Below are 57,671 nucleotides of genomic sequence, written 5' to 3'. Positions count from 1 at the left end.
TGTCCATCCACGCCAGGTCGGAAATCTTCAGCACGGCATTTTTACCCACCAATACTTCGGCAGCGAGGTTTTTCAGGTTCTGGTAGGAAAGCCCCGCAGTACCGTTGGCAGCGCCACCGCCCGCGCCATGAATGGAAGAGGTAAAGCCATTGAAGTAAGGATTCTGAATCTGGTAAGCGCTGTTGAAGGCGTCAATATCAATATCCAACGCCGAGAAGCTGACATTCTCGCCCAGATCCACCCTGGCATTGGTATCCACCTCGACCAGAGAAGTTGCACCCGAACCACCAACGACAGAAACCGTAGTCGCATCGGTTCCGGTAAAGAATTCAGTCTCACTACTGGCAGAAATATAAACACCACCGGCATCCACAGGAACCATCCGATAGTTGCCAGACCAGTCATCAATCTTAACCGCAGCGGACTCATTGCCGCTGCTGTGATCGCCGGCATCCATCACTGACTCTGCAGCGCTGCCAGAGTAATAGCCCCCGCCGCCCGCGGTGGTAAAGCTCTGGTTCTGGTTGTAACTGGTGGCGTCCAGAGTCAGGTCACCCGGACGTTCCAGGGCCGCTATCGGATCCTTGCCAAACTCAACCCGGCTTGAGCTGAAAGATTGAGCAACACCTGTCTGATAGCCTCCGGCCACCCAACCGACAAAGTAGCCATCGGCATCGGCAATCTGTACCCCGGTATGACGGGCATTGACGGTGAAGTCGGCATACGGCAGATAGACACCATCGCCCACTCTGGCGATGGACTGAGACTTATTAGTGGCCCTGGCTTCACTGCCGGCAATACCAAGGAGTAAACCACCGGAAGCGGCAAAGGCGGCAGCATAGGCGCTTTGATAACCGTCAGCGCCGCTGCCGGTCTCTGAGCGGACAATCACCTCACCACTGCCGTTAAATACCGTTCCGTCAGCCACTTCGGCTTCCGCTTTGGTATCGGCAATGGCATAAGCAAAGGAGCCACCCATGGAGCCACCAGCGGCAACAGTGACACCGTAAGCACTGGCATAAAGTTCCGATGCAGATTGGGCATTGATATTAACGGCGCTGGCATCTGAGCCAGTATCGATGGTGCCGTAAACCGTCGCCTTGACATCGGAATCGTCGTGGGCGTCAGTAACAACACCCTGAACGCCTGCCAGCAAACCTCCTGCCAGCGCGAAACCTGTGCTTTTCACCATGCCCTGGTTGAGGGCGGAAACAGTGATGTTGTTATAGCCGTCGATCAGCTTGCCTGTTTCACCCACCCAGGCATCAATATCACTGTCTTTCTCTGCATAGCCAACGCTGACGCCAAGGGCCCCGGCACCAATATTGATGTTCAGGGAACCATCGGTAACCGATGAGGGCTTGCCGCTGCTGACATCCCCCAGACGTATATCGGTGGAATCGGTAGCGGTAACTTCAAGATCGCCCGTGTCGTTACCCTCTGCTGAATTGATTCCGGCCACCACCCGATTTTCACTACGCGCATCGGTGTAGTTAATGACCACGCTGGTACCGCCCAGACCGACAATAAAGCTCTTCATTGCCAGCGCGCCATCGTCGCTGCTGGCATTTTCAAGGCTTGCGCCAATCACCACATTGTCTGCTTTGATGTTGCTGTCTACGGTGGCGATGTTCATTTCATAGGAGCGACTGATACCCACCACACCAGCAATGCCTACAGAACTGGCCTGGGCTGCGCCGAGCCCCTGATAGCTGTGCTGAAGTGTACGACTATTGACGTTAAGCGTATCGACATCAATCTTGCCGCCACTGATCCGGGCAGCGGTAACACTTTCACCACTGAGCTTGAGCGACTTACCTGATTCTGTCGTCGTTGAAGTTGAAGGTGCCTGACTGCGGGTTATGGTGACATTGTTATCGGCTGCCAGCGTAGCGATCTCTTCATCAGACAAATGTCTGTTATAGCTGGCAGTATCCGTAGCCAGAACCGTATTGGCTTCGTTTCGGCTTGGATCAAACTCATCTTCAGCGTTGGTGCCATCTTCCGCTGTCGTATCACCCTGACCGTACAGAGCAAGACCGATACTCAGCGCCGCTGCTGCGTTAGTGGATGCAGCGCCAGCAACACTGATCAGATCGGACTGGCGCTGGGCATTGGCGTCAATATCCAGTGTGCCCGCTTCAATATCTGAGCCAACCACCTCGCTGTAAACCTGGGAGCGACCGAGCAGCACATTGGCCACGGCACCCACACCTAAACTGGCGCCAGCACCGATACCCGCAGCCCACTGATCGGCATCCTGAAGTTCCTGAGCATTAACGTTAACACGAGTGGCGGCAGAGCTGCCGTCACTACCACGAATGTCGGTGGTGAGGTTGCTATTCTTGAGATAGCCATGAATCGCGGCCCGGGTTTCGCCACGGAATTCCGTGGTATTGATCATAGCTGCGACACCATAGCCGCCACCCAGCCCAGCACCAAAAACGTAACTTTTTGCGCTGGAAACCCGGTCAGCATCCACTGTGACGGTATCTGAGTTCACGGTGGTGGTCAGGGTATCGCCGTTATCATCCAGATCATTGCCAATAATGGCTTTCGAATCCCCCCCCACAATATTGACCGCCAGTCCAACACCAACGCCTACTGTCGTACCGATGCCTGCTGCACCGGCAGCGACATTAGCTTCCTGACGTCTGTCGGAAACAACCACTACTTCTCTGGCGTTGGTTGTGCCTCCTCGCAACCAGGCACGAGTGTTGCCCGCCTGTTCAGTGATCACCACTGAAGCAGCGCCACCAAGCCCACCGGTGGTGCCTAACCCGGCCGCTACGCCTGCCGAAACAGCCTGAGCCAGTTTCGAGGTATTGGCGTCAATGGTCACTTTATCTGCATTGACTGTACTGTTTTCAAGGGTGGCTTCACTGGAGCGTTTCTGGGCATTGGTGGCAAAACCACCAACCCCCGCACCAGCCGCTTCACCGCCACCGGCAACGGCTACACCGGCAGAAACCGCCAGTCCCGCTTCATGGGCATTGGCGCGAACGTAAACATCAGCACCGTCTTCACCGGAAACGCCGGAGTTGATGGTGGAATCCTTGATATAAGCCTTAGTGGCGTTATAAGTACCGTTGGTAGCGACGTTGGCATTGATAGCCACCGTCTTGCCGCCAGCACCGCCGACCGTAATCGCACGCTGCTTGGTTCTGGAAGTCGCGTTAACAACAAGACCATTGACGGATTCTTTGGTGCGCTCCACAGACAGGGTGTTGAAGCCGGAAGTCAGGTCGCCCATGGAGACCGCATCCGGGTTGGAACTGTCACCGGCAGTAGCAAGATCCGGCAGATCGCCATAACCTTTGAGGTCACCGGTATCCACCTGCATAGTGCTGCCCTTGCCTTTGGCAATCACCACTGCGTCGTCAATGTAAGCTTCTGTCTTGCCGTATTCCATTGCCGTAGCGATGGCAACAGCACCAGCGCCGGCATCGACACCAATCCCCACAGCACCACTGCCCACCAGATTGACGCTCAGTGCATCAGCATTAACCAGAACATTGTTCCAGGCGTCTACTCGGGCATCGTCGGCGATTCTTGCTGTCACATTGCCGTCTATAACACCGGTTCCCACAGAGCCCGCCAGGGATACCTGTTTGGAGGCGGCAACACCGGCGTCGATGGTCAACAGCCAGTTACGGCGGAAAGCGTCAACCGTCACGTTTTGCGCTTTGAGCGTTGTACTGCCAGGGTTGCCTTTGTTGCCCAGCACTTCTGCCGTAACATCGGAATCCACCCGGTTGGTGGCAATGGCGACACCACCGGCGGAACCATTGCCAGAGCCAGCCCCCATCCAGGCCGTGGCTACGCTATCGCTGTAATCCTGACCCTGGACAACAACATCACCGCCACTGGTTGAAGATGCGGCGCTGCTACGATTGGTGTTGGTGTCTTTAATGCCCGCTTCGATGGTTTGATCGACATTATTGGTGGAAATGGCGCCAGCAAAACCAATACCACTCTGTCCAAGATTGGCACCTATAGCGATGGCATTACCCACCAGCAGATTATGATTATTGGCGGTTCCGCTCAGTGCCCTGACGGTAAGATCCTCATCCACCTTAAGGCTGGTGTTGCTGATTCTGGCTTTTGTCGAGTGTTCGTCAGTGCCGACAAGATTGAGGGCTACTGCCAGCCCCCCGGCAGTCGCACCACCCTGACCACTGGCCACCGCTACCGAACCAGCGACGTTAATCAGATCCATATCATTCTGGGCAACCACCGACAAATCACTGGCATTAATGGTGCCCTTATCGGAACCGTTCCAGTCGCCAATTTCAGCCAGCACCTGATTGTTCAGACGGTTAACCGCCACCGAGCCGACACCGGAGAAACCGCCGGTGCCCACACCCACGCCGATGGCAACACTGTAGAGCAGGGAGTTATCGCGGGCATTAACGTTAACCTCTGCCCCGGTGCCTGACTTGTTGATATTGACGTCTTTCATGCGGGCTTTGGTTTCACTTTTTACATCCGCATGGGCGTAGGAGATACCCAGATTCTTTTTACCCATCTGGACAGCACCCGCCACAGCGATGATCCGTTTGCCTTCCGATGAATAGTTGTAAGTCGAGCCGCTGCCGTCGTCGCTGGTGTGGACATTAGTATTGTCCATGGCTTCGGCGCCGCTGAAGTCGTAATCTTTGTTGGTATTGCTGGAACCGAGGTCACTGAGAATCTTGTCCAGGTCGCCGTCTTTCTCACCACTGGCGTTAAGATTAACGACACCTGCCCCACTGATGTTGGTGCCTTTTATCAGCGCCTTGGTATCTGCACCGATGGAACCTATGGCAAAACTGCCCTGGAAGCCCAGGGAATCTTCCTGATTATTGTTATAGCCGATACCGGCGGCACCAATACCAATCCGGTTCAGGCTGCGGGCGCTGATATCGACCCGGTCAAAGTTATTGAGATAAGAGCGGTTGGAACCACTGAAATCGACAATAGCTTCTGTTGCTGCACCGTTATAAACATCCTCATCATAGGCAGTGCTGAGAACATTATTGCCATCCGGGTTGGCGTCTCCGGGAATGGCGGAAGGATCATTTATCTCGGCAAAGGTAATCGCCAGACCGCCCCCCTGCTTGCCACCGCCATAGAGGGTACCGCCGCCAACGCCCACATAGCTGTTGTTGTAGGCGGAAACTTCGAGATCGTTATTCGCACCCTGATTGGAGCTGATGGACGAGCCTTCAATCCGTGCTGATGTGCCGTCGTATATCTGGGCGCCCGAGATGGACAGCGCACCATTACGTGTCTGACCGGAAGAAGAGTCTGGTCTGGTGACAGATAGTGCCAGGGCAACGGAAGTCAGTTCACCGCCGTGCAACGCCTGAACATTCACGTCATCGGCATAGGTAATCACAGAGTCTTTAATCCAGGCCAGGGCATCGTTGAAACTGATCTGATAGGAAATAGCCCCGGCAATGGTGTCCTGATTGGTCGGTGAATTGGCCCCCAGCATGGACAGCGCGGCTGAACCTGTGGCGGAAGCCGAGATCACTTTTTCAAGAGCCTGAACGTCGACATCCACATCGTTGTAGCTGCTACCGTTCTGGTGACCGCTGATGGCAGCGCCATCAATAATGGCCTTGGCATCCATATTGTTGACGGAGACAGTAAAGCTGCCCGCGCCTGTCAGACCCAGCTGATCCTTGGACACTTCCGCCGAGCTTTTGCCAGAACCTGAACCACTGTCGTCGTTCTTGCCGCTTTCTGAAGATTTGCCTATGGATGAATCACTACTGCTTCCGCTGGCGCCAGTGTAATTGGCAGCCAGTTTGGAAGACAGGCCGTTGTACCAGTTCTCAAATTTGGCACCAATGCCAGGCTCATCGCTGGGCTCGGTGGTTAATGCCCCGGCAACCGCCAGCGAGCCGTTGGTACCTGTTGCACGGGCACGGACGCTTACCGAGTTAACGACGATGCCTTTGGTTGGATCAGGTGCAGTGGGCGAACTTGGGGCAGGTTTATCGGTCTCGTTATTGTTCTTATCCTGGAACTTGACCTTCTTGTATTCTTTTGAGTTATCGCCAATGAACGCCTTAGTGTCACCCTGGGAAACGTTTGCCGCGATAGCGATACCAACCGCTGACTGGTCTGACCAGCTGAATGCGCCAGCCGCTGCCCAGTTACCAAATTCATGGTCGGCAATAATAACCAGATTATCTGCACTGAGCTGTGCCTGATTGTGCAGGGAGGCATGAGTCAAGACTTCCGAATTGAGAAAACCAAGCACTCCGCTGAAGCCAATACCGCTGGCCTGTCCGGAAGAAGGTGTGACCAGGAAGTGACGTTCATCCGTTTCTGCGTAAACGCCAATATTGCCAGTGGCGTTGACCGTAGCCTTGCCAATACCCGCCACGGCTGAACCAGACTGCTGGATATAGGAAATGGAACCGCCAACCGACTTACCTTTTTCATTGGTGCCGGTGGCATTGGGTATCAGACCCAGGGTACCGAGGTTACCAGCGATCGTGGCGGTCTCCATCAGGTTATAAGCCCTGACCGCTACCGAGTCATTAAAAGAGAAGGTATAGGTGACGTCTTTAAAGACCTTGCTGCTACCGAGAATTCCGGGAACTTCACTGTTGGCCTTCAGTGCTCTGCTGGCACTCCAGTTGCCTGTGCCGGTTGTCGTGATTTTCGCCTTGTCCCCTATCCAGGCCTTGGTGTCCATATCGTTCCAGAGGACATTGAAGCTGCCGCCGTAGGCTTTCTTATCAGCGGCAGCACCCGCATTGGCGAAGCCGGTCAGAAGATTGTTCTGTAACCCGCCGACACCGTTAAATTTGCCAACGACATCAGAGAAGGTGTCCCACTTGTCGTAAGTGGAAACGATAGGCATGTGCTGTGCCGCGATCACACCAAGATTTGCCGCACTGATCTGCACCGACTGGCCAACCTCTGCTACCGCGTCACTGTCGTTAATGGCAAGGTTGAGGGCCAGCGCCAGACTTTTATCCGATGCCGGAGTCTGGTTGCTGCCACTGGAACCCTGTTTGGGAGCCGATACCGCCGTTTCTGCCGAGGTTCGATAACCGCCCTGATCGCCACCCAGTGCGCCATTATTACTACCACCTGCAACCGCCTGATTATCACTACCCAAATCGGTCTGGCTGGCCACCAGAATATTGCCCGTTGCAAGGATCCGTGGCGCATCCGTCTGCCCGGACACATTAGTGCCCAGAAAACTGTAGGCGTCGTGATCGGAAAGGTTGAGAGAAAATGCCAGACCACCTTTGAAGCTGACTTTGCCCGTCTCATCGGTGGGCGCTGAGTGCCCTGTGGGCAGGTATTTGTTGGTGAAGTTGTGGACACCATTCTGTAACGCAGAGATGCCACTGATGGCTTTGGAGCCGATCGTGCGCATAAAAATGTTGCTGCCCACGGTCACACCGGAATGAACTCTTTGGTTCAGAGTCCGATCCAGAGCGGTGATGGTGACATTACCTGTTTTATCCAGATCCGTTCCCAGACTGCTGCCCAGCTCGGCGGTAGCACGGGTATCAAAATCCCCCACGGCCACCGCCAGACCATAGCGGGTCGCCTTCAGGCCATAGGCAGAAGCCGAGATGTGGTAATAATTCTGGTTCTCTGCGGCCACCACCAGGTTGTTGGCATCCAGAGTCACACCGCTGTCAATCCTGGCAGTGGCGTCAACATCAGACTCCCCCACCGCGGCAGCAATCACCACCTTGTTGGCGTCTTCGGCAATAAGGTTAAATGCGGTGGCGGCGACATAGGATTCGTTGTGGGCAGAAACATCCAGGTTGCCTCCCGCCTGAATCGTAGCTCCTGACTTTACGTGGGTGGTACTGGTGGCGTCACTGGTGGCATACACTGCCGCCAGTGCTCCGGGCAGCGCATTGCCCAAAGTAATGGCAGAAGCGTCGGAAACAGCATGGGATTCTGAAGCCAGGGAAACATTACCACTGGCGTTTATATTGGCGCCGCTGTTGACGTTCACCGTTGCATCAGCATCGGCGTCCATCAGATAGAAGGAGGCACCGGCAAGCGCTCCGCCGACTACCGAGCCAATGGCCACACCCGGCTCCTCTTTAATGCTGCTGGCAGCTTTTGATGTGGCGCTGGCGGTCAGACTTCCGGCGTAGACCTGACCGCTAAAATCAATGTTGGTGGTGGCACTGGCGGAAGCCAGACTGACATCCTGACTGGCTGAGGCCGTCAGTGTGACATCGCCACGGGCAGTGTCGCCGGTATTCCGGGTATCCAAAACACTGCCGCTGTTGAGGTCAATATCTTTGGAGTCAATACGGATGCCCGATTCCGCGGCCAGAGTGCCACTGATGCTGGCCGCAGCGGCGGCGGTAATGGTTGCACTGCCTTCAGTATCCAGAACAGAGCCTGAGTTAATGGCGATGTTGTCAGCCGTAATGGTAAACCCACCGTCGGCGTAGAGATCACCGGAAAGGTTAATGGCGTCATCGGCACTGCTGGATGCCTTGAGAACCAGGGTGCCGCCATCGACTTTTAATTCGTTGGGAGTAGTCAGGTCATCGACGTTAACTGCCGTGTAATCGTTATTCTGCCCATAATTACTGACACCGGTGGCAGCCGCTGTATTGCCGGCAATGATGATGGCTTTTTCGTCCACATGGATGGTGTTGGCATAGATATCCACGCCCGACGCGGTGTTGACTTTGCCCTGAATTCTTACTAGACCCGAAGAAGAGACGCTGAAACTGTTATTAAGGAGATCAGTGATTTCACTGTCCACCGGCTCGCCATTGGACAGTAGCGCAGTGATGTCACTGCTGTCGGGTGTTTTTATAGAAAGCTTGCCGACATTGACGATACCCGTCTCACCCACGATGAAACCCGCTGAGCTGGCAAAAACCACATTGCCACCCAGGGAGCCGTTCTTGTAGCTGTTCAGAATACCGTGTACTGCCGGTGCATCAGACCCCCTGACAATATTAACCAGGTTACTGGCGTCATTGGGTACTATGAGATTGGCGGTGTGAGAAGTGCTGACTACAAACTTATCAAAGACATTGATAGCGGAAGCATTGGAACGCTTGTTGGAGGTAATGGTATGGACATTACCGGCACTGGACACCGAGGTGATTCCGCTCACGGCACGAATGTCGTTATCCACTGCCACTACCGGCCCGGAAAACAGGGCACCGGTCACTACCGGCCAGGAAACCCTACTGCGTTTCACCCTGTTAGCCAGATCAATAGAGGTCGACAAAAACGTGCGATTAAAGCAGGTCATAGAATCCCTTCCTTTTTTATTCCTGACGCTTATCCTTAAGCGCACCAAACGCAGAGGTGAGCGCAAGCCCCCCTCTGTTTTAACTGTTGATTACTGTCGTTTATTGCTGCTTTTTCAGCAACCGCCGGAGCGCCCCGAGAGAATGCAGGTGGGCATAACTCCAGGCCAGCCAGCCAGCCTTGAACCAGTCGTTTATTCTTTCTTCCTGCAATCCGGCCAGCTTGTTCTCGTCGATGGCATACAGGCCTTCCAGCCTCAGTGGATTATCCTTATCGGCCATGACCTGAAGATTAAAAGGTGAGAACAGCTCCAGCTCACTGCATTCATCACAATAGGCTCGAGTATTTTTGTACTGCTGGTCATAGTTGTTCAAAAACTGGATGATATTTTTCAGGGTTTCGGAGTTTTCGCCTTCATCATTAAAGAGCGCCTCACCTTCTTCACCGCTAATTTGTGCGGATTCCCTGTCAAAACACACGGTTCCCTCATCGGTGAGAGCAAAAGGGTAGCGCCTGACAAAAGCTGGAACATAACTGTCCTCCCAGCGCCCGTCAGTATCCAGCTGTTTATGGCCGGCCTCCATCAGTGACAGCAGTGCCAGGGGGAAAAAACGTCCTTCTTCATCCTTGCTGAACAGCACCGGCATATCACGACTGGCTTCAAAAAACTCAATGCCGGTCAGTGGCACAGAATTGACGCTATCGGTAAAGGAATAATCTCCGGAAGATTGATATTTGAGTTCCTTATGAAGATCACGGTTGAGTGCGGTGGGGGCTTTGTAGAAAAGTAAGGCTGCCATGCTTGAAATCCATTTTTGTATAATTCTTTTTTACATCCATGACATTGTTGCACGATTTCTTTGCTGCACTCAAACCGATTTAGAATCGAACAACTGTTTTTCCATAGCCCGAAGATTCTTTGCCACCGGTGTTAGAAATTATTCCGCCATTCTTCTGTACGATTTGGCATGATATAAAAGAACGCTAAACTCATTTGTACGGAAAACTTCCGTATAAATCAATAGTGGAGAACCTGATTATGGCGACTACCAGGCTGGATATAAGGCTTAATGAGGAGATCAAAGCTAAAGCTGAAAAAGCTACTGCACTTTTAGGGCTTAAGAGTCTTACTGAGTATGTGGTTAACCTTATGGATGAAGACGCAAGTCAGGTTATTGCAGAGCATGAAAGCGTCGTGCTGAAAAACGATATGTTTGATCGCTTTATGAATGCCTGCAACAAAGCCAAAAAGCCTAATAAAAAGCTGACAGATGCACTGCAACTCACCAGAAATCAGGGAATGTGATGATCTGGACCAATACATTTCTTGAGTTGGATAAATCGGTTCATGACAGGGAGTCTTTTTCCTGTGGAGAGTCAGAGCTCGATGAGTTCATAAAAAAGCAGGCTCTTCGACATATGCAGGCAGTTAAATAAAATTGCAACAATCGCAAAATCAATTACGCTAGACACAAGATAAATCGTCAAAAGGTGAATTTATCTTGTGGGTTTCAACTACAAAGCTAGCCAAGATTGAAGGCGTAACCAGCCAAACTATAAGGCGCAAGATCGAAAGTGGTCACTACGAAAAGTGAAGCAAACCAGTGGTGGTCACTTTCGCATATTCATTAACCAGCAAAGGAAGATATGCTATGCAAGAGTCAGTTCTGGAAAGCAAAAATCCAGCATTGACATGCAAAAGCGTATCTTACTCAAAGAGCACCCTGATGCAGAATTTATCAGCGGCATTGCCAGTGCTTTCAACTTTAAGAGAAAAGGACTGCAAACCATTCTGGAATCAGCGGTGTACAGAAATCCAACCCATATTGTGGTTGCCACAAAAGATTGCCTTGCCCGATCAGGGTTTGAATTTATCAAGTGGCTCGTTGAATTATCGGGAGGACACATCGAAGTTTTGGAGCGTGTGACTTCTAATCAATGTGTCAAAATTTGCAGGTAGCGACTACCTTTATCAGAGTCTGTATTTTTAGAAGTCCGTAGTCATGTCTGCCAGCACTCTCTCATCAAACACTCAAGAAACCCAGATTGTCATCACCATCCAACACGGTAAGTCGATGCTGGAGTTCGAAGAACACCTGCAATCCAGCCTGAATGAGGCAGGTTCACTTGCTTCAGCACACCAGCTGGAATACATGGATACCGACGGCTCGCCTATCAAGGTAGGTGGCGTCAAGATGACCACCAAACGCAAAAAAGAACCCAAGGTCTACGAGACACCCTGGGGGGCAGTTAAAGTTGCTCGCCATGTCTACCAGAGCAGCTGTGGCGGTGAGGTCTTCTGCCCCCTTGATCAAAATGCCCGGATCGTCGTTAATTCTACACCCGCTTTTGCTCGTATGGTGAGCTGGAAGTATGCTCAGATGGCAGCACCGCAGGTTCATGAAGACTTACGGCAAAACCATGGCCGTGCCAGCAGTCGCTCCACCTTGAGAGACCTGTCGGATGTGGTAGCCAGCATCGCGCAAGCCAAAGAAGAAAGATGGACATACGACATCCCACAACTGCCTGCACCGGTAAAAACGATAGCTATTGGGCTGGATGGGGCAAATCTCCTGTACTACGAGGGTTACCGGATCGCCATGTGCGGCACTATTACCTTGTACGACAACGAGGGTGAACGACTCTATACCCTTTATTGCGCAGCAGCACCGGAGTACGGCAAGCAAACATTTATTAAGCGTTTTTCATCGGAAATTCAGAAGATAAAAACGCGCTACCCTGATGCGACCTATGTGGGTGTTGCAGACGGAGCGGCAGACAACTGGACATTTCTGGAGCCACTGACATCGGTGCAGGTATTAGACTTCTACCATGTATCTGAATACGTTGCTGATGCAGCCGAAGCACTTTATCCGGGCAAGCAGGCGACAGGTGACCGGCAAGCTTGGCTGAAGCAAAAGCTTCATGACCTGAAGCATGAAGAGGGAGCAGCAAAAGCTTTATCACGTGAGCTGGAACAGGCCTCACCTGGTAATAATCGGATGGCTTCCTTAGAAAAACTCGTCAGTGCCAGAACCTACTTCAAGAATCACTGGCATCAGATGATTTATCCAGACGCAAGGGAAAGAAACCTCCCTATAGGCTCAGGTGTTACTGAAGCCGCCTGCAAAACACTGGTTAAGCAACGGATGTGTCGATCTGGAATGCGGTGGAAAGATCAGGGTGCATCTATGTTATTGACCCTGAGAGCCTTGGTCTGTTCAACAGGACATTGGGACGAGTTCTGGTCAAAAGTAGACAGGTATGGATTCCCCATAGTCCATAATCTACCTGCTGTACATTGATTAGGCAGCACACCCGTTTTGGATGACCCGGATAACGCCAGTGAGTCAATCGACACCCATGAGCTTATCGGTTTCATTACCTCATTCTGCAATAGCCACGGATAGCGACATGCTAAAAGACGCAAAGATAATAGCGTCAAAAAAGATCAGGTTTTACCCAGAGAATGAGCAAGCCTATCACGATGCCCTGATGCTCTATCGCAGGTCGTACAACCTTGCTGTTGAGCGTTTCCGTAACGATGACTATAAAGATGCCAGCGGAAAATCCATCAACATGCGACCTGCCATTAAAGCTCAAGTGAAGCAAGAGCACGAAGAAAGTGGCAGGGCTTATAACTCGATTGTTTCTGATAATGGAACACTGGAGGCAGCGACCAAATTCAAAGCGGTCTGCGAGCACAACAAGAAGCTCAAGGGAGCTAAAGAGGGCTTTGCAGAAATCCATTTCAAAAGCCGCAAAGGTAGCAGGCACTCATTCTCTATTGACCGTTTCCCAAAGGGATTAAATCCCTGCATAGACGCTCTTGGCAAGATTCACCTGACAGAAGATGTGCCAGCAGAAGCGATTGGCAAGTCTTGTGTCATAACCTACGACAAAGGTCGCTGGTTCGTTCAGGTTCAACAACATATTGAGCTAAATCCCGAAATCCAAGGGAAGGTTAGATGTGTTGGAGTTGACCCCGCCCTATGTCAGGATAGTTGTCGCACCTTTGCCACTTGCTACAGCGAAAAAGAGGCGTTGATAGCGGGTGATAACGTTGCAAAAACAAAGCTGTTTCCACTAATGAAGCAAGTGGACAGCTTGGTCAGTCAAAAGCAAAAAATCCTGAACACGCAGAAGGGCGTTGTGTTCTTATCTAGTGCCTGCCCGAAAACCCACAAATAATCCGATGCAGCAGGCAGCAGCCAAAATTTTTTGATTAAAATTTAGCCTACTCATTTGAGGGTGCTACTTTTTGGTTAATTTCTGTTCATTTTATGAACAACTTCCCGATTTTTGGGCACAGGGCATCCTCACCCAAAGGTGAACCTGGTTGCCAACAAGCCCGTTTCTCTTTTCAGGCGGCTTTTTTACTTGTCTGGACTGCCTGCTTTTGCAGCAAGGTACCCAATCGATGCAGATTGGTTCCCAGAACTGCCAGCGACACATAACGACGGAAGCCATCAATGCCAGTATCCGGGCATCGGTCCAGCCCATGCTGTTCGAGGGCATTAATGTCAGATTCTACAGCGGAGTGCTTCCTTTTTGCCCTGATAAACTCCGGGTGTCGCTCACGAAGTCTATCCTGTTCTGACCACCTGCCTTTTTTCGGCAACACGGCCCGGTCGAGAAATTTTTCCAGTTTTTCAAGGTTTTCTTTTGACCAGAAACCTCGGTCATAACTGACTTGTGATACCTGGGGAAATCGCTGTTTGGCACCTTCCGCAATAGATACAGTCACTTGGTCGTCCGTCTGTTTTTCCAGCTGGCACTGGTAGTCTGAATCTTTTATCCAACGTTCCAGTTCTTTTAGCCGCACATCTCCCGGCGTACGTGCTCTCAGGAGCTTTAAGGTGACTTCTGCCTTGCTAATAAGCTTCTGACTGTAGGCAACATAGTCGGCATGGGCCGCTTCAATATCATTCTGCCGGGCATCCCGAAGCGCCTCGTTGGCCGAGGTGGATCGTTTCAGGTTGCGGGCTTTGTTAAATTTCTTCTTATGCCGCTCCTGCAAGTAGCGGCTCTGCCGCCACAGGCTTTCATGCTGCTCCGAAGACAGAATGGTTGCCCACTCTATCATCTTGCGCGTGACATCCCTGAGCAGGTTGATATCCGTCGGAAAGTGAACATTGGTTTTTACGACGAACGAGTCAGCGCGGGCGCATAGCCGCTCTTCTTTTTTTTTACCAGCTGGTGACCGGCATTGACGACGACCTGATTGACTTGATCAAGGATTTCCGGTGTGAACAAAGCAATGTTGTCTTGAAGGGTTTGCAGTTTGTACTGGTGCTCGCAATAAGGCCCATGACCCAGCATTTTTCGGAGAGTTCCATGCTCGTTGGCCAGCTCAAGAAGCCGGTCGTAGTCGCAGTTAATGACCAGCCGCAAGGTGCCAAAAACCAACACCCTCCAGAGATCCATTCCGGGGCGCCCGTTACCTTGATCGGCAGTTATCATATCCTCAAGCACGTGAAAAACCTGGTTCCTCAACTCGATATTTGTCCAGATATGCTGCAATGCCAGGAGCAATCGAGGAATATCGTCCCTTGACCTGAGGTTGAATGTAATGGCAGAGATGTCAACCTCGCCAAGCTGCATTTGTGGGTTGATGGTTTGGCGCATAAGTGGAAAAGGCTCGTTGTGGAAAATCTTCGTTCCCTATATTGGGCTATAAGCCTATGTTTTCACGTGGTTGAGGGTTTTCGGACAGGTACTACTTATGTACTTAAAAAACTGGTGATAAAGATGGGTTTCTGTAGAATAAGCGAATGATAATACTTCCTATTTAGATTTATATTATAAAAATACGGTTCTTACCCATGTTGAAAAACAAAGTCTCTTCAGCACTTTTAGCAACAGGCCTTATGGCTGCATCTGTCATCTCCCTGGCCGCAGAAGTGGTTAATGTTTACTCCTATCGTCAGCCTTTTCTGGTTGAACCTCTGTTTGCAGAGTTCACCAAAGACACCGGCATTGAAGTCAATATGGTATTTGCCAAAAAAGGTCTGAGTGAGCGTCTCGAACGTGAAGGCAAACTGAGCCCCGCTGACCTGGTATTGACGACAGACATCAGCCGACTGATGAATCTCGTAGAAAAAGACCTCAGCCAACCCGTTAACAGCCAATCAATCAATAACAACATCCCTGCTCAGTACAGAGACCCTGAGGGTGAATGGTTTGCCCTGACCAAGCGTGTCAGAAATATCTACAGCACCAAACGTTCAGAGCAGCCGGAAGGCATTACTTACGACGACCTGGCCGATCCAAAGTACAAAGGCAAGATCTGCACACGCAGCGGTAAAAATGCCTATAACGTAGGTCTCGTTGCTGCTTACGTCGCTCACAACGGTGAGGAAGCGACCAAAGAATGGCTGGAAGGTTTCAAGGAAAACCTGGCCCGTCGTCCTCAGGGTAACGACCGTGCCCAGGTAAAAGCTATCAGGGAAGGCGTTTGCGACCTCTCTATCGGCAACAGCTACTACTTCGGCAAGATGATGACCAATGAAGAACAGCGTCCATGGGCTGAGTCCGTTTACATCAACTTCCCTGACCAAAAAGGCAATGGCGCTCACGTCAACGTCAGTGGCATGGTTCTGACCAAATACGCTCCCAACAAAGACAATGCCGTTAAGTTAATGGAATTTCTAGCCAGTGAGAAAGCTCAGGCGACCTTCGCTGAAGTCAACATGGAATACCCTGTAAACCCTGATGTTCCGGTTTCGGCAATGGTTGCTTCCTGGGGTGAGTTCAAATCCGACGATCTGCCTGTCTACAAGCTGGCAGAGAACTATGCGACCGCTCAAAAATTATTGGACGAAGTCCGTTTTGATCTGTAATTAAAAGGCCTTTCGACCTTCTGGAGAGTCGGCGGCTGCTTGCTGGCTCTCTGCTTCTGACTCTGGTCTATGAGGCCTTGACGCCTTAGCTTTCGATGTAAAAGCAATTCTGCTAGGAGCCTGAAAAGTCCTGGAGCATATGCTTGAGTCGGTCAGCAATACGGATCCTGTAGTTTTTAATACTGAAATCTTCCTCTAAATAATTCAGTACATTTTTTAACAATAATGAGCGGTCTTCAGTTTTAACCACCAGCTTTAAGCCTTCATCGTGTACTTTCTGAACAATATTTATGAACTGCTCATTTTCAATTAAGCCACCAGCAGCATCACACTCCATAAAAACAGCCTGATGCTGTGTTTTGGATAAATCGCTGAGATCGTAATCAGGGCTTGTTTTTTGTGGGAGTCCGGGCAAGAGAGGGGGACCCACCTGGCGGATCTGTTCTGCCGGAATACTGAGTATTCTGGCCATTTCGTCTATCGATATAGCTTTCTCAGTGATGACTGCTGCCGCCCTGGGGCCTTGATACTGACCCAGTTGCGATATTGCATCAGCCGCCTGAACTTCAGGGCTGTGCCACCACTGGGAACGGTAACTGTCTCCCCGCAAATCGCTCAGGTAAAGAAAGTTATGAGCTTTCCTGGTTAAGGGATCAATAACGTCAGGGGTTGCATCTTTGGCAGGAATATGAACATTTGAACTGACCATGACGGCTTTGTTTTGAGTCAACACATGTCCCATTGTTTTTGCCAGAAGTTTTTTGCTAAGTAAGCCGTTGGCATCATCGATGACCACCAAGTCCTTTCCGACAAGCTTTTCGTCGATCTTTTCAGCCCACAGCGTTTCATCACCCCCTGAGTCCTGGTACAGAGTACCTGCTGTAACATCGTCTATATAAAGGGTGTCAACACCATATTCGGCTGCTTTTTTGGCAACCGCTGTGCATAGATGTGTTTTTCCTATTCCCGCTGATCCGCTCAGGAATAGTCCCATGGGCTTTTTATGCGAGGCTTCACACTGATTATTTATCACAGCGTGTGCGAACTTCAGGGCCGTATCTTTCATCAGTTTCTGCTGTTTTGAGTCGGCTTTGAATTGATCAAAATCAGAATCAAGATTTTCAATGGTGAACGGTGAAACCTGATGCACCGGCTTTGCTTCCATAGTCCGTGTGATGAGCAACAGTGGCTGACAATGCCAGACTTGATCGCACTGCGACAAAAAATCTTCCCATCGCTCATTACTGAAGCGAAGCCCACGAGTGATACCAGCAATAGGGAAGTCATAGGGCAGAATACTGTCTTTCAGCTCTGCGTAATGCTTTTCTCCACTTTCAATTGCATGGATTGTTTCAGGACTCTGTGGTTTGTTGTAACCATCAATCAGTATTTTTTTCACTTGGTCGTAGGTTTTCGGTTCATCAAATTTATCCGGACCAAACCCCAGATAGAGATTCTGTCCACTGCTGTTTTGCCCGGTGCATATCAGATTAAAACCTATAGCAGTACCGCTTTTATGTTTCTCCGTATAGATCGCTACGCCCTGAATGTAGATGAGATCACCCTTTTTGATATCCAGTTCTGACAGTTCCCTGACAGTTGAATCAGGGCTGGTTTCGTCAATGCGGTTAAGATCGTGAAACAGATTATAGATAGGGTTGCTGAAGTCGATCGGTGTTAAATTTCCAGGAATATTCTCGAAGTTAGAAGCGTTTTTTTTGCTGGTATGCGACATGATCGTGCGGGAAATTCTGAACTTTGAGACCGGTGCACCAAAGATTCGGTTGAATTCGTCGGTGCCAATGATCGATTCAATGGCTCGATACTGACAGGCCAGAATAGTTGTCGCACAGTCTGCAATGGTAGGACCATGAAAAAAAGCATTCAGACATTCACTGGGTGTACGCCCGTTATCCTTTGCTACAAAGCTGTATCTGAAAGTATGATCAAAATATTTTGGCAGTGAGAGCAATCCCAAGCCGCTGGCTTTTGACAGCTCGGGAAGTTCGTAGGCCTTATAATCCTCAGCATAATAAACACCCAGGCGTTTTCTTTCTTCCAACAATTCTGGCACACGAGAAGAATCGTACGTAAAGGTTGCACTGGGTATACCACTGCTCGAATATGTGTAAGTTATGCCCAGTGTATTAGGTATTTCACGAAATCTTGTCATAACTGAGCTCCGCTCTTCGTATAATGTGTTAACGTGCTGGAGCGAACAAATCGTTTTTTCGGCGAATTGTTCTGCCATGGGCTCATTACTGTCACCTACCGGGAAGCGTTCGTAAGAGGGCGTTATCGGACGTAAAGATGCTAAAAGATTTGCCGCAATATTATAATCAGATCGTAAGTCAGGGTTATCGGAGCAGGGACGATTTTGTTTTGAACCTTGTGCAGATATAACAGCACCGTCTGCAGCAGTTTTAGAATTTTCAATTTTCCTTTTCATCAGGCTCTGCGTCTGCCCGCTTGAATCCGTCATTTCTTTCGGATTGTCAGTGACGCTCATCTCACCACCATTTTTTACTGGCGAGGGCTTTACACTTCTTGAGGTGGGGGAGCTATTTTCAGCAGCTATTACAGTGGGCTGATAGCGATAGCCGGTAGCAAAAGTACTTACATTATCCATAATTAATCGTCCTTTATTGAGTTGCAGCTGCTGTTAATACCGTCCTTCTGGTTAGCTCATTTGCCTGTTGAATTTAATGCTTCATGACAGTTCTACAGGCAATCTCAAGAGAAGGGGTACATTATCCGTACCTTGTACTATCGCCCTAACATAAAGACAGAAAGGAAATGATTTAGTTCACTACTATATGCGAGAACCAAGCCTTGGCGTCCCCGCTTGTTCCCTGAGCAACGAACTGTGAAACAGGAACCTGTCAGGTGACTAACAGGAATCCCCGTCCTACTGGATTTGAATTTTCGCTTTTACGACACCCTCTTCAGGGTGGGGAGGATGTCAACGGGTCTCAATGCTGATCGTAATGGCCACCCAGAGCGCAAATATAGATAAATTGGTCGTCAAATCTATATATCAATCGGTCCTTCTGGGTGAGCCTACGAGACCAGTGACCAGAAAGGCCATGCTTTAGTGGTTCTGGTTTGCCGACCCCGGTAGTTGGGTCACCTCGCATCATTTCCTTGAGCTGGCGGCATAATACTTTATGCAACTTTTTATCTTTTTCGCGTAGAGCTTCGTATACCTGCCAAGTATTACCCTCAAAGACCAATGATCTCACTGATATCCTCCTCACTTGGCTGATAGCCATCACCTTGGCTATGTGTCCTCTGTGAGTCTGCAATCTGCTGCATCAAGCTACTATTCTGCAGAACATAAAGGGTCTCTTGTTCCCGCTCCCAGTCATCAGCACTGAGCACTACAAAGTCTTCTCCACCGCGCCGAGTGACCTTAAGCGGAGTACGGTTGCCCACAACCTTCTCTACAAAGCTTTTCAGGTTATCCCTGAACTGATTAACGCTGACACTTTCCATAAATTATCCCTATCTTTAATGTACGGCATTTCCGTACACTATAGAGAGCAGACATTTAAAAGGCAAGTCTACGCCCAATTTTCAAAACAGACCCCGCTGTTTAAAAGAGAGATGCAAATTTTACTGATATTCATTCCGTTTTCTGTAAAATTGGCCGCTTGGTAGAGCTCGGACAGATATTTAAACAGGCTTTCATGAAACAGGTGCTTACCGCCTTAGAAACACAGGAAAATGACTTATCACCACTCTCTTTGCAGCGTGCTTTGCAGCGTGGCACTGGCAAGTCCTATTCAAGACAAGGCCTTTCGATGTTCTGGAGAGCTGGCAGCTGGTTGCTGGCTCTTCTGCTTTTCACTCCGCTTCTGGCTCTGGTCTATGAGGCCTCGGCACCTACCGGTGAGATTTTTGCCCATCTGCGAAATACCGTGCTGGGCACTTATATTCTCAACACTGTACTGTTGATCCTGGGTGTCGGTGTTCTGGGTTTGATCCTGGCTCTTCCTGCGGCCTGGATCATGGCAAACTGTGAGATTCCCGGTAAACGTTATCTGCAATGGCTGCTGGTACTGCCTCTGGCCATGCCCTCTTACGTGGTCGCCTATATCTATACAGACCTGCTGGAATACGCAGGCCCCGTTCAAAGACTGCTGAGGGATTTAACAGGCTGGGAGAGTGCTGCGGATTATTTTTTCCCGGATATTCGCAGTCTGGGTGGCGCAGTCATCATTCTGGCGCTGGTGCTCTACCCTTATCTTTATCTGCTGGCCAGAACCTCATTCCTTGAACATTCCCAGAGTCAGATGCTTGCCAGCCGGCTGCTCGGATGTTCTCCTGTTACCAGTTTTCTGAGGGTCTCAATCCCCATGGCCAGACCGGCTATCGTCACCGGTCTGGCCCTCATGGGCATCGAAACACTGGCTGATTTTGCCACGGTTGATTACTTTGCGGTACCGACTCTAACGACAGCTGTCTATGATACCTGGCTAGGTTATGGCAGTTTGAATGCCGCTGCCAAACTTTCGGCCATCATGCTGGTTGTGGTGATGCTACTGATCTTGATAGAAAGTTACAGCCGCAGGAGACAGCAGCTTTACCAGAGAAGCACCGGGCAGGATCACAGGAAAGCCTCTGTTTTGAGGGGCTGGAAAAAGGCATTGGCCATATTCTGGTGCTGGGTGCCGGTTCTGCTGGGCTTCCTTCTGCCTGCCGCTATTTTGCTGGATTACGTGTTCCGATATTTCAGTGATTCATGGCATCAGGAATGGCTGACTTACAGCCTCAACAGTTTGCAGGTTTCACTAGCTGCGGCCATATCTGCAACCCTGGTCGCCTTATTTCTGGGACTGTCTCAGCGCCTTCAGAACAGTCGCTTTGCCAATATTCCTTCCCGGTTGGTTGCTACCGGATATGCCCTTCCCGGAAATGTTCTGGCCATTGCGGTATTAACCCCATTAACCCTGTCTGACCACGGTTTGAATGGTTTGATTATGGCTTTTGAATTACCGCCCGTTGGCCTGATTTTCAGTGGCTCGATATTTGCGATTGTCTTCGCCTGTACGGTTCGTTTTTCTGCCGTGGCCGTTGGCAGTGTCGAATCCAGCCTGGGAAGAGTCTCCCCGTCTCTGGATATGGCCAGCCGAACATTGGGATGCAAGCCTTCAGAAATGGTTAGGCGCGTTCATATTCCCATGATTCACAAAGGCTTGTTGACTGGATTTCTGCTGGTTTTTATCGAATCCATGAAAGAGCTGCCGGCCACTCTCCTTTTAAGACCTTTTGGCTTTGAGTCACTGGCTACCCGGGTTTTTCAGTTTGTTTCCGATGAAAGACTGGAACAGGCTGCTCTGGCAGCATTGATAATGGTACTGGCCGGTCTGGTACCACTGATACTTCTGAACCGTTCGCTGGAGGCAAAACAAAAATGACCGCCCTGACTATTGCTGGCCTGAGCTGCCGTTATGATCAGACAGAAGTACTTTCTAACCTGAACCTTGAGGTAGAACAGGGAGAGATTGTTTGCCTGCTGGGTCGAAGCGGCTGCGGTAAAACCACGCTTTTAAAAGCCATTTCAGGCCTTATTAAGCCTTCTGCAGGAACCATTTCCCTGCACGGACAGGTCGTCAGTTCAGTCCATGGAACACTGCCCCCGGAACAGCGTGGAATGGGTATGATCTTTCAGGACTACGCTCTGTTCCCTCATCTGACTGTGTTTCACAATGTTGCTTTTGGCTTGAAAAACCTTTCCCGCAGAGATACCCGTAAGCGCGTGGAAGCCATGCTGGAGCTGGTCAATCTTTCTGGTCTGGACAAGCGCTATCCCCACGAACTTTCCGGCGGCCAGCAGCAGCGTGTTGCTATTGCCAGAGCCCTGGCCAACAACCCTTCACTGTTGTTGCTGGATGAGCCTTTTTCCAATATTGACAGTCAGGTAAGACAGAGACTGGTGAGGGAAGTCAGGGACATTCTCAAGCAACAGAAAGTCACTGGACTGTTTGTCACCCATAACCGTGATGAAGGTTTTGCCTTTGCCGATTCCGTTGCCATTATGCATGACGGCGACATTCTGCAACGAGGCCACTCTTTTGACGTGTACCATCGCCCGACATCTCGCTTTGTGGCGGAGTTTATGGGGTCTGGTAACCTCCTGCCCTGTGAAGTGATAAACAGTCGTACAGTTTTAACACCGGTCGGTGTCGTTGAGTCATCCACTGACATTTCAGCAAACCCCGGTCAGACTGCCGAACTGTTTATTCGCCCGCAAATGTTTTCGATTGAGAGCTGTCAGTGCGAAAGCCCGGTGAATCCTGCCCGGATCAAAAGCCAGCAGTTTATGGGAGCCCGATTAAGGACTGAGGTTAAACTGAAAGAAAATATTCTGGTTGTGGAAAACTCAACCCCGTTCCCGGAAAGCACACCTGTGGATATCTCGGTAAGACCTCATGACCTGCTTCTGTTCGATCAGAAAGGGCATTCTCTTATAGGTGGAATTCCAGTGCCTTAACACCGTGGGGTTCCTTGACAACACCTATGCCTATGCGCCTTTCATATCTCGTAAATACAGAACCAATTCATGAATATTTGTGCAGGAATCTGCATCATTCGATCTATTCGCAGATTCAAATATTCTTTTTGAATGAGCGATAGCTAAACTCAAAGTACCTTCGTTGATTGATTTTTGATATAAACCTTTCTGAGTTTTTTTATAATCTGGTATAAACTGCCTCAGGTCGTCAATCACTTGATCCCCAACACTTTTTCCTTGAACCGGAGCGTAGGGTTTGGTTGTTGGGTTGTAGTGGAGTAAAAACCAATATTCAAAAGACGGATTTGATGTTATTGCTTTAAAGTTAACCTGATCGCTAAAACCTTTCTCCACAAGCTCTTGATTTATAGCTTCCACACGCTGTACTGCTTCATGAAAAGTGGAATGCCTGTCCCTATCAAAAACACAAAAAACTCTGTTGTAACTATCCCCCAAAGATAATTCTTTAATATATAAGGAATATGCATGACTGACTACGCTCATTGGGCTAGAATCGCAGGCACCGTCAATTTCAATATTCGCCGAATCGAGTTCATGAAACAGCCTGATTTCTTCAAAGTAAATGGGCTCTGTCTTCTGACCCTCACAAACAATCAAAACTTTATCATAAGGTTGCCTCTTGGCTTTTTTTCTCTCGCTGTCTGCTAATTTTCGCACCTTCCTTTTATGAAATAAATCTTCACTACCCATTACTAGACCCTAAAAAATAAAAGTTACTAACCAGTGGCAGAGCTCCATAGCGACCAGATAAGTACGCCTTTTCCAAGTTATCCACACCCTTTCTTGGACTGAAATCAGTTAGAGGATAGATAATTGTTGACTGTTCCTTATCTTTGCTGCAAAACCAGATTTGATCTCTTCTAAATACACGCTGATCTAAAATAGAGGTTTCATGTGTGGTAAATACAAGCTGTGCATTATTCGGATTAGTACTTTTATCGTTGAATAGCTTGATTAAAAACTTAACCATATTGGGATGTAAGCTACGATGTAACTCATCAATAAATAAAACCCTACCCTTTTTAAGGCCATCAACCAGGGGACCTGCAAAAGCAAATAGCTTTCTCGTGCCATCAGACTCTTCACTCAGGTCAAATAATACATCTTCACCTTTAGAATTTTTATGAATGGTTTTGACATCAAAAACATCCATACCCTTTAAATTTTTTAGAACCCTCTTTTTAAATTCGTCAGACAAATCATCAGAAAAGAGATTCTTATTGATTTTTTTTGATTCCAAGCAAATGTCACTAATATCAAGACCAGCGGACTTCAAAAAACTTAAAACTTCATTCTTTGGTTCATTTTCATTACACAAGTGTGCTGTGTAACCAGGCTCCCAACCATCAACACCGGTGACGTTTAATGTTTTATCAAACCAGTCAAAAACAGGCTTTAGCTGTTCACTATTCAACATGACGGCTGTAGACAGAAAAAGTGAATTGGATTTTGTAGCCTCTTTCCAAAGCTGCTTTTTGCCCTGAAAGTGTGATGAAAAGTCCCAAGAATACTGTTGCGTTACTTCATCATAAGCTCTGATAAACCAACGTTGATTTCTACCTTTTGGGGAAGCAAACAACCATTCTTCTTTAACTTGATCTTCAGTTAGAGAAAAACCATATTGATATTTAACACCACTAACAATAAAAACAATCTCAAACTCAGTGGGCTCATTAATAGTATCATTCGATAAGCGAAAAGGAACAACCGAGAGTTTGTCGCCTCTTTGAGATTCTTTTGCAGACTCTTTCACGATCGACTGCATTGTATCCAGCGCAGAGATAAAATTAGACTTTCCAGCCGCATTCGCACCATAAATAGCCGCAGACTTTAGCAGGCATAGTTTATTTGGCGCATCAAGCTCAAAAGCATTATCAGTCAACTCTTCACCGGCCATCTTTGTAAGGTTAAGAGATTGCCGTTGTTTGATTGATTTGTAATTCTCTACGAACAGTTCAACAATCATAACCTTCCCAATTTGATACCCAGTGGCCTCATCATAGACTAAAAATACTGTCAATTCATTATTTAATCGATATATTTGAAGATATTATGCAAAAAAAAGACTTAAATTCAGCTAAAGACTCAATCTTGAGTATTGAATAAAAAATCTCGACAACCACAAAATTTCTAAACCAGTGCGGCTGAGTGCAAATCCCCCTATACCTCTGATGGATTATCCGATTGCCCTTCCAAAGGTTAGGCTCCAGAGCCTCGCAGAAGGATGGAGAACCTCGCACTTTAAGTTGGAGCTAACACGACTACAGGCTACCATAGGGTTTTATCTGAAACGCTCTAATGGCCAAACCAAAATCCAGAAAAGCCTACGTCTGCACCGAGTGCGGTAGCGAGTCCTCCAAGTGGCAGGGACAATGCCCAGACTGTAAAGCCTGGAATACCTTCAAAGAAGTCAACCTGGGACCTGCGGCTTCCCCTTCCATCGGCGCTACCAATAAATCCGGCTTTGCGGGCACCCTCAGTGGCTTGCAAACCCTGAGTGAGGTGGATGTTGCTGAAGCGCCCAGGTTCAGCAGCGGTGCCTCAGAGTTTGACCGGGTGCTCGGTGGTGGTTTTGTCAAAGGCAGTGCCGTCCTGATTGGTGGTCATCCGGGTGCTGGTAAAAGTACCATTCTGCTTCAGGTTCTGTGTCATGTTGCCCAAAGTATGAATGCCCTTTATGTCTCCGGTGAAGAATCCCTGCAACAGATTGCCGCCCGGGCCAAACGTCTCAGTCTGCCTACCGATCGCCTGAAGATGCTGGCAGAAACCTCCGCCGAAAATATTGTCGCTGTAGCCGAACAGGAGCAGCCTGGCGTTATTGTCATCGACTCTATTCAGGTTATGTATATGAATGGCGTGGATGCCGCTCCCGGTGGCGTTGCCCAGGTCAGGGAGTCCGCTGCTTTTCTTACCCGCTTTGCCAAACAGACGGGCACGGTCTTATTGTTGGTGGGCCATGTCACCAAGGATAATTCCCTGGCTGGCCCCATGACTCTGTCCCATATTATTGATACCCAGATCATGCTGGGTAATACCGATGACTCACGCTTTCGGGTGATGCGGGCCACCAAGAACCGGTTTGGTCAGGTGAATGAGCTGGGCATCTTTGCCATGACAGAAAGGGGCATGAAAGAAGTCAAAAACCCTTCGGCCATTTTCCTGTCCCGGACACCCGAGCCAACCTCAGGCAGCATCATCAGTGTTTTATGGGAAGGTACCCGCCCCCTGCTGGTAGAAATTCAGGCTCTGGTGGTGGACTCGCAACTGGGCAACCCAAGACGCGTCACCGTGGGTCTGGATCAAAACAGGCTGGCCATGCTACTGGCGATACTGACCCGGCACGGGGGCATTTTTACCAGTGACCAGGATGTCTTTCTCAACGTGGTCGGGGGCGTCAAAGTCACCGAAACCAGTGCCGACCTGGCCAGTTTGCTGGCGGTGGTTTCCAGTCTGCGGGACAGTGCCCTGCCCCAGGATCTTTTTGCCTTTGGAGAAGTGGGCCTTGCCGGTGAGATCAGGCCCGTTGCCAATGGTCAGGAGCGTCTGACGGAAGCGGCCAAACACGGTTTCAAAAGAGCCATTGTACCGGCGGCCAACAAGCCCAGGAAACCCATTGAAGGTTTAACCATCGTCGGTGTACACAAACTGTCTGAAGCACTGGAGGCTATTTGAATTATCGGGGTCCGCATTCATCCTGTTATAATGCCCGCCGAAATTTTTTGAAATCAGGTTAGAACATGCTCAAGGGTCTCTACGGTATCACCGACAGCCAGCTTCTCCCTGACGACCGTATTCTGATGGCAGCGGTTGAACAGGCTTTGATAGGGGGCATGAAAGTACTTCAGTATCGGGACAAGAGTCTGGACCATGAAAAGAGGTTCCGTCAGGCCAGCATGCTAAGGGTACTCTGCCACAGGTACGGCGCTCTGTTTATTATCAATGATGACATCGAACTGGCGGCTGAATCAGAAGCCGATGGCGTGCACCTGGGACAACAGGACGAATCCATAGAATCCGCCCGAAACAGGCTGGGGGAATACGCCATCATCGGTGTCAGCTGCGAAGACTCTCTTGATCAGGCTCACTCTGCTGTTAAAGAGGGTGCCAACTACATCGCCTTTGGACGTTTTTTCCCGTCACGGACCAAACCCGACGCCAAGCCTGCTGAGCTGTCACTGCTGCCTGCTGCCAAAGAAGCCTTTAAAGTCCCCGTTGTGGCTATTGGCGGAATTACCGTGGATAATGCTCCGCAGCTAATTGAAGCGGGCACCGATATGGTGGCAGTGGTTCATAATCTGTTTGCCGCCACCGATATCCAGAGTCGTGCCCGCAGTTTTACCGAATTGTTTAATCAGGAATAGATCATGTCCCTTCCCCATGAACGCTCCAGCACTCTGTTTACTGAAGCCCAGGCTGTCATTCCCGGGGGGGTGAACTCACCGGTCAGAGCATTCAAGGGTGTCGGTGGCAAGCCAGTCTTCTTCAAAAGCGCTAAAGGAGCCTATGTACAGGATGTTGATGGCAACCGTCTGATTGATTACGTGGGTTCCTGGGGTCCGATGATTCTCGGACATAACCACCCCGATGTAGTCAGCGCCGTTCGCGACCAGGCTCTGGATGGGCTGAGCTTTGGTGCCCCCACCGCCCTGGAAACCGAGCTGGCTTTAAAAGTCCGCGAAATCTTTCCCTCCATGGAATTACTCAGAATGGTGAACTCGGGCACCGAAGCCACCATGAGTGCCATTCGTCTGGCCCGAGGCTTTACTGGCCGTGACAAGATTGTGAAATTTGAAGGCAACTACCATGGCCATTCTGACTCACTGCTGGTAAAAGCAGGTTCCGGCGCATTGACCCTGGGGGTTCCAAGCTCTCCGGGCGTCCCTGAAGCGCTGGCAGAAAGTACTATAACGTTGACGTACAACGACCTGGACTCAGTTAAACAGGCTTTTGCCGAAGTTGGCAGCGAAGTGGCCTGCATTATTGTTGAGCCGGTAGCTGGCAATATGAACTGCATTCCTCCGGTTGAAGGTTTCCTTGAAGGTCTCAGAGCAGTGTGTGATGAGCATGGCGCCCTGCTGATCTTTGATGAAGTCATGACCGGATTCCGTGTCGCCCTGGGCGGTGCACAGGCTCACTACGACGTAAGGCCGGACCTGACGACACTGGGTAAAATCATCGGTGGCGGTCTGCCGGTAGGCGCTTTTGGTGGTCGCAAAGAAGTCATGGAACACCTGGCTCCCCTGGGACCGGTTTATCAGGCGGGCACCCTGTCGGGTAATCCTTTGGCTATGGCTGCGGGTCTGGCGACTTTGAGAAACCTGAGCCGTCCCGGCTTCCACGAGGAACTCGGTGAAAAAGCAACCCGATTACTGACAGGCATGAAGGAGAAAGCCTCAGAACACGGCATTGCCCTGCAAACCGCTCAGGCCGGTGGTATGTTTGGTTTATTCTTCACTGACCAGCCCGATGTCCGCCGCTTTGATCAGGTCATGGCCTGCGATGGCGCACTTTATGGTCGATTCTTCCATGCCATGCTGGATGAGGGCATCTATCTGGCTCCTTCTGCTTTCGAAGCCGGATTTATCTCCGAAGCCCATGGTGATCTGGAGATTCAGAAAACCATTGAGGCAGCGGATCGTGCTTTCCAGAACTGTCGATGAGGTTATACGTTGATCCTGGAATGTCTACTATGAGCTCACTGGCTCTTTCCGATGCGGTGCTGGCAGCTGCCAGCAGCTTTGCTGTGTTCCTGCTTTGCCAGCAAAAAGCATTTGCCGGGATTCACAGAACGGCTACCAAGGGAGCCCTTCTGGGCTTCCTGCTGATTGCCCTGGCTTCGCTGGCGGGCACGCTGAAATTTGGCTTTTCAGAGGTCTGGAACGATGTCTATCTCTTTTTGAATAATGCGGCTACTTACCTTTCTCCCCCGTTAATTGGTACCGCCATCGCGCTGCTTTTATCTAACAGGGAGTGGAGTAAACCGGCCTGGGGAAGAATGATCATCGGACTCTGTCTGGCCTATGAAATAACCCGCTGGTACGGGGTTGAAGCGCTCTACAGGGATGCCCTGCTGGCGGTCAGTCTGCTGATCGCCCTGCTTAGCGTACTCAGAGCCCAGATAGAACCCGGGCCTAAAGGTCTACTGCTGATTGCCTTCATCAGCTTTTTTATTGGCGGTCTGGTCATTGGCAATCAAGGCACTCTGGCTGGCTACCTCAGGCTTAACCTGTTCCATTATCTGATGGCCCTGGGCAGTCTCCTGCTGGGAACCGGTTTGTTTATGCTGCTAAAGGACCAGAACCGGGCTTTCGAGCAGGCAGACGTAAATCAAAAATAAACGACCACCGACACCTGCTGGACCGGATGCCAGCAGGCACCACCCAGAGCTCAGCCCCAAAACCTCATGCTGGCGGCATAGGGAAGGGTTTAACATTACTGCCCTTCGCTTCAGACACCTTGGCGGCGCCCTCTTTTTCAACTTCGTCGATACGGATAATAGACGACAAAGGAATGTAGCTGCGCTTAACGCCCTCGAAAGTGCTTTTAAGTTTCTCTTCACTGGGATCCACCAGCAACTGGCTGCGCTCACCAAAAGCGAATTCTTCTACTTCAATAAATCCCCAGAGTTCACTCTGGAAAATCTGTCGTGCATAAACTTCAAAGACTTCAGACTCATTCTGAAAAATAACGCGAAAAACCTGGGATTTCGACATTGACTCCAAACACCTGTGACGCCGGAAACCTTAATGAAAAACATTCATGTGCAAAGGCGATGAAAACGGCTTCCAACCCCTTTGGTCGTTTCAGGCATGTGATAAAAAAGGCGGCTAGCATACCACAGACTGAGCCACCATGAGCTAATGAAAAGCCAGTCTATACCAAGGGAATACCGCAGGTGTGATTAAATTATCCTGATATTGGGCAGAGGAATTTGACAGATTGGACAACCTTATCTAATAACTTTATGTCCTCCGTTTTCCTTTCAATATCTTGCACGTTTGTACCTTAAATCCTCCCCAGGCCCGTTATGAATACACGTCCCCCGCTGTTTATTGCTTTATTTTTGTGCTTTTCCATCCTTCCTGCTTTTGCCGACAACAACTGTTCCGACATGGATGCGCTTTCTTTGAAGGAGAAAGAGCAAAGGCTTACTGATGCTAAAGAGAACTTCATCAAAACCCTTGAGCCGTCGGAACATTTGGATCAGATTCGTAAACTGACCACCGACCCCTCGTATTTAGATGAAGTGGGGGATCTTTCCCTGCGTAACCTCCCTGAGATCATTCAGAAACAGTATCCACAAGTCCCCAAAGCCTATCTGGATGATTTCACTAAGCAGATGGAAGAGTTGGATAGAGTGGCAGACTGTTTCCATCACGGTAAGCGAAACAAAGATTCCCTGATGAAACTGCGCTATCGCAAGGTCAAAACAACCGATAGTCCTTACATTGGCTTCCTGTTACCAAAAGAGCGGAATCAGCCCCGCACAATGAAAGTAGCCAGTTCCACATCCTGTCAGGAAAAACACTGCGACTTCACTGTGAAGCATATTAATGACCTGGACAAAGATGTCATCCTGTTGGTTCATCGCCCCGGTCGGCACAGCATCCCGGTGCTTTCTGCAAAACCCATTGTCGATCCCAGTACCACTAGCACCGAACGCCTGCCTGAGCGCGCCTATCTGCTCGAGCTGAGCCTGCATAAGGTCCATTGGCATTTCACCAAGCCTGAAATTTACGTACACCTGACTTATTACAATGGCGACCAGGTCATTCGTGAAGATACGGTTGAAATCCCCTGGGCCAGAAAAAAAGGCGTCAATGAAGGCAAAACAGAGCTGATTATCTGGCTGGATGCCGACTCCGTACAACTGACTGTGATGGAAAATAGCTGGGACATCCCCTTCCGACTGATCGGCAAAATCCTCAGTAAGGCTATAGAAGTTGGAATGCAGCTGGCCAGCGTCATTTACCCTGAGATAGGCCATATCCAGACTGCTCTTGGCATGCTCAGCCATCGTTTCTCATCGGAAGAGGCAGAGTTCTATGATGCCCTGGACAAAATGGATGCAGCCGACCTTCTGGACACCGTTCGTCTGCAAAGAACCGACATGCACAGCTATATTCCCATGAAAACCGGGTTTGTAAAAATGACACTCAAACCTGTCTACGCCCCCAAAACAAGCCTGAGTGATGAGCTGTAACCGGTTAATTTTCACGTAATCCCTGCATGGAGGTCAGAAATATTGCTCACTACCTTCCGGTGATTACTGCCGCTATAATGACGACCTTTTCAACGGCCAGATCAGTTTTCACTGGTTTTGCTATTCTCGGTCAGGCTCCTAGACATAACCGCTTCGGGGCTTCGGACCCGTTACAGTGCAGAACGAAAGCATGAGCGCAACAAAAAAGCTTTATATCAAGACCCACGGTTGTCAGATGAACGAGTACGACTCAGCTCGAATGGCTGACCTGCTCGGAGAAACCCACACCCTGGAGTTAACAGACAATCCGGAAGAAGCCGATGTTGTGCTGGTAAACACCTGCTCTGTAAGGGAAAAAGCCCAGGAAAAACTCTTCCATCAACTGGGCCGCTGGAAAAAACTGAAAGAAGCCAATCCCGACCTGGTAATTGGTGTAGGAGGCTGCGTCGCCAGCCAGGAAGGGGAAGCCATCCGCAAACGTGCGCCCCAGGTCGACGTAGTATTCGGGCCGCAAACCCTGCACCGCCTGCCCGAAATGATTGATGCCACCCAAAACAACCATATCCCTGTGGTGGATGTCACCTTCCCGGAAATTGAAAAGTTTGATCGCCTGCCAGAACCTTCTGTGGAAGGGCCAACGGCTTTCGTGTCCATTATGGAAGGCTGTAGCAAGTACTGTACTTTCTGTATCGTCCCTTACACCCGTGGCGAAGAAGTCAGCCGCCCCATGGACGATGTGATTGCCGAGTGCGTCGGCCTGGCCGAGAAAGGCGTTCGGGAGATCAATCTGCTGGGGCAGAATGTCAATGCTTACCGTGGCGAAAAAGACGATGGTACTACTTGTGACCTGGCTGAGCTGATTACCATTGTTGCTGCCATTGATGGCATTGATCGCATTCGTTTCACCACCTCGCATCCGAAAGAGTTCTCCCAGAGCCTGATCGATGTTTACGCCGAAGTGCCGGAGCTGGTCAGCCATCTGCATCTACCTGTTCAGGCCGGGTCGGACCGAATTCTTTCCCTGATGAAGCGTAACCACGAAGTTGAGATGTACCGGGACAAGATCCGCCAGTTGCGTGAACACCGCCCTGACCTGAGTCTCTCTTCTGACTTTATCGTGGGCTTTCCCGGTGAAACCGATGAAGATTTTGCAGACACCATGAACCTGATCAACGAGATCGGTTTTGATGCGTCGTTCAGCTTTATCTACAGCAAACGTCCGGGCACACCGGCATCGGATATGCCCGACGATGTTCCAGAGTCCACCAAAAAGCAGCGACTGCAAATCCTGCAGGAGCGAATCAATCAACAGACTATGCAAATCAGCCGTCGTCTGGTGGGCAGCACTCAGAAAATTCTGGTAACGGGCTACTCCAAAAAAGACCCGGGCGAACTCAGTGGCCGCACAGAGTGCAACCGTGTGGTGAACTTCAAGTGTGCAGAGCCTCGTCTGATTGGTCGATTTGCTGACGTTGAGATTGTTGAGGCGTTCCCTCACAGTTTGCGTGGCAGTCTGGTTGATTCTGAATTAGGTGTTGTTGCCTGATCTTTCAGTCAGAGTGGCTGGCCTCAAGCTCACTGGGGCCTGCTGTCTGTCTTCTTTTTTCCTCTCACAAATTCGCTGTCAAAGTCATGCAGGCTAGATACATTTGCCTCTGAATTTTGTAGACTCTTGCGTTAAAAGATAACTACCAAGAGCTACCGAGAACCACGCTCTCTGACCTACGGCCAGATGACCTCTGGCGGTAGCCTGTCTGGCATTTCCTTGAAATCCGGAAGTTGTTGCCGGGACAGTCCATTAGTGCAATCTGCTGGCTATATAGCGGTTCAGGCTCACTCCTGATTCTGCTGCCTGGATAACCAGTAAACGATGCGTTTCTGGTGTGATTCTTAAGAGAACTTTTCCGCTGTAGTCCCTGGTTGAAAATGGCTGAGGTATTTCTTCATTTGCGTTTTTCATTTCCTTTACAGTATCTAAAACTAAGTTCTGGATTCCTGATAAAGCGGCTACTTGTGTCTCTTCCAGCCAGCTTAAGCCGGGAAATTCGGCACATAAACCAACATATTCCTGATCTTCCTCAGACCATGTTACCCGGTATGTATATCTGTCAATTTGCTTATCCATTTTTATCAACCTCTATGCGCTCAATCGCCTGTAACACCTGCCGTACCTGATAAGGTTTAGCTTTGCCCTTGCTATTTTGAATATTGACTCTTGGATCACCAACCCAAGGTGTCTTATACACCCTATGGCTTGATCCTGACTGCCTTGGTGTACCAAAGTATGAGTCACAGACTCTACACAAGTCTTTGAACCTCACGCCTTTGGGGTTACTTCTCATCTGATTGAGAATTTCAGTGATATTAGCCATGGACAGATAGTAGCACTATTAATACTATCTGCAAGCGAATAGAAGCAACATAGATAGCCTATCAAGAGAGGTTGGTTTGAATTATCGAGTAGTTTTTACTGGTGGGCCCGGTTCAGGAAAAACCACCGTCATTAATTTGTTAAGTTGCTTAGGGTATCAAACTGCCCCAGAGGTTGGACGAAAAATTATACAGTCTCAGGTTAACTCTCAAGGTGCAGCGTTACCTTGGATGGATAAGACTGCCTTTAGAGATGAAATGGTTTTTGAAGAAATAAGCAATTACAAAAATTATGGTAACTCTGTTCTCACATTCTTTGACCGAAGCATCATTGACTCATATGGATACAGTAAACTTGAGAAAATTCAGATATCCGATATCTTGCTAAAGAAATGCCAAGAGTTGGCTTATAATCGAAACGTATTTGTTTTTCCTCCATGGGAATCGATTTACGAAAATGATACGGATCGCAAGCAAAGCTTCAATGAGGCTGTTGCAACGTATGATGAAATGGTGAAAGCTTATAAGCAGTTCGGTTATCGGCTAATTGAAGTTCCAAAAACATCCGTTGCTGAACGAGTTGAGTTTATCTTGCATAAAATTGGCAGCGGCTAACAAGAGCCTGATCCTGACTCTACTGAGAAAGCAGGTTGACCGGCCAAGCTGGCGTTAATTGTTTCCAATTAATTCAGGATTTCTAAACGCCATCCGCCGGTACGCACATCAGATCTACAGTATGTTATGTGAAACTGAGTCGTATAAATGGGTGTTAACTATATTCAAAAAAGTTCATCAAAAATTATGCAAATTATTCTGAACGAAAAACCAAGTAAAGAAGAAATCTCAGAAATAAGAGAAGGGATAAGGAGTTTTAACCGCCCATTTCTGGAAGGAGTCAGAGATGATGATATCGTCTGTTACCTGAACAATAAGACCGGAGAAAAAATAGCTGGTGTTGTAGGTCGTATCAGAGGTAATTGGCTCTCAGTTGAATATTTATGGGTCGATGAAACTGAAAAAGGAAAAGGCTTGGGTTCTGAATTACTTTTAAAGCTTGAATCCCACGCCAGGCAACAAGGTTGTCATTCATCCATGCTTCAGACTGCAAGCTTTCAGGCAGAACCATTCTATAAAAAGCATGGATATAAAACACAAATGATACTTGATGATTTCTTTGAAAATGCAGAAGTCTATTACATGACAAAAAGGTTAGAAGTTTCATAAAAACTCACAAGTAAATTCGAAAGTTTCTGGAGAACACCCAGTCTCCATCGGCTCGCACTTTTTCGGTCAGACTGCCTCCGCACAACCCTCACGGGATTGCCCATGCCTGGCGTACCAAAACTGCGCCTGCGGTGCAGCCGCTGAAATTGGCATTATGTTTCACATCGCCCTGCTTCACTGCCGTAATTTTTTTACGGCAAACCTTCTAGATGGTGTTAGAATACAAGAATACGATTGACTATATGAATACATGGTGCATGTCATGCTTAAGAAAATATCAGTAAGGGGGTTTAGGAACTTCAAGGATTGGTATGAGTTCGATCTTGAAACTAAAAAAAATTATGAATTTAATACTGAAACTATTAAAGACGGTATAGTTAAAAGCTCCATAATTTATGGACAAAATGGCAGTGGCAAATCAAATCTGGGGCTGGCTATTTTAGATCTAACTTGTCATATTAATGATATTCCTGTTATGCCATCGTTAAATATGAATTATTTTAATGGTGACAATGAAAAATCAAGTATTGCTGAGTTTGTTTATATATTTAAGTTTGGAAAACACCTAGTTGAATACGCTTACGGTAAAGATTCTCCCAACGTTACAACTTATGAAAGTTTGAAAATAAATAACAAAGTGGTTATTTGTTTTAATCGAGACAAGCAGAGCCTTTTAGAAACAAACCTATCAGGAACAGAAACTCTTAACAAGGATTTATCTGAAACAAATATATCAGCCATTAAGTATATAAAATCCAATGCAATTCTTGATAAAAGCGATATTGAATCCCAAATTTTTAAGAAGTTTATAGAATTTGTTTCTGGCATGGTTTTCTTCAGAACTCTATTACAAAATGCTGATTATTATGGTCAAATATTAGACAGCAAAAGGTTGTCTAAAGCTATTATTGATTCAGAGAGATTAGATGATTTTGAAGATTTTCTTAACTCTGCTGGAGTTGATTGCAAGTTAAAAGCTGTTGGAGAAAGCAGTGAAGAACGAATTGTTTTCGAATTTAAAAATCACTCAGTCGATTTTAGACTAGCAGCCTCTACAGGTACAATGTCGCTAGGTATCTTTTATTATTGGTGGCTTAAATTAGATAGTAATCAATTAACTTTTGCTTACATTGATGAATTTGACGCATATTATCATTTTTCATTATCAAAAATGGTTGTCAAAAAGCTAATACAAGCAGATTGTCAAACAATACTTACAACTCATAATTTAAGCATCATGTCTAATGATTTACTGAGACCTGATAGTTATTTTATTCTGTTAGATAAGCAATATCCATTTTATGAGCTTGTTGATAAAGACTTAAGAAAAGCACACAACCTGGAGAAAATATACAAGGGTTTAAAGTATGTCTCCTAAGAGTAATATCTTATGTATTTTCGAAGGTGAGAAGCGTGAATCTCAATACTTTAAAACTTTGAAAAGCATATATCTCGATGAGAAAAATATTTTAGTCTGTAGTTTTGGTAATGATATTTTTGAACTGTATAAAGAATTAAAAGATGATGAAGATTTAGATATAGTAGAAATACTTAGGGAGTCAAAGGATGTCTCCAGAAATAAGGATATTTTAAATAACTATACAAGAGATGATTTCAATCAAGTTTTTCTATTTTTTGACTTTGAGTGTCAAGATACAGGTTTTACTGTAGATTCATTCTTGTCAATATTAGACATCTTTAATGAAGAAACAGAAAATGGCAAAGTTTTTATTAGCTATCCGATGATTGAAGCTATTAGAGATATACCGTCATATACTGAGTTTCTCGAACATAAAGTTTCAGTAGCAAATTGCAGGGGTAAAATTTACAAAGGCCTTTCGGTTCAAGGGCTGAAACTTTTTAATGACCCAAGATACAATGACAAATCAAACTGGGATAGGCTGGTAAAAATCACTATCGAAAAAGCAAACTTCATTCTGCTTGGAGAGCCCAATTGTTTTAAGATGCCTGAGCAAAAAGAAATAGCTATTGGGCAATGTAAAAGCATGAATACCGAGGGGGAAATCTTTGTACTTAGTCCCTATCCTCTTTTTATATTTCATCAAAAAGAATCAACATTTGATTTTAACAATGAAACATAACACATATGAGCCTAAAGGAACATTATGCAATCAATCATTAATGATGCAATTAAATTGCGACAACAAGAAAACTTCGCAGCATCAATTAGAAAATTAGAAAGCCTCATCACAGACAAAAAGTATTCTGGTCAAGCGTTCTTACAGATAGCATGGAATTATGACGCTCAAGGTATGGAACGGGATGCCATTCCATATTATAAAAATGCACTAAATGGTGCTTTATCAAAAGATGATAGATTCGATTGTTTATTAGGGTTAGCCAGCAGTTTACGATGCATAGGCAACTATGAAGAAGCTGATTTATTCTTCAAAGTGTTAGTTTCTGAATTCACTGACAGGGATGAACTGATCCCTTTCTATGCAATGAATTTGTATAATCTTGGCAAACACAAAGAGTCTGTCAGATTGCTACTTCAAATTTTGTTAAAAACAACAGATTCACCAAACATTACAGCATACAAGGATGCGATTGACATCTACGCACATGACTTGGATCAAACTTGGTAGTATGTGCGAGCGGCTCATAACAAGTAAACCAGTAGGACTTCTCGGAGGCTTGCTGCTATTGCGGCTGTTTGTATCGAGCCTTGCGGCGAGTTTCTTGTTCTGTACATACCCCCCTGTGTCAGGATAGTTGTGTCTCTTCCAACCAGCTTAAGCCGGGAAATTCGGCACATAAACCAACGTATTCCTGATCTTCCTCAGACCATGTTACCCGGTATGTATATCTGTCAATTTGCTTATTCATTTTTGTCAACCTCTATGCGCTCTTTTTATTGCCAGAAGCAAAGAGCCTCTTTGAAGTTACTTCTCATCTGACTGAGAATTTCAGTGATATTAGCCATGCAGGAATAGTAGCAGTATTAATACTATCTGTAGGCGGATAGACGCAACATAGATGCCTATCGAGAGAGGTTAGTGTGAATTATAGAGTCGTGTTTACCGGTGGACCCGGTTCAGGAAAAACCACCATCATTAGTCTGTTAAGTTGTTTAGGGTATCAAACTGCCCCAGAGGTCGGACGAAAAGTTATACAGTCTCAGGTTAACTCTCAAGGTTCAGCGTTACCTTGGATCGATAAGGTTGCCTTTAGAGATGAAATGGTTTTTGAAGAAATAAGCAATTACAAAAATTACGGTAACTCTGTTCTCACATTCTTTGACCGAAGCATCATTGACTCATATGGATACAGTAAACTTGAGAAAATTCAGATATCCGATATCTTGCTAAAAAAATGCCATGAGTTGGCTTATAATCGAAACGTATTTATTTTTCCTCCATGGGAATCGATTTACGAAAATGATACGGATCGCAAGCAAAGCTTCAATGAGGCTGTTGCAACGTATAATGAAATGGTGAAAGCTTATAAGCAGTTCGGTTATCGGCTAATTGAAGCTCCAAAAGTATCCGTTGCTGAACGAGTTGAGTTTATCTTGCATAAAATTGGCAGCGGCTAACAAGAGCCTGATCCTGACTCTACTGACGGAGCAGATTGACCGGCCAAGCTGGCGCTAAGTGTTTCCAATTAATTCAGGATTTCTAAACGCCATCCACCAGGGCTTACGCATGAGAATAATCATTCTCATTTAGATGCGCAAAGCAATAGCTTTGCCGCATCATGAGTTGATCATGGCTAACACATCTGTGCTTAAAAGCTGTAAAATACCCCAATTTTACGTCTGATGCCTATTAATCCTGAACCGCTAATCATGTTTCTCAACGAGTTGACCGACCCACGTAAGCGTGCTTCTTCCTGCGAGCATAACTTTAACGATGTTCTTGTGATTGCTGTGTGTGCCATCATCTGTGGGGCTGATACATGGCAAGATATGCAAGAGTTCGGTGAAGAAAAAGAAGACTGGTTTCGTTTATTTCTTGAGCTTCCCAATGGTATTCCGTCGCACGACACCTTCTACCGGATTTTTTGCATGCTCAGACCGGATGAATTTCAGGAATGCTTCACCCGGTGGGTAAAATCTGCTTATCCTGAAGCCCTTGATATACCTGATGGTGATGCTGAAATCATTCCAATTGACGGCAAGGTTATCAAGGGTTCTAAGGGAAAAGGCAAGGGTAAAAAAGCAGTCCTCATGGTTAGCGCCTGGAGCACTAGACTGAGTCTGGTCTTAGGGCAAAAAAAGGTTGATAAAAAGTCGAATGAGATAACCGCTCTCCCTCAACTTCTTGAAGCTATCGACTTGAAAGACTGCATGATTACAGCCGATGCAATCAGCTGCCAAAAAAGTATTGCAGAAACCTGCATAAGCCAGGAGGCAGATTATCTTCTTGCTGTTAAAGGAAACCAGAAAACACTGCACAACGATATTCAGACAGCAGTCGAAGAGCGATGGAATAGCAACCCGGAAGAGCCAGTATCAGATGCATTTTTTGAGAGCAAAAATAAAGGTCATGGTCGTCATGAATATCGCTGCTGCTGGGTTTTTGATGACGTTTCGGCTCTTTCAACAGCTGATGAATGGACAGGAACAAAGCAGTTTGGTGTCGTTCAGTCTGATCGAACAATTGATGGCAAAGCTACGACAGCTCTAAGGTTCTACATTTCCAGCAAAACCATGACAGCCGAGGGAATGCTCAATGCAACGCGCCAGCACTGGGAAGTGGAAAATAGTCTGCACTGGATGCTGGACGTTGCCTTTGATGAAGATGCTTGCCAAACCAAAGATGAATGCGCTGCTGAAAATCTGTCTACCTTGCGTCGTATTGCCCTAAATATTCTGAAGGCTGACGTTACCAGTAAGAGGAGCATCAAGACAAAGCGTAAAAAGGCTGGGTGGAGCAACAGATACCTGTCTCAGCTATTGAAATCATTCATTGTTGGGGCTAAATGAGAATGATTATCTTCATGCGTAAGCCCTGGGTATGATTTAAGGGAAATATTTTAACTCAAAAGCCCTTGGATATCTCCCTGAAAGAAAAGTACAGACAGAAAAATTTAAGGACATATTCAAAAATCACAACCTGACCGTACATGAACCTTTTATTGTGGCAGACGAATAAATGTTTCGATTATTTTCAGGCTATTTACGTTATATAACTGATCATCCATAGGTGCTTTAATAAGTTCTTTTGCTCTTTTTATTTGCTCATTCAGTATGCTTTCCATCTGCTTTTTTGGATTTCTTTCATCAAGATAATGTATTCCAACTCTTGTGCACTCAAGCTTCTGGGCATTAGATATATCCATTTCATTTCTAAGCAGCAGGGGAGCTTTTACTGCAGGCAATAAAATATTGAAGGTATTATCGTTTTCTTTCGCTACATTGATGGAATGCCAATTAAAACCAGGTCTTTTATTGATATGGTTCAGTCTGTCGTCAGATTTTTCTAGCATCTGTTCCTCTTTCAAGTATTGACCTCTGTAATAAGCGTCGAGATACAGCTGACCATTCGCTGACACGTCTCTGAATGTATAGGGATCCACAGGGTAATCCAAATAATGCTCATTGGAATGGAAATAAGGCGAATCAATTAAAGGTTTATTTGCCTGGTCTATTTCTTCTAATGGCTTTAGTAGCCTTACATCGAGATCTAATGCACAAGAATGCCTGAAATCATAAAAAACAGATGCTTTAATAATGTCGCTGACGTATGCTGGGTTTTCGATTTGATCATTAAAAGTTCTTACAAAACTAAAAAAGAATTCGTCATGTTCAACATTCTCAGGAGTAAAAGCTGCCTGTATCTTATCTGATTCGGTCTGCAGATTATAGATTAGACTGTAATCATCATCATACAGTTCTGCAATAGCCTCTATCTGATGTTCAGGTATATCATGTGCATTCAGGAAGAGTACACGAAGGGTATCTTCTGGATTAAGTCGCTTATCCTCCATGATATTGACAAAGGTCAGAGGGTTAACAACTTCTGAGCCGATGATTATGCGTACCAGTAAAAACTTCTCTGTGCGATTTTTGAGTCTATCGTAAGAGAAAGGCGAGTAGTTGATATCACCAAAGCTTTTTGATGTAAACAAAGAGCAGAGCAAAATGGTAATTGCCAGTGTTTTGGTTTTCATCATTTTTCAAAACTCCATTTAGTTTTAGAAAGTTTTTTATCACGGCAAAAGTGGTGAGTATTTAAAATAGACTGCTGCATACGTGTTAAGTTCAATTTGGTTAGTTTATATAGGACGGCAGTTTTTTTGAATCTAATTTTTGATGCTCAAACCTGATTTGCGCCTTGTATGATTCGTACTCATCTTTCAACATCAAGGTTTGCAAAAAATAACTAAACAGTTCTTTACACTCTGAAGACTCTACTGCTTTTGAGTGGATTAAAACATCTTTAGATAAGTCATCTAAATTCAAAGACGAAATAAAAATCTCGGTTTCAGACTCACTCATATTTTGTAATAAGTAATCCCAGCTTGGCGCTAACCATATTAAACCGGTTCCCCATGCAGTAAAGCCGGTATAACAGCACTCCGATTTAAAATAGAAGACCGAATCATCTACCATTTCACCAAATACATGCCATTCGTTTTCATTCCCTGCCATTATCCAAGTATAAGAAATAACGAATTTTATGTTTTCTATTGCAATACTAACCAAGGGTTTATACTCAATCATCCCGGGCATTGGTACCCCTCTTATATGATCGTTGATCTCCGGGTAGTCAAACTCATCTTCAAATTCATGAAACCAATGCGTAAAGGCTCTGTAGTCATGCCATTTGTGCTCCTGATCTTCGCACTCGCGCCATAGCAAAGGGGTAATGTAATCAAGGTTGAAAGCATTAACTCTATTGTATAAATCGTGTTTTATAAGCATACTAATGCGTTGATAAGCCCCGATATTAAGAGCTTCCATGAGAGAAAAAAGATCTCTGGCGGACAAATAACTCAGGATTACCCCCCTGACTTTACCTTGGTCTAACACTTGAAAAAAACCACCGGCATTCACCTTTGTCGTTCCACCTAAAGCTAAAACTGATAAAAATATTGTGAATATAAAATATAACCGTATACGGATAAGCACTATCATTATACCTCGCATTATCTCCGCTGAGTTGAGGTTCGAGTATAGTCACTTAACAGGAGGTTTCGTTCCATGTTTAGCCACATGATGAATACATTCAGCACATTACCTATACCTGCTGATACCCTGAGTTCAGGGATTTCTGACTTTTTAAAAGAAAACCACAACTGGTGCAGTGATCCTGACTTTTCTTCTCGTTTTCCATTTAAGGAAACCGGATTACCTCAGGAGTTTTTCTTGCAGAAAAATATTGAGGTAGAGGGTGAATCTTACCTGACAGGACCTCGCTATTTTGGCGGTGATATTAAGCGCCCGTTTATTGAACTCATTGCCAGCTCATCGCCCCTCACAGAATCAGCCATCCGGGAAATATTTCGTGTCTGGCAACCCTTAGGCGCTACTTCACTTCAAATTCTGCGGCCTGCTGGCATCGAAGAAGCGGGTAATATTGACCAACTTTTCTATGCCAGAAGTATCCCTAAGCAGGTCACTGAAACCACTTCATCAAAGTCAAAGATTCTCGAAAAATGCGACCCATCCCATTTGGACTGGTGCATGAGTACGATAAACGCTGCTTATCAGGCAACCCATAAACAGCAACCACAGCTCTCTGAACTGATATTTCCCGCCGAAGAAGAAGATATCCGTGCAGCAATAGCGGATGGTCATGCATTCATCATTCACTATGACTCAAAACCGGCAGGATTTATCAGCTGTGACTATAGACGACGCTCTTTTCTGACAGGGCACTGGATTACTGAAGAGGTTGTGCTGCCTGAATACCGGGGAAAACAACTGGCCGCCGCAGCACAATCAGAACTGATTCGATTGCTTGGGAGTGAGTCAGAAAGTACTCTGCTGGGCACCATCAACAACGTTAATATCCCGTCAATCCGTACCGCTGAAAGGGCTGGTCGAAGGGCTATTTTGGAATATGTTTTTTTAGAAGAGGCGGATATCATACGACGTTAGTCACATAATACCGCTATCCATCTTTCTGGCAGATGAGCCGCTCTCACGCTCTATCAGTATTGTCTTTGAGCATTTGAATAGCGTAAATATTTGAATAAAACGGGCAGCTTGCTGTCACTGCGCTAGTATGTGGAAAAATGACCTCACCAAGGTACAGCATGGCGACACTGACTATCCGTAACCTTCCTGAAGAACTGATAGAAAGATTACGGGAGCGAGCAAAGGCAGCCAATCGTTCGATGTAACAGGAAGTTCGGGAATTGCTGGAATCCCGTTATGCAGCCAAATCCGAAATCATTGAAGCTATCCGTTCCAGTTGGGATGAGCTGCCCGAAACCTCCCATAAAGAAATGGATCGCTGCCGGGATGAGGGTCGACCATGACAGCAACAATTTGCAGAACCGGGTTGGACAGCCACTGACCAGAGAGAGCATTCCCAAAAACCAAAAACGGTCTTCTTGCAGGTTCGCTGGTCTGAGCATTGACAGCCCCACCTGATCCGCTACAGTGTCCACACTCAACCTGCATGCCACCTGACGCCCTTCAGGCGGCATTCCCATAACACCAGACAAACTAATCACGGAGCAAACCATGTCAGTTTTGAGAGTCGCTGTGAACGGAGCCAAAGGCAAAATGGGACAAACCGTGGTTGAGTTTGTTCAAAAACACAGCCGTCTGGAACTGGCCGCCACTATTGACCTGGGCGACGACCTGGCAACAGCAGTGAAAAAGAACTCCGCCGATATTGTCGTTGACTTTACCCGCCCGGAAATCCGTATGGAAACCGTGAAGAACACCCTGTTCTCTGGTGCTGCCGTCGTGGTCGGCACCACCGGCTTTACACCGGAGGATCTGGAAACCATTCAGGGCTGGGTCAAAGAAACCGGCAAAGGCTGCTTTATTGCGCCTAATTTCATCGTCGGTAACGTGCTGATGCAGCAGTTTGCCAAACAGGCTGCCCGTTATTATGAATACGCTGAGATCATTGAATACCACCACCCGCAAAAAGTGGACTTCCCATCGGGTACTGCCGTAAAAACAGCTGAACTGATGAGCGAAGAGCGCAAGAAGTTCAATGTTGGTACTCATGACCAGGTCGCCAACATTGAAGGCGCGCGGGGCGGTGATTATCAGGGAATAAAACTGCACGCCGTGCGTATGCCCGGCTTTGTTGCATCTCAGGAAGTGATTCTGGGTGACACGGGCCAGTACCTGACCATCCGTCACGACTCCATTGAGCGCACCAGCTATATGCCGGGCATTCTGATGGCCAGTGAGTACATTCATAACAAGGCTGAACTGGTTTACGGACTGGAGCATATTCTCTGATGACAAACAATCCTTGATTTAACAGCCAAATAAAGTTGCAACAATCGCAAAATCAATTAGGCTAGACACAAGATAGATCGTCAAAAGGTGAATTTATCTTGTGGGTTTCAACTTTAAGTGTTTGACAAGGTAGCTTGAACCTTAGCCATAACAGCGGGTGTTGCGCTCGTTGCGGTTTTAATCAAGAGTGTATGCTTAACCAATATGAATCGTAGTAAGAGCTGAATTCTCGACTTGAATACCCAGATCCAGGCAACACCGACAAAAAGCGCAGGTAAGACCTGTCAGTTCCTCCTTGAACCGGACGACCCCCGTCGTTTCGCAGAACTCTGCGGACAATTCAATCAGCACCTGAAACAGATAGAGCAGCGCCTTGGTGTTGATATCCGTTATCGTGGCAACCAGTTCACCGTCAGGGGCGAGCATCAGAATACCCAGGCGGCTTCTGAGATACTCAAGCGCCTCTACAGGGAGACCGGAAAAACCGAACACCTGACCGCTGAGACCGTGCATCTCTACCTCCAGGAGTCTGCGGTTGAGTGGGTCCACGAACCCAAATCCGACAACCTGATCACTCTGCGTACCCGCAAGGGCACCGTTTCCCCAAGAGGTGAGAACCAGCAGAAATACGTTCGCTCCATCCTGACTCACGACATCAACTTTGGTATTGGCCCGGCCGGCACCGGTAAAACCTATCTGGCGGTGGCAGCGGCGGTTCAGGCTCTGGAAGAAGAGGAAATCCGTCGCATCCTGTTGGTAAGGCCTGCGGTTGAAGCCGGTGAGAAGCTCGGCTTTCTTCCAGGTGACCTGTCTCAGAAGATCGATCCTTATCTGCGTCCGCTCTACGATGCACTTTATGAAATGCTGGGCTTTGAGCGGGTCGACAAACTCATTGAGAAAAACGTGATCGAAGTTGCGCCCCTCGCTTACATGCGTGGCCGTACCCTTAACAATTCTTACATTATTCTTGATGAAGCCCAGAACACCACGCCAGAGCAGATGAAAATGTTCCTGACCCGTATCGGCTTTGGCTCAACAGCGGTCATTACCGGTGACATTACCCAGGTCGACCTGCCCAGGGGCACCCGTTCTGGTCTGGCTCATGCCATTGATGTTCTCAAAGGGGTCGACGGCATTGGCTTCACCTGGTTTAACGCCAAAGACGTCGTCCGTCACCCGATTGTCCAGAGAATTGTGCAGGCTTATGATCGCTTTGATCAGGCGCATCAGAATAAATCTGTTGCAAGGGTTCAGTAATGCCAGCAGACGTTCTTGTCGACATTCAAATAGCCAGCGAGAGTTCCGAACTCCCCTCCCAGGCGGACCTGCACAAATGGGCCGCTGCGGCTATCGGTGATCACCGCCAGGAAGCCGAAATCAGCCTGCGTATTGTTGACCTCAAAGAAGGTGCCGAACTCAATCAGCAGTGGCGCCAGAAAGAAGGGCCTACCAACGTTCTGTCTTTTCCTTCTGACCTGCCGGAAGAACTTAACCTGCCGCTTTTGGGCGATCTGGTCATCTGCTCCCCCGTGGTTGAACGTGAAGCCAGGGAACAGAATAAAACCCTTCAGGCACACTGGGCTCACATGATGGTTCATGGCACACTGCACCTGTTGGGCTATGACCATATTGAAGAAGACGAAGCCCTGACGATGGAATCTCTGGAAACAGCGATTCTTCAAAGTCTGGGTTTTCCTGATCCGTACCAGCTCGAAAAGCGCGGATCATAACCATAGGAGAAGCAGGCCGAATCATGCAATGTTGTCATGAGAGGCCTTCACGGTAATGAACGACGACACTGCGCCGGGCGACTCGCCCGCCCCGACATGGAAAGACAAACTGACGGCTCTTTTCGTCCAGAACCCTCAAAACCGGAGCGAGTTGCTGACTGTGCTCAATGACGCCGGACTCAGAGGCATTATTGATCATGAGGCTCTCAGTATTATTGAGGGAGCGGTCCAGGTAGCCGATATGCAGGCCAGGGAAATCATGATCCCACGCTCCCAGATGGTCTGCGTTGATGAAGACCAGGAGCCCAGGGATTTCCTGCCCAAGGTCATCGAATCGGCCCACTCACGCTTTCCCGTCATCGGCGATACCAAAGACGAGATTATCGGCATTCTTCTGGCCAAGGATCTTCTGCCGCTGATTCTTCAGAATGGCAAATTCAATATCAAGGATCACCTTCGTCCTGCCACCTTCATTCCCGAAAGCAAACGTCTGAATGTACTCCTGAAAGAGTTCCGTACCAACCGTAACCACATGGCCATCGTCATTGATGAGTTTGGGGGTGTCGCCGGACTGGTCACGATTGAAGACGTTCTCGAACAAATCGTCGGGGACATAGAAGACGAGCATGACGTTGAAGAGGACAGCTTCATCAAACCGGTTGAGGAGCAGGCCCACACTTTTATTGTCAAGGCCCTGACCCCGATAGAAGACTTTAACGAACATTTTGAATCCAACTTCAGCGACGACGAGTTCGATACCATTGGGGGCATCGTCCTGCAGGAATTTGGACATATGCCCAAACGAAATGAGTTCGTGGAGATCGACGGCTTCCGGTTTGATGTTCTGAATTCCGATGGTCGCCGAATTCGATTGTTGCGAGTCAGCTCCGTCTAGTTCAAACTCTGGCAAACTGATTGATAGAACTCAGGACCATTGGCTTTCCAGACTTGCTCTGACCACTGGGTGTCGAGGAAGCTGACTTTTCCGTATTCCATTTATGAACAAAAAAACGCTCTACTTCGGTCACCTTGTCACACTGTTGGCCGGAAGCCTGTTTCCACTGGGTTTCAGTCCCTTTAACATCTGGCCTGTCCTGATCCTTGCGACAGCAACCGGCTTTGCCTATACCCGCACAGAAACGGTAAAAACGACCACTGTCCGAGGTTTACTGTTTGGACTGGGCCTGTTCGTTACAGGCACTTCCTGGATTTATGTCAGCATTCATAATTTTGGGGCGGCCTCAGCCCCGCTGGCAGGCCTGCTGACCTTTCTGTTCGTTCTGATGCTGGCAACCATCATGGTCATGCCGCTTTTCTATCTTTATGCAAAAATCAGGCATCGGTTCAATATTCAGGCGCCCTGGCAGCAGGCCCTGCTGTTCGCCGGATTATGGACACTGTTTGAATGGGTTCGCAGCTGGCTGCTCACCGGTTTCCCCTGGCTGCTTGAGGGTTACGCACTGCTCGACACGCCTGTTCAATCCTGGGCACCTGTCGTTGGTGTTTTTGGTTTGAGTCTGCTCATGGCTACCACTGCGGCCCTGATTACTGCAACTCTGGTCACTGATCGAGCGAATCGGAACCCACCTTTGATCGCCCTGTCCATCACCTTACTGTTCTGGATTGCCTCCGTGCCACTGGCTAAAATCCAGTGGACCCGGCCCGTGGGAGAGATCAGTTTCAGCGCAGTTCAGGGGAATATCCCCCAGCTCCTGAAATGGGATCCAGGCTATGTTGAGGAAACGCTGGCTACTTACTACGGGCTTTCTAAAGACGAGTGGGATCAGGAGCTGATCGTCTGGCCTGAAAATGCCATACCTCTTCTCTACAGTCAGGCCCGATCCGTGCTCAGCCAACTCAATCGTAAAGCCGCTGAACACAACAGCGCCCTGATTATCGGCTTGCCGATTGATGAGCGATCGGAAGAGACAAAATCCCTGGTCGACGAAAACTATTACAACGGCATACTCGCCATGGGTCTGGGAGAAGGTCGGTACTACAAACAGAAGCTGGTTCCCTTTGGCGAGTACGTCCCTTTCGATTCAGCCCTGCGCGGCCTGATCCGCTTCTTTGACCTGCCTATGTCGGCCTTCAGCCCCGGTCATAGCAGGCAGGAAAAACTGCGAATCCCTAATGCGGTAATTACCGCTTATATTTGTTATGAAGTGGTCTACCCTGACTTTGCTGCCCAGCAGGCAAAAGACAGTGGGTTGTTAATAACCATCAGTAATGACACCTGGTTTGGCAAATCCATTGGCCCTGAGCAACACTTTCAGATGGCCCGTATGCGCTCACTGGAAACAGGTCGATATATGATTCGTGCGACCAATGACGGTATCAGCGCCCTTATAGACGACAAAGGAAGAGTGGCTGAAAGCATCGAACGCTTCAAACCCGGAGTACTGAGAGGTACCGCTGAAGTCATGACAGGCAATACGCCTTTCATGGTGTTTGGATCCTGGCCTGTTTTATTCCTGAGTCTGTTAATGATGGTAGTGTCAGTGCTCAGCGCAAGAAGATCCCAGAAGTCTCGCTTCTGAAATGAAGAGTCTATGATGGAGGCGTTCACATTCGAATTCCGGACCGAATAGGGTTTCGATTCAATGGCAAACTCCAGCTTCATGCTAAAGCCCTGGCGATATTTGACTCCGGCGCTATTAATGGCACTATTAATAGGACAATCAACAGCTATGTACAGCTCTACAGAACCCTCATCCGGGGTACGAATTGAACGAGACAGTCTGGGAGAAGTGAGCGTCCCCAGGAACGCCCTGTACGGTGCCCAGACCCAGCGGGCGGTTGAGAATTTTCCTGTCAGTGGCCAGCCGTTGCCCCATCCTTTCATAACAGCCATTGTCCGCATCAAAAAAGCCGCCGCCCGAACCAATCAGTCACTTGAGTTACTGTCTGATGAACATGCCCTGGCCATTATTGCAGCGGCAGACACGCTTATTGCAGGAGAATACGCTGATCAGTTTCCTGTCGATGTCTACCAGACCGGGTCCGGAACCAGCAGTAATATGAATGTGAACGAAGTGATCAGTAATCTGATCAATCGTTCTTCAGGGTTAAAAATTTCGCCCAATGACCACATCAATATGGGGCAGAGCAGTAACGACGTGATTCCTTCTGCTATTCATGTGTCTTCTGCGCTGCTGGTTCACAATCACCTGCTGCCTGCTTTGGATCATCTTCTGGAAGTCATGGATAAACGTCGGGTGGAGCTTGAGAATACCGTGAAAACCGGCAGAACCCACATGATGGACGCCATGCCGGTGACGTTTGGTCAGGAAATCAGTGGCTGGATGGCACTGCTTAACAACGACAGACAGCGAATCAAACAAACCCTTGAGCGTCTCTATCAGCTCACTCTGGGAGGCACCGCGGTAGGAACCGGAACCAATACCCATCATGACTTTGCCGAAAAAGTCAGCCATCAATTGAGCCAGGATACCGGCCTGCCTTTCCAGCCTGCCAGTAACTTCTTTGCTGCCCAGAGTATGCCAGCCACAGCACTTGAGCTGTCCTCTGACCTTCGCAGTGTGGCGGTGTCATTGATGAAAATCGCCAATGATCTGCGCCTGATGAACAGTGGACCTTTGGCGGGACTGGGTGAGATCGAACTACCAACCCTGCAACCTGGTTCCAGTATCATGCCGGGCAAGGTCAATCCGGTGATCTCTGAATCGGTTACCATGGCGGCCGCCCAGATCATGGGACTGGATGCAGCCATCGCTATTGCCGCCCAATCTGGCAACTTTCAGCTCAATGTCATGCTGCCACTGATCGCCAACAATTTGATCAACAGCCTTACTCTGGCCACCAACAGCAGTCTGATTCTTGCCGATAAGGCGATAGCTGGCTTTACCGTCAAGGAAGCTCATATCAAAGAAACACTGAGCCGCAATCCCGTCCTGGTGACAGCACTAAACCCGTTGATTGGCTATATGAAGGCGGCAGAAATTGCCAAGCAGGCGTACCGCGAGAAACGACCTGTCATTGAGGTCGCTAAAGAAAAAACCGGCATGTCGGAAGAGGCTTTGAAGAAAATTCTGGATCCGGGACGAGCCACTAAAGGTGGCATCATCAAATAGCCCTCTCTATCGGTGGGTCAGCCAGTACCAGGCGAATCCCAGGTATTCATGCAGAGCCAGTTCACTGGTCCTGAGGTTTCGAACCCTCGGTATCCAGTAAGCACCTTTTCGCCAGGGAATCTCTTTCGAGATAAATGCCGTCGGTGCCGGAATCACTGTAAAGCCCGCCTTTTTAAAACTCATCACTGACCGGGGCATGTGCCAGGCATGGGTGACCAGGACAACGGTTGGCTGCTTTTTATCCAGTCGTTCTTTATCCAACAGCTTTTTACTGTTCTGAGCATTTTGCCAGGTAGTCGTGCTTTGATTTTCTATCCACGTCACATCCACGTTGTAATCATTTTTGAGCACTCTGGCCATCATTTCTGACTCCGGTCGCTCACCACCCCCGGTGGCCAGAATGGGGACTCGACACTCCCGGTACAGCAAGGCGGCATAACGAATGCGCTCAAGTGACAAAGAGGTCGGTTGATACCCCTCCAGTTCGGGAGAGCTTCTGGGCCTGCCTCCCCCCAACAGCACAATGGCATCGGCCTTTTTACAAACCTCCGTATCAACAGGAGGATAGGTCTCCAATCCCCTGGCCAAGAGGTTGGCAACAGGGGTAACCGAAAGCAGATAGAGCACAATCAAGGCGACCCACACCAGCCAGCCCACGGTCGTTTTAAAGATGATTGCCACCATCAGCACCCAGATAATATTCAAGATTTAACTTGCACTTCCTTTGATTTTCGAGAAGTCAGACGGGCAAACAGAATACCCACCTCAAACAACAGCCACATCGGGCCAGCCAGCAAAGTTTGGGAAATCACATCGGGCGGTGTCAGCAACATGCCCAGGACAAAACAACCTACGACTATGTACGGACGCTTTTTGGACATGGACTCAACGGTTGAGATGCCCGACCAGATCAGCAGCACTGTGGCAACAGGAATCTCAAATGCCATACCGAAGGCAAAAAACAGTTTCAGAATAAAATTCAGGTAACTGTTTATATCGGTCATCACCGCGACGCTCTCAGGACCGGTACTGGTAAAGAAACCAAAAATCAGCGGAAAGACCACAAAGTAAGCAAAGGCGACCCCGGCATAAAACAAGACGACACTGGCCACCAGCAGTGGCACCGCCAGCCTTTTCTCATGCTTGTAAAGCCCTGGTGCAATAAACCCCCATACCTGATTCAGAATAAAAGGAATCGCGGCAAACAGTGCCAGGATCATGGTCAGTTTGAAAGGTGCCAGAAAGGGTGATGCAACGTCGGTCGCGATCATGCTGGTGTTTTCCGGCAGGAAAACCCTCAGAGGCTCTGAAAAGAACTCATAGAGCGTACTGGAAAAGTAGAACAGCCCGGCAAAAATAATCAGCACAACCACCATGCTGCGCAGGACACGGGTTCTCAGCTCAAGCAGGTGCTGAACCAGCGGCTTCTGCTCGTCATTGCTCTCGATAGTAGATGACATGTGTTTATTATCCTCAAAAAACCTGCAGAAATAGGCTCATATCTACCGGGGACTGTATTGGCCCCCAATAGCCTCAGGCTTTATGGGAAATTTCTTTTTGAGTGCTGTCTTCCTGTGCGGCCTTTTTCACAGCGGCGTCGTTCTCTTCTTCATTTAACGCCTTCTTGAAACCTTTCACCGCACCACCCAGGTCACCGCCCATATTCTTCAGTTTTTTCGTGCCGAACAACATCACGACAATCAGCAGAATAATTAATAACTGCCAGATACTGATTCCACCAAGACCCATTGTTATTCACTCCGATGGTTAATCTGTAAGTACATTCGAAGCATACTCAACCAAAGCCCCTTCCCACAATCAGTAGATTCAATAAGACAGCCACCAGTTGCGAAAAAACAGGCAGAATTCTTGCACAGAACCCTACCTGCAAGGATTTCCAACAACTGAATTGATTCGATTAATGACAGGTCCATCCCTACAATAGCGGGCAACATTGATGAGGACCGCTTATGAGACACTCGATTCTTGACGTCTTCTGGCGTTTTCTGGTGCTGGGTTGCTACGCCTTCGGAGGACCCACGGCCCACATCGGCTACTTTCATAAAGAGTTTGTGGAACGTCGCAAGTGGCTGGGCGAAAGGGATTACGCAGACACCGTAGCCCTTTGCCAGATGCTGCCCGGACCGGCCAGCAGCCAGGTGGGGATGAGCATAGGTTTTGAACGCGCCGGGCTGCCGGGGGCTATTGCTGCCTTCCTGGGGTTCACCTTGCCTTCGGCCCTGATCATGATTCTGCTGGCGCTGGGCTACAGTGAAATATCCGGTATTCCTGCTGCTATGGGAATACTTCAGGGCATCAAGCTGTTTGCCGTTGCGGTAGTGGCTGACGCGCTCATCAAAATGGGGAAATCATTATGCCCGGACCGCCCCAGAGTGACACTAGCGATTCTGTCAGCAGGAGCCATGTTGGTGCTGCCCCATGTGTTCACCCAGATTGGGGTGATTTTTGTTGCGGGTGCCTGTGGATTCATAATCTACAAAAATCAGTCAGCGGATAATAGTCAGGCCCAGGTTAAAGGCAGTAAACGACAAGCGTTTACCGCCCTGGTTCTGTTCCTTGCCGGTTTGCTCTTACTGCCTTTCATCGCAGGCATGTCAGACTCAACCAGCCTGAACCTGTTTGACAGTTTCTATCGTGCCGGCGCCCTGGTGTTTGGCGGCGGTCATGTCGTTCTGCCCATGCTTCAGGCTGAAGTGGTTCATGCTGGCGGGGTGACCCCGGATGCCTTTCTGGTAGGTTACAGTGCCGCTCAGGCGGTACCTGGCCCTATGTTTGCCCTGGCTCCTTTCCTGGGGGGTGTATACGGTGGCAGCTACAGTATTTCCCATGCACTGGCGGCTTTGTTGGGTATTTTTGCGCCTTCTTTCCTACTGCTGGCAGCGGCCTGGCCTTTCTGGAATCGTCTGAAAGCGATGCCAACACTGAGAGCCGCCATTCATGGCATTAATGCTGCGGTGGTGGGCTTGCTTCTGGCAGCCTTCTACAACCCGGTGATCACTCTGGCCATCAAGGATGCACAGGATGTTGCCCTGGCATTACTGGCTTATCTGCTGCTGGCGGTCTGGAAACTGCCTGTTGCCTGGATGGTGCCCCTGTTTGCAGGCATTGGTTTTCTGTTGATCTGACTGGGGAACTATTCATTGCCAGTAACCTCTAAAGTCCACAAGCTGTTTGGATGGATTTGGATGTGGAGGGTGCGATTATGCAGTTCGTGGTGTTCTGGAATATTAACTGGCTAAAACAGCGACTCAGGAAGAAGCCGCTTTCTGGTCGGGAAACGTATCTCTACACGCTGTGCTGGCTGGCGCTTCTGACGCTGGGATTTTTTTCTGAAAGCACCCATGACAACTTTTCTCATTCAGGCTGGCTTGAAGCCATAGAATGTTCTGCTCCTTTCATTGCCATCTTTTATGTCTGGCTTTGCAATGGCGGTCGTCAGGGAGAACAGTTCTGGACCCGGCTGATTTCGATAGGATGGGTCGTTACCATGAGAATGCTGGTGTTCAGCCTGCCACTCTTTTTAATATTGGCTTTGGCACCGATAGAGCAATCCGACCTTATTTTTGAATCAGTCGCGACATTGGTGGGTTTATTCATTATCTGGCGGCTGGGGAGTCATATTGAAGGACTGAGGGAAGTCAATATGACTAAAAAAACTTCCCTGTAAGCAGCTACGCTACTGTTAAGTTTTATCCTTAAATTTATCGACTTTGGCTGTCTGTGTCCTTATGTCCAACCACAGATTGAAGTTTTGTACGGGGCTCTTACGCCAGTTCAATGTTTCTTTTTGTAACTATTCAGCACCCAGCAAAGGATGACCGCAGTAATTCTTCATGGCTATAAGCAGGGCTTCGAAAACGTTCTGACCCTGCTTTCTCGCCGATGAAACATAACTCCGTATCCGGCAATACCATTTCGCTCCTTTCTTGCTTCTGATACAACCCGATATTTTTTGCTTCACCTTGCCATTTCTTATGTCTCGTTCACTGCCATTATTGTCGAAGGGGATGTTGAGGTCGGTCATGAATCTCAAGGTTTCGTCCTTGAACTCCACCAACCGCTTAAACAGGTTGAAGGCTTTGGTATTTTTGACTTTGTCACGACCCAGCCGTTGCCGTACTCGTTCCATATACTCAGCCTCTTCAGCCAGCGCTCTTCTCGCTGTCCGCTCGAACAGTGAGGCAATGCGCTGGTAAATCACTTCTGGCATAGCCTTCATGCCAATCTTTCTGAAACCGTTGCTGAGATGGCAGGCCAGTCTCAGTAACCGTTGCAAGCGTGCGGCAAGATGGTTGCAGTCCCTGTCAACAACACCCTGTAACTCTCTTAGGTGATGGGCATTGCAGAGGGCATGAAGTGCAGCATAACGGAAGTAAGCCTTGTAGTGGTCATGAACTAATATTCCAGCAAAGGCCAGTAAGATGCCCATGGACTCTATGGCGGAGTGACCTCGACTGGGATCAAGGTGGTACATCGTCCATTTTTCAGTACGAAGGACATGCATCCACCATAGCGCCCCGGCTACTCTCATGCCTGTTTCGTCAGCACCGGCAATGGGTTCTACCTTGAGGGCATCGGCAATAGCCTGTTCGGTGCTGGCTAACTGGTTATAAGCCTTTTCCTGGAAGGTGCAGATAGAACCCGGGCTAACCTCTAATCCGAAAATATCCATGAAGAACTGGGAAGCACGCTTGTAAGGCACCAGCTGATACTGGCAAAGATACACGGCCAGTGCCTGAGTAACGGGCCCATACTGCACATGAGAGTCTACGCCTTCAGGGAAGCTGGCCTGCGTTACATGACCGCAGCTACACTTTTTGACCTCTGCTACATGAGCAGTCACTTCAAAGTGACCAAAACGACCAGGTTCAAACACTTGTCGTTCAACCCGCTTAACCGTTTTTTCCGAACGCAGCGAGCAACCGCATTTTCGCAGTCAATGACAGGGTGGTAGTGGGTATGCTCTGCTTTAGCAGCTTGTCGAAGCGTAGAACCCTTGTGACCTTTCTGGCCGCCAGGCTTACGACCTGACTTCTTTCGTAAGCTTTTTGGGTTGGGTTTTTCGTCTTTTGGGTCGCTCTCCGTCGCCTCTAAAGAGTCCTTTGCTTTGGCGTTGGGTTTTGCATATCCATCCGAGGATGGAGGCTTGCTGCTGTTGCGGCTGTTGGTATTGAGTCTAGCTGAGAGTTCTTTGTTCTCCGTCTCCAGCTTTGCCCCTTGCTGGCTCAGCACGGTCACCTGCTCTTGCAGCTCATTCACAACGGCAAGGAGGGCGACAATCATCTGAAATTCGGGAGTAAGCTGACTCATAGCGGCATACGACCAGGAAACTGTACTTCAGGGTGGCACAAAATCACGAAAATACCAGTCGATTACAGGGGGGGGCTGAATAGTTACTTCTTTTTTCTTAATCAGAAGGTCCAATATCTCATCTTCGTCGGCCAGTTTAACTTTACGTTCCCAATCACTGAGTTTTTTTACACCATCGTTTCGAAGCTCGGCTACTTCATGCTTGATAGCATCAGCCGCCTTACCCGCCGCTTTTTTTATTTGATCCAGAGGATTACTCTGTTTTTTTCGGTTTTTGGCTTCCTCTGACTCTTTTTCAGCATAGAGCTCAGCATTGCTTTTAGCATTTACGGCATCGATTTTCAGAGAATACGCCTCATTGATTTTGACGGCGTACTCAAGCCTGGTTACGCAACTTGCAGCCTCCTTTTCTATCCTTATAGCCTGAGCGAAAAGGTATTCTTTTGATCCCTCCAGGATCGGCCTACCCTTTGCGTCCGTAGGATGATCATCTTGTTTAACCTGCTTGCTTTTGGCCTGATCCGGGGCACCCGTCTGTTTTTTTCTCATTCTTTCAGCTGCTATGCTGTCCTTAAGCCTTTCTTCAGCATGGAGCTCAGCATTGGTTTTAGCACTTTCAGCATGGGCTCTCATGTCCTGAGCTTTTCCAAGAGTGACCTCTTTCGCAATCTTCGATCTGAACTTTCCAGCTTGCTTTTCCAGCTTTTCAGCTTTAGCGATGAAATGTTCTTTTGATTTCTTCAGAATGGGTTCACCCTCTACAGCCTTTGCAGTACGATGATTGTATCGTCCAACCTGCTCGCCTTTATAGTGGACCCCATAAACTGGACAGCTAGCTAAGTTAAGTTTTCTGGCTGTAACATGACCCTAAAGGAGGGAATCATGGCAGCAAAAAGAAAACGACACGCGCCCGAGTTCAAGGCACAGGTGGCACTGGAAGCTTACAAGGGCGATAAGACTATAAACCAGCTGGCCAGTGAGCATGAAGTTGCAGCTGTGCAGGTCAGTCAGTGGAAGCGTCAACTGCTCCAAGGGATTTCAGAGGTCTTCGGCAGGACAAGACCAGAGGTTGATCCGGAAACGCTGACAGCGCCACTTTACCAAGAGATCGGTCGGCTCAAAATGGAGCTGGACTGGTTGAAAAAAAAATCAGGCAATGTCCACTGATGAGAAGCGGAGGTGCATTGAGCCAGATCATCCAGAACTGAGCATTCAGCGACAATGTGAGCTGATTGGGTTAAACAGGTCAAGTTGGTATTACCAAGCCTCTCAGGCTCAGGAAAGCCTGGAGAACCTGAGCCTGATGCGCTTGATTGACGAACAGTATACACGTACACCGTATTACGGCAGTCGCAGGTTAACAGCGTGGCTGAATAACCAGGGCTATCCAGTCAACAGGAAGCGTGTTCAGCGGCTCATGCAGCTGATGGGCATACAGGGTGTAGGGCCAAAACCTGGAACCAGTCTGAGGAACAAGGAGCACAAGGTGTACCCTTACTTGCTTCGAGGGGTTGAGATTCTCAGGCCTAACCAGGTGTGGAGTACTGATATTACCTACTGCCCTATGCCGCAGGGGTTCATGTATCTGGTTGCCATTATTGACTGGTATAGCCGTTACGTGGTGAGCTGGGAGTTATCAAATACATTGGATGCAGATTTTTGTATCCATGCGTTGAACCGTGCTCTGGAGCGGGCACAGCCTGACATATTCAACACAGATCAAGGCTGTCAGTTTACCAGCCATGATTTTCTGGCACCCTTACAGGAACGGGAAATCAAGATCAGTATGGACGGCAAAGGCCGAGCACTGGATAACATTTTTGTAGAAAGGCTCTGGCGTTCCGTCAAGTACGAATGGCTATACACACATGAGTTTCAGACGGTTCCTGAGCTTCACGCAGGGCTGGATGAGTACTTTGAGTTTTACAACACTGAGCGATTACATCAGTCGCTGGACTATAAGACACCGAAGGCAATTCACTTTGCATGAGGGATTTTCAACCACTGCCAGGACTTAACTTAAATTTGTTGATTTACTGTCTTGACAGTGGGGTCCACCATACTTTGACCTTGTCTGGGCTGTGTGAAGGTGACGCTCCCGCCAAACCTTTGAGAAAATTTACTGGTCCTGCCATGATTCATTCTCCTCCCTGAGAGCTGAACACTCTATTCATCTAAAAAAAACGCCCCTCTGAACGGGGGCTTTACTGTTAAATTTTCTTATTATTAAGATGCGCAATCTTGACTCTCTGCTCCCTTATTTTACGCCATAGCGTGAAGCTCTCCGCAGGTTGCTTATACCATTTTATTTTTTTTCTTTTATCAATCAGTTTATTCATTACATCTGTTTCGTTAGCTACTTTAGCATCCCGCTCAACCAAACGGACAGCCCTTTTGGCATCGTGCACAATATCTTTTGCTTCCTGTTTGATGGCATTAGCGACATTATCCGCCGCTTTTTTTATCTTATTCAGAGGGGCATTATTATTTTTCTCAATCTCGGCCATCCTCTTTTTGGCCTCTGCACGCTGTTTATTAGCATGAAGCTGATCATTGGTTTGGGCATTTGCGGCCAACCGTCTCATCTCCTCAGCTTTTTCAAGCTTGGGGGCTTTCGCTTGATTCGTTAAGAGCCTTCCAGCCTGTTCTTCCAGCTTTTTAGCCTCAGCGGTATAGTATTCTTT

The 57,671-nt window shown here is 48.1% G+C and carries 49 protein-coding genes and 1 pseudogene (2 of these 50 running past the window's edge); 31 read left to right on the top strand and 19 right to left on the bottom strand.

Going from position 1 to position 57,671, the window contains the following annotated elements:
* Nucleotides 1-9,256, bottom strand: partial view of a leukotoxin LktA family filamentous adhesin gene (locus K7B67_RS23665; protein WP_252178300.1) — the 5' portion only. The gene continues 8,582 nt to the left of window position 1, outside the view; the window shows 9,256 of its 17,838 coding nt (coding positions 1-9,256); it begins with the start codon at nucleotides 9,254-9,256; the stop codon falls past the left edge of the window.
* A gap of 100 nt (nucleotides 9,257-9,356) precedes the next feature.
* On the bottom strand, nucleotides 9,357-10,055 hold the full coding sequence (locus K7B67_RS23660) for a SapC family protein (RefSeq protein WP_252178299.1): 699 nt from the start codon (nucleotides 10,053-10,055) through the stop codon (nucleotides 9,357-9,359).
* Between the two features lie 239 nt (nucleotides 10,056-10,294).
* On the opposite strand from K7B67_RS23660, the gene K7B67_RS23655 reads away from it, so the two are divergent.
* From K7B67_RS23655 to K7B67_RS23640, 4 genes are all read left to right on the top strand, one after another.
* Nucleotides 10,295-10,561, top strand: a complete 267-nt coding sequence (locus tag K7B67_RS23655) for a DUF1778 domain-containing protein (protein ID WP_252178298.1) — start codon at nucleotides 10,295-10,297, stop codon at nucleotides 10,559-10,561.
* 346 nt (nucleotides 10,562-10,907) lie between these two features.
* A complete protein-coding gene (locus K7B67_RS23650) occupies nucleotides 10,908-11,183 on the top strand; it encodes a hypothetical protein (RefSeq protein WP_252178297.1) in 276 nt (91 codons plus the stop codon).
* A gap of 75 nt (nucleotides 11,184-11,258) precedes the next feature.
* Nucleotides 11,259-12,560: an ISKra4 family transposase gene (locus K7B67_RS23645; RefSeq protein ID WP_252178296.1), complete on the top strand. Its 1,302-nt coding sequence runs from the start codon at nucleotides 11,259-11,261 to the stop codon at nucleotides 12,558-12,560.
* A gap of 109 nt (nucleotides 12,561-12,669) precedes the next feature.
* Nucleotides 12,670-13,446 carry a hypothetical protein gene (locus K7B67_RS23640; protein ID WP_252178295.1) on the top strand — a complete coding sequence of 259 codons (777 nt, stop codon included), beginning with the start codon at nucleotides 12,670-12,672 and terminating at the stop codon, nucleotides 13,444-13,446.
* 172 nt (nucleotides 13,447-13,618) lie between these two features.
* Here K7B67_RS23640 and K7B67_RS23635 read toward each other — a convergent pair.
* Nucleotides 13,619-14,883, bottom strand: a pseudogene (locus K7B67_RS23635) (ISNCY family transposase).
* A 242-nt stretch (nucleotides 14,884-15,125) separates the two neighbouring features.
* On the opposite strand from K7B67_RS23635, the gene K7B67_RS23630 reads away from it, so the two are divergent.
* Nucleotides 15,126-16,097, top strand: a complete 972-nt coding sequence (locus tag K7B67_RS23630) for a Fe(3+) ABC transporter substrate-binding protein (RefSeq protein WP_252178294.1) — start codon at nucleotides 15,126-15,128, stop codon at nucleotides 16,095-16,097.
* 112 nt (nucleotides 16,098-16,209) lie between these two features.
* Here K7B67_RS23630 and K7B67_RS23625 read toward each other — a convergent pair whose 3' ends face one another.
* The 3 genes from K7B67_RS23625 to K7B67_RS23615 all read right to left on the bottom strand — a co-directional run bounded on the left by K7B67_RS23625 (nucleotide 16,210) and on the right by K7B67_RS23615 (nucleotide 19,592).
* Nucleotides 16,210-18,270 carry a DnaA/Hda family protein gene (locus K7B67_RS23625; RefSeq protein WP_252178293.1) on the bottom strand — a complete coding sequence of 687 codons (2,061 nt, stop codon included), beginning with the start codon at nucleotides 18,268-18,270 and terminating at the stop codon, nucleotides 16,210-16,212.
* Nucleotides 18,271-19,069: 799 nt separating this feature from the next.
* A complete protein-coding gene (locus tag K7B67_RS23620; protein WP_276576714.1) occupies nucleotides 19,070-19,369 on the bottom strand; it encodes a Txe/YoeB family addiction module toxin in 300 nt (99 codons plus the stop codon).
* Entirely contained in the window at nucleotides 19,320-19,592 is a 273-nt protein-coding gene (locus K7B67_RS23615; RefSeq protein WP_252178291.1) for a type II toxin-antitoxin system Phd/YefM family antitoxin, read from the bottom strand. Before K7B67_RS23615 ends, K7B67_RS23620 begins: the two co-directional genes overlap by 50 nt.
* A 194-nt stretch (nucleotides 19,593-19,786) precedes the next feature.
* On the opposite strand from K7B67_RS23615, the gene K7B67_RS23610 reads away from it, so the two are divergent.
* Together K7B67_RS23610 and K7B67_RS23605 are read left to right on the top strand one after the other, a co-directional pair.
* Nucleotides 19,787-21,517: an iron ABC transporter permease gene (locus K7B67_RS23610; protein WP_252178290.1), complete on the top strand. Its 1,731-nt coding sequence runs from the start codon at nucleotides 19,787-19,789 to the stop codon at nucleotides 21,515-21,517.
* On the top strand, nucleotides 21,514-22,593 hold the full coding sequence (locus K7B67_RS23605) for an ABC transporter ATP-binding protein (RefSeq protein WP_252178289.1): 1,080 nt from the start codon (nucleotides 21,514-21,516) through the stop codon (nucleotides 22,591-22,593). Before K7B67_RS23610 ends, K7B67_RS23605 begins: the two co-directional genes overlap by 4 nt.
* 30 nt (nucleotides 22,594-22,623) lie before the next feature.
* On the opposite strand, the gene K7B67_RS23600 is transcribed toward K7B67_RS23605, so the two are convergent.
* Together K7B67_RS23600 and K7B67_RS23595 are read right to left on the bottom strand one after the other, a co-directional pair.
* The gene (locus tag K7B67_RS23600) at nucleotides 22,624-23,325 is read right to left on the bottom strand and encodes an RloB family protein (protein ID WP_252178288.1); all 702 of its coding nucleotides are present in this window, start codon (nucleotides 23,323-23,325) and stop codon (nucleotides 22,624-22,626) included.
* Nucleotides 23,318-24,601, bottom strand: coding sequence for an ATP-binding protein (locus K7B67_RS23595; protein WP_252178287.1), 1,284 nt, complete (start codon nucleotides 24,599-24,601; stop codon nucleotides 23,318-23,320). Before K7B67_RS23595 ends, K7B67_RS23600 begins: the two co-directional genes overlap by 8 nt.
* Nucleotides 24,602-24,933: 332 nt before the next feature.
* Between K7B67_RS23595 and radA the strand changes: the two genes are divergently transcribed.
* The 4 genes from radA (at nucleotide 24,934) to K7B67_RS23575 (ending at nucleotide 28,972) form a co-directional block, all read left to right on the top strand.
* Nucleotides 24,934-26,307: a DNA repair protein RadA gene (radA, locus tag K7B67_RS23590; protein WP_252178286.1), complete on the top strand. Its 1,374-nt coding sequence runs from the start codon at nucleotides 24,934-24,936 to the stop codon at nucleotides 26,305-26,307.
* 65 nt (nucleotides 26,308-26,372) lie between these two features.
* Complete coding sequence (gene thiE, locus K7B67_RS23585) at nucleotides 26,373-26,996, top strand: thiamine phosphate synthase (RefSeq protein WP_252178285.1); 624 nt, start codon at nucleotides 26,373-26,375, stop codon at nucleotides 26,994-26,996.
* Nucleotides 26,997-26,999: 3 nt separating this feature from the next.
* Complete coding sequence (hemL, locus tag K7B67_RS23580) at nucleotides 27,000-28,295, top strand: glutamate-1-semialdehyde 2,1-aminomutase (RefSeq protein WP_252178284.1); 1,296 nt, start codon at nucleotides 27,000-27,002, stop codon at nucleotides 28,293-28,295.
* 29 nt (nucleotides 28,296-28,324) lie between these two features.
* A complete protein-coding gene (locus tag K7B67_RS23575) occupies nucleotides 28,325-28,972 on the top strand; it encodes a hypothetical protein (RefSeq protein ID WP_252178283.1) in 648 nt (215 codons plus the stop codon).
* 64 nt (nucleotides 28,973-29,036) lie between these two features.
* On the opposite strand, the gene K7B67_RS23570 is transcribed toward K7B67_RS23575, so the two are convergent.
* Nucleotides 29,037-29,348 carry a DUF1820 family protein gene (locus K7B67_RS23570; RefSeq protein ID WP_062262787.1) on the bottom strand — a complete coding sequence of 104 codons (312 nt, stop codon included), beginning with the start codon at nucleotides 29,346-29,348 and terminating at the stop codon, nucleotides 29,037-29,039.
* Between the two features lie 314 nt (nucleotides 29,349-29,662).
* Between K7B67_RS23570 and K7B67_RS23565 the strand changes: the two genes are divergently transcribed.
* Nucleotides 29,663-30,838 carry a hypothetical protein gene (locus K7B67_RS23565; protein ID WP_252178282.1) on the top strand — a complete coding sequence of 392 codons (1,176 nt, stop codon included), beginning with the start codon at nucleotides 29,663-29,665 and terminating at the stop codon, nucleotides 30,836-30,838.
* Nucleotides 30,839-31,028: 190 nt separating this feature from the next.
* Entirely contained in the window at nucleotides 31,029-32,384 is a 1,356-nt protein-coding gene (gene miaB / locus K7B67_RS23560) for a tRNA (N6-isopentenyl adenosine(37)-C2)-methylthiotransferase MiaB (protein WP_252178281.1), read from the top strand.
* 252 nt (nucleotides 32,385-32,636) lie between these two features.
* Here miaB and K7B67_RS23555 read toward each other — a convergent pair whose 3' ends face one another.
* Complete coding sequence (locus K7B67_RS23555) at nucleotides 32,637-32,963, bottom strand: toxin-antitoxin system HicB family antitoxin (protein WP_252178280.1); 327 nt, start codon at nucleotides 32,961-32,963, stop codon at nucleotides 32,637-32,639.
* A gap of 323 nt (nucleotides 32,964-33,286) precedes the next feature.
* Here K7B67_RS23555 and K7B67_RS23550 point away from each other — a divergent pair, with 323 nt between their 5' ends.
* The 7 genes from K7B67_RS23550 to K7B67_RS23520 all read left to right on the top strand — a co-directional run bounded on the left by K7B67_RS23550 (nucleotide 33,287) and on the right by K7B67_RS23520 (nucleotide 39,383).
* On the top strand, nucleotides 33,287-33,823 hold the full coding sequence (locus K7B67_RS23550) for an AAA family ATPase (protein WP_252178279.1): 537 nt from the start codon (nucleotides 33,287-33,289) through the stop codon (nucleotides 33,821-33,823).
* 147 nt (nucleotides 33,824-33,970) lie between these two features.
* Nucleotides 33,971-34,432, top strand: coding sequence for a GNAT family N-acetyltransferase (locus tag K7B67_RS23545; protein WP_252178278.1), 462 nt, complete (start codon nucleotides 33,971-33,973; stop codon nucleotides 34,430-34,432).
* Nucleotides 34,433-34,694: 262 nt separating this feature from the next.
* Entirely contained in the window at nucleotides 34,695-35,810 is a 1,116-nt protein-coding gene (locus tag K7B67_RS23540; RefSeq protein WP_252178277.1) for an AAA family ATPase, read from the top strand.
* Nucleotides 35,800-36,534 carry a hypothetical protein gene (locus K7B67_RS23535; protein WP_252178276.1) on the top strand — a complete coding sequence of 245 codons (735 nt, stop codon included), beginning with the start codon at nucleotides 35,800-35,802 and terminating at the stop codon, nucleotides 36,532-36,534. The genes K7B67_RS23540 and K7B67_RS23535 overlap by 11 nt, the downstream gene beginning before the upstream one ends.
* Before the next feature lie 24 nt (nucleotides 36,535-36,558).
* Entirely contained in the window at nucleotides 36,559-37,041 is a 483-nt protein-coding gene (locus tag K7B67_RS23530) for a tetratricopeptide repeat protein (protein ID WP_252178275.1), read from the top strand.
* Between the two features lie 413 nt (nucleotides 37,042-37,454).
* Nucleotides 37,455-37,991 (top strand): AAA family ATPase, encoded by a 537-nt coding sequence (locus tag K7B67_RS23525; RefSeq protein WP_252178274.1) that lies wholly within the window; start codon nucleotides 37,455-37,457, stop codon nucleotides 37,989-37,991.
* 252 nt (nucleotides 37,992-38,243) lie between these two features.
* Complete coding sequence (locus K7B67_RS23520; protein WP_252178273.1) at nucleotides 38,244-39,383, top strand: ISAs1 family transposase; 1,140 nt, start codon at nucleotides 38,244-38,246, stop codon at nucleotides 39,381-39,383.
* 149 nt (nucleotides 39,384-39,532) lie between these two features.
* Here the strand turns inward: K7B67_RS23520 and K7B67_RS23515 are convergent, their stop codons facing one another.
* Together K7B67_RS23515 and K7B67_RS23510 are read right to left on the bottom strand one after the other, a co-directional pair.
* A complete protein-coding gene (locus K7B67_RS23515) occupies nucleotides 39,533-40,573 on the bottom strand; it encodes a hypothetical protein (RefSeq protein WP_252178272.1) in 1,041 nt (346 codons plus the stop codon).
* A gap of 97 nt (nucleotides 40,574-40,670) precedes the next feature.
* Entirely contained in the window at nucleotides 40,671-41,537 is an 867-nt protein-coding gene (locus K7B67_RS23510) for a hypothetical protein (RefSeq protein ID WP_252178271.1), read from the bottom strand.
* Between the two features lie 231 nt (nucleotides 41,538-41,768).
* Here K7B67_RS23510 and K7B67_RS23505 point away from each other — a divergent pair, with 231 nt between their 5' ends.
* The 8 genes from K7B67_RS23505 to K7B67_RS23475 all read left to right on the top strand — a co-directional run bounded on the left by K7B67_RS23505 (nucleotide 41,769) and on the right by K7B67_RS23475 (nucleotide 49,656).
* Nucleotides 41,769-42,503: a GNAT family N-acetyltransferase gene (locus K7B67_RS23505; protein WP_252178270.1), complete on the top strand. Its 735-nt coding sequence runs from the start codon at nucleotides 41,769-41,771 to the stop codon at nucleotides 42,501-42,503.
* 260 nt (nucleotides 42,504-42,763) lie between these two features.
* On the top strand, nucleotides 42,764-42,886 hold the full coding sequence (locus K7B67_RS23925; protein ID WP_256484639.1) for a hypothetical protein: 123 nt from the start codon (nucleotides 42,764-42,766) through the stop codon (nucleotides 42,884-42,886).
* A 208-nt stretch (nucleotides 42,887-43,094) separates the two neighbouring features.
* Nucleotides 43,095-43,832: a 4-hydroxy-tetrahydrodipicolinate reductase gene (dapB, locus tag K7B67_RS23500; RefSeq protein WP_252178269.1), complete on the top strand. Its 738-nt coding sequence runs from the start codon at nucleotides 43,095-43,097 to the stop codon at nucleotides 43,830-43,832.
* 234 nt (nucleotides 43,833-44,066) lie between these two features.
* Nucleotides 44,067-45,089 (top strand): PhoH family protein, encoded by a 1,023-nt coding sequence (locus tag K7B67_RS23495; RefSeq protein ID WP_252178268.1) that lies wholly within the window; start codon nucleotides 44,067-44,069, stop codon nucleotides 45,087-45,089.
* On the top strand, nucleotides 45,089-45,562 hold the full coding sequence (ybeY, locus tag K7B67_RS23490; RefSeq protein ID WP_252178267.1) for an rRNA maturation RNase YbeY: 474 nt from the start codon (nucleotides 45,089-45,091) through the stop codon (nucleotides 45,560-45,562). Before K7B67_RS23495 ends, ybeY begins: the two co-directional genes overlap by 1 nt.
* 55 nt (nucleotides 45,563-45,617) lie before the next feature.
* A complete protein-coding gene (locus tag K7B67_RS23485; RefSeq protein WP_252178266.1) occupies nucleotides 45,618-46,457 on the top strand; it encodes a transporter associated domain-containing protein in 840 nt (279 codons plus the stop codon).
* A gap of 103 nt (nucleotides 46,458-46,560) precedes the next feature.
* Nucleotides 46,561-48,102, top strand: a complete 1,542-nt coding sequence (lnt, locus tag K7B67_RS23480) for an apolipoprotein N-acyltransferase (RefSeq protein ID WP_252178265.1) — start codon at nucleotides 46,561-46,563, stop codon at nucleotides 48,100-48,102.
* A 150-nt stretch (nucleotides 48,103-48,252) separates the two neighbouring features.
* A complete protein-coding gene (locus K7B67_RS23475) occupies nucleotides 48,253-49,656 on the top strand; it encodes a class II fumarate hydratase (protein ID WP_252180637.1) in 1,404 nt (467 codons plus the stop codon).
* 6 nt (nucleotides 49,657-49,662) lie between these two features.
* Here the strand turns inward: K7B67_RS23475 and K7B67_RS23470 are convergent, their stop codons facing one another.
* From K7B67_RS23470 to tatA, 3 genes are all read right to left on the bottom strand, one after another.
* Nucleotides 49,663-50,361 carry a YdcF family protein gene (locus K7B67_RS23470; RefSeq protein ID WP_252178264.1) on the bottom strand — a complete coding sequence of 233 codons (699 nt, stop codon included), beginning with the start codon at nucleotides 50,359-50,361 and terminating at the stop codon, nucleotides 49,663-49,665.
* Nucleotides 50,358-51,116 (bottom strand): twin-arginine translocase subunit TatC, encoded by a 759-nt coding sequence (gene tatC / locus K7B67_RS23465; protein ID WP_252178263.1) that lies wholly within the window; start codon nucleotides 51,114-51,116, stop codon nucleotides 50,358-50,360. Before tatC ends, K7B67_RS23470 begins: the two co-directional genes overlap by 4 nt.
* Before the next feature lie 73 nt (nucleotides 51,117-51,189).
* Entirely contained in the window at nucleotides 51,190-51,405 is a 216-nt protein-coding gene (tatA, locus tag K7B67_RS23460; protein WP_252178262.1) for a Sec-independent protein translocase subunit TatA, read from the bottom strand.
* A 221-nt stretch (nucleotides 51,406-51,626) separates the two neighbouring features.
* On the opposite strand from tatA, the gene chrA reads away from it, so the two are divergent.
* Together chrA and K7B67_RS23450 are read left to right on the top strand one after the other, a co-directional pair.
* Nucleotides 51,627-52,802, top strand: a complete 1,176-nt coding sequence (chrA, locus tag K7B67_RS23455; RefSeq protein WP_252178261.1) for a chromate efflux transporter — start codon at nucleotides 51,627-51,629, stop codon at nucleotides 52,800-52,802.
* 77 nt (nucleotides 52,803-52,879) lie between these two features.
* Complete coding sequence (locus K7B67_RS23450; protein ID WP_252178260.1) at nucleotides 52,880-53,344, top strand: hypothetical protein; 465 nt, start codon at nucleotides 52,880-52,882, stop codon at nucleotides 53,342-53,344.
* Nucleotides 53,345-53,470: 126 nt separating this feature from the next.
* Here the strand turns inward: K7B67_RS23450 and K7B67_RS23445 are convergent, their stop codons facing one another.
* The 3 genes from K7B67_RS23445 to K7B67_RS23435 are packed head-to-tail and all read right to left on the bottom strand — an operon-like array spanning nucleotide 53,471 to nucleotide 55,620.
* Nucleotides 53,471-54,553 (bottom strand): IS66 family transposase, encoded by a 1,083-nt coding sequence (locus K7B67_RS23445; RefSeq protein ID WP_252178259.1) that lies wholly within the window; start codon nucleotides 54,551-54,553, stop codon nucleotides 53,471-53,473.
* Complete coding sequence (locus tag K7B67_RS23440) at nucleotides 54,517-54,987, bottom strand: DUF6444 domain-containing protein (RefSeq protein ID WP_252178258.1); 471 nt, start codon at nucleotides 54,985-54,987, stop codon at nucleotides 54,517-54,519. The genes K7B67_RS23445 and K7B67_RS23440 overlap by 37 nt, the downstream gene beginning before the upstream one ends.
* Nucleotides 54,988-55,014: 27 nt before the next feature.
* Nucleotides 55,015-55,620, bottom strand: coding sequence for a hypothetical protein (locus K7B67_RS23435; RefSeq protein ID WP_252178257.1), 606 nt, complete (start codon nucleotides 55,618-55,620; stop codon nucleotides 55,015-55,017).
* A gap of 249 nt (nucleotides 55,621-55,869) precedes the next feature.
* On the opposite strand from K7B67_RS23435, the gene K7B67_RS23430 reads away from it, so the two are divergent.
* A protein-coding gene (locus tag K7B67_RS23430; protein WP_252178256.1) for an IS3 family transposase occupies nucleotides 55,870-56,977 on the top strand; the annotation gives its coding sequence in 2 pieces (ribosomal slippage) (nucleotides 55,870-56,138 and nucleotides 56,137-56,977; 1,110 coding nt in all).
* Between the two features lie 220 nt (nucleotides 56,978-57,197).
* Here K7B67_RS23430 and K7B67_RS23425 read toward each other — a convergent pair.
* Nucleotides 57,198-57,671: the 3' portion of a hypothetical protein gene (locus K7B67_RS23425; RefSeq protein WP_252178255.1), read on the bottom strand. The gene runs 144 nt beyond the window's last position; the window shows 474 of its 618 coding nt (coding positions 145-618); its start codon lies beyond the right edge, outside the window; the stop codon is at nucleotides 57,198-57,200.

It is taken from the genome of Endozoicomonas sp. 4G, assembly GCF_023822025.1.
In the GTDB taxonomy this organism is placed as follows: domain Bacteria; phylum Pseudomonadota; class Gammaproteobacteria; order Pseudomonadales; family Endozoicomonadaceae; genus Endozoicomonas_A.
Note: the sequence above shows the minus strand (reverse complement) of the source record. Positions and strands in the feature narration are given on the sequence as shown.

Bases quoted from the DNA above. Each gene is read 5' to 3' on its own strand.
- K7B67_RS23660 (WP_252178299.1), bottom strand. From the start codon at position 10,055: ATGGCAGCCTTACTTTTCTACAAAGCCCCCACCGCACTCAACCGTGAT.
- K7B67_RS23655 (WP_252178298.1), top strand. From the start codon at position 10,295: ATGGCGACTACCAGGCTGGATATAAGGCTTAATGAGGAGATCAAAGCT.
- K7B67_RS23650 (WP_252178297.1), top strand. From the start codon at position 10,908: ATGCAAGAGTCAGTTCTGGAAAGCAAAAATCCAGCATTGACATGCAAA.
- K7B67_RS23645 (WP_252178296.1), top strand. From the start codon at position 11,259: ATGTCTGCCAGCACTCTCTCATCAAACACTCAAGAAACCCAGATTGTC.
- K7B67_RS23640 (WP_252178295.1), top strand. From the start codon at position 12,670: ATGCTAAAAGACGCAAAGATAATAGCGTCAAAAAAGATCAGGTTTTAC.
- K7B67_RS23630 (WP_252178294.1), top strand. From the start codon at position 15,126: ATGGCTGCATCTGTCATCTCCCTGGCCGCAGAAGTGGTTAATGTTTAC.
- K7B67_RS23625 (WP_252178293.1), bottom strand. From the start codon at position 18,270: ATGACAAGATTTCGTGAAATACCTAATACACTGGGCATAACTTACACA.
- K7B67_RS23620 (WP_276576714.1), bottom strand. From the start codon at position 19,369: ATGGCTATCAGCCAAGTGAGGAGGATATCAGTGAGATCATTGGTCTTT.
- K7B67_RS23615 (WP_252178291.1), bottom strand. From the start codon at position 19,592: ATGGAAAGTGTCAGCGTTAATCAGTTCAGGGATAACCTGAAAAGCTTT.
- K7B67_RS23610 (WP_252178290.1), top strand. From the start codon at position 19,787: ATGAAACAGGTGCTTACCGCCTTAGAAACACAGGAAAATGACTTATCA.
- K7B67_RS23605 (WP_252178289.1), top strand. From the start codon at position 21,514: ATGACCGCCCTGACTATTGCTGGCCTGAGCTGCCGTTATGATCAGACA.
- K7B67_RS23600 (WP_252178288.1), bottom strand. From the start codon at position 23,325: ATGGGTAGTGAAGATTTATTTCATAAAAGGAAGGTGCGAAAATTAGCA.
- K7B67_RS23595 (WP_252178287.1), bottom strand. From the start codon at position 24,601: ATGATTGTTGAACTGTTCGTAGAGAATTACAAATCAATCAAACAACGG.
- radA (WP_252178286.1), top strand. From the start codon at position 24,934: ATGGCCAAACCAAAATCCAGAAAAGCCTACGTCTGCACCGAGTGCGGT.
- thiE (WP_252178285.1), top strand. From the start codon at position 26,373: ATGCTCAAGGGTCTCTACGGTATCACCGACAGCCAGCTTCTCCCTGAC.
- hemL (WP_252178284.1), top strand. From the start codon at position 27,000: ATGTCCCTTCCCCATGAACGCTCCAGCACTCTGTTTACTGAAGCCCAG.
- K7B67_RS23575 (WP_252178283.1), top strand. From the start codon at position 28,325: ATGAGCTCACTGGCTCTTTCCGATGCGGTGCTGGCAGCTGCCAGCAGC.
- K7B67_RS23570 (WP_062262787.1), bottom strand. From the start codon at position 29,348: ATGTCGAAATCCCAGGTTTTTCGCGTTATTTTTCAGAATGAGTCTGAA.
- K7B67_RS23565 (WP_252178282.1), top strand. From the start codon at position 29,663: ATGAATACACGTCCCCCGCTGTTTATTGCTTTATTTTTGTGCTTTTCC.
- miaB (WP_252178281.1), top strand. From the start codon at position 31,029: ATGAGCGCAACAAAAAAGCTTTATATCAAGACCCACGGTTGTCAGATG.
- K7B67_RS23555 (WP_252178280.1), bottom strand. From the start codon at position 32,963: ATGGATAAGCAAATTGACAGATATACATACCGGGTAACATGGTCTGAG.
- K7B67_RS23545 (WP_252178278.1), top strand. From the start codon at position 33,971: ATGGGTGTTAACTATATTCAAAAAAGTTCATCAAAAATTATGCAAATT.
- K7B67_RS23540 (WP_252178277.1), top strand. From the start codon at position 34,695: ATGCTTAAGAAAATATCAGTAAGGGGGTTTAGGAACTTCAAGGATTGG.
- K7B67_RS23535 (WP_252178276.1), top strand. From the start codon at position 35,800: ATGTCTCCTAAGAGTAATATCTTATGTATTTTCGAAGGTGAGAAGCGT.
- K7B67_RS23530 (WP_252178275.1), top strand. From the start codon at position 36,559: ATGCAATCAATCATTAATGATGCAATTAAATTGCGACAACAAGAAAAC.
- K7B67_RS23520 (WP_252178273.1), top strand. From the start codon at position 38,244: ATGTTTCTCAACGAGTTGACCGACCCACGTAAGCGTGCTTCTTCCTGC.
- K7B67_RS23515 (WP_252178272.1), bottom strand. From the start codon at position 40,573: ATGATGAAAACCAAAACACTGGCAATTACCATTTTGCTCTGCTCTTTG.
- K7B67_RS23510 (WP_252178271.1), bottom strand. From the start codon at position 41,537: ATGATAGTGCTTATCCGTATACGGTTATATTTTATATTCACAATATTT.
- dapB (WP_252178269.1), top strand. From the start codon at position 43,095: ATGTCAGTTTTGAGAGTCGCTGTGAACGGAGCCAAAGGCAAAATGGGA.
- ybeY (WP_252178267.1), top strand. From the start codon at position 45,089: ATGCCAGCAGACGTTCTTGTCGACATTCAAATAGCCAGCGAGAGTTCC.
- K7B67_RS23485 (WP_252178266.1), top strand. From the start codon at position 45,618: ATGAACGACGACACTGCGCCGGGCGACTCGCCCGCCCCGACATGGAAA.
- lnt (WP_252178265.1), top strand. From the start codon at position 46,561: ATGAACAAAAAAACGCTCTACTTCGGTCACCTTGTCACACTGTTGGCC.
- K7B67_RS23475 (WP_252180637.1), top strand. From the start codon at position 48,253: ATGTACAGCTCTACAGAACCCTCATCCGGGGTACGAATTGAACGAGAC.
- tatC (WP_252178263.1), bottom strand. From the start codon at position 51,116: ATGTCATCTACTATCGAGAGCAATGACGAGCAGAAGCCGCTGGTTCAG.
- tatA (WP_252178262.1), bottom strand. From the start codon at position 51,405: ATGGGTCTTGGTGGAATCAGTATCTGGCAGTTATTAATTATTCTGCTG.
- chrA (WP_252178261.1), top strand. From the start codon at position 51,627: ATGAGACACTCGATTCTTGACGTCTTCTGGCGTTTTCTGGTGCTGGGT.
- K7B67_RS23450 (WP_252178260.1), top strand. From the start codon at position 52,880: ATGCAGTTCGTGGTGTTCTGGAATATTAACTGGCTAAAACAGCGACTC.
- K7B67_RS23440 (WP_252178258.1), bottom strand. From the start codon at position 54,987: ATGAGTCAGCTTACTCCCGAATTTCAGATGATTGTCGCCCTCCTTGCC.
- K7B67_RS23435 (WP_252178257.1), bottom strand. From the start codon at position 55,620: ATGAGAGCCCATGCTGAAAGTGCTAAAACCAATGCTGAGCTCCATGCT.